Genomic DNA, 56,226 nt, shown 5'->3' with positions numbered 1-56,226 from the left:
TGGCGCGTCCAGCACCCTGACGCTGAGTCTGACGGCTCCGGACGCGGCGTCGGGCGCGGGTGTCGAGCTGCGCGGTGCGGCCGGGGTGGCACGGTTGCCGCAGGGCGGGGTGGACGCCGCGGGCGCCCTCGGCCGCGCGGTGGACGCGCTGCGTGCCGCCGCCCGGGACGGCAGTCCGCACGCCTGCGACGCGGCGTTCGGCCTGCGCGTCACGGAGATCCTCGCGGACGTGGAGGCCCTGCTGTAACCGGCCGGAGTCCGCGTATCCTTCGGCCGTGGCCGAGACCGAACCGATGCGCCTTCCCGACATGCCGCTGCACGATCCGTTCGTCGTGGCCGACGCCGAGTCCCGGACGTATCACCTCTACACGTCCAACGAACCGTCCGTGTCGGGCGTGGACGGCGTCGGCACGATGGTCTACCGCAGCCGCGATCTGCGCGACTGGACCCGCCCCACGGTGGTCTTCCTGACCGCTGACCAGGAGGGCATCTGGGCGACGGACGGCGCATGGGCACCGGAAGTGCACGCGTGGGCGGGCAGGTACTACCTGTTCACCACGCTCCACGACGAGTCGAAGCCGCTTCCGGTGCCGCCGCCGGGCCCGTGGGGCACGCCGCTGCCGATGCGGAACCACCTGCGGGGCACGGTCATCGCCGTGTCCGACTCCCTCCTGGGCCCCTTCACGGTCCTGACCCCCGAACGCCCCGCCACCCCCGGGCAGTTGATGGCCCTCGACGGCACCCTGCATGTCGACGTGTCCGGACAGCCGTGGCTGGTCTACGCGCACGAGTGGCTCCAGACCATCGACGGCACCATGGAAGCCGTCCGGCTGGCTCCGGACCTGTCCCGGACGGACGGAGACCCGGTCCTCCTCTTCAAGGCGTCGGACGCCCCCTGGCTCACCGAGCAGATCCCCGCCGGGGTACCCCACCAGCTCGCGCCGTACATCACCGACGGCCCTCAGCTGCACCGCGCGCCGGACGGCTCCCTGCTCATGCTGTGGTCGACGTACGAGAAGAACGCGGCCGGCCCGGACGGCACCATCAGCGGCGGCTACGTCCAGACCTGCGCCGTCTCCGGGTCCGGCACCGTCACCGGGCCTTGGGAACAGCGCCGCCCCCTCGTCCGCGACGACAGCGGCCACGGCATGCTGTTCCACACCTTCGACGGCCAACTGACCCTGATCCTCCACCGCCCCTTCGAGAACGCCCGCGGCAAGCTGTACGACGTCGGCTTCGAGGGAGCGGAACTCCGCGTCCTGCGTCACCGCACCGACCTGGACGGCGACGGCTGACGCAGCACCGCTCCCCCGGAGCCGGCTGCTCAGCTCAGCTCGAAGTTCACCCGCTCCCGGATGACGGGGTAGCCCGCCTTCGTGAAGTGGGCGGCCATCGGGAAGTTGCCCTGGTCGGTGGCGGCGGCGATGAACTCGGCGCCGCGTTCGGCGAGGTAGTGCGTGCACTCGGCGAGCAGGTCGTAGGCGTACCCGTGGCCCCGCTGTTCGGGCACGACGCCGATGTACCCGATACAGGGCCCGGAGGGGTTGTGGGCCGGGATGTGGATGCCGGCCAGGTCACCGTCCGGGGTGCGCGCGATCTGCCACCACTCGCGCGGCGAGGGACACCAGTGGAAGAAGTCCATCTCCTCCTGGACGGCGTGGTCGAGGCCGCCCTCCCGGACGGCCCTGCGGGCGTGCGCGTCGAGGGTGTCGGAGTGGATGCGGCGCAGGGCGTCGAAGAACACCGTGTCGTCCGGTTCGGGGGCGAAGCTCAGGCGGCCGGGGCGTTCGGGCAGGCCGCAGTCCGGGGTCCAGCGGTAGACGAAGCGTTCCACGAGCGGGGTGTGCCCGGCGGCGCGGGCGGCGGCGTGCCGGGCCTCGACGGCGGCGCGCATGACGGGGTCCTCGCGCCAGCCGCCCGGCATGATCAGTTCGAGGGCGACCGGCCAGGGCGCGGTGCGCAGGAGTTCGGCGCCCGCCTCCTCCTCGCCGTCGGCGAAGTCGAACCGCTCGACGGTCAGGGGTTCGGTGTCGTCGGGGCCGCCCCACCAGGCGGCGCGGGCGACGACCCGGCCGTCGCGCAGGGCGACGCGCTTCCACTCGGGCCGGTACACGGCCTTGGCGAAGTGCTCGCCGGCGCGCATCGGGTCGGGCAAGGTGTCGAACAGGTGGACGTCGCGCTCGTCGAGCGCGCGGATGACCAGATCGGTCACGGATTCCTCCGGGTTGCGTACGGCTGGGTGCGCTCCCGGGGCGTCGGACCGGTGGGGTCAGACAGGGCACGCCGGGATCACGGGGTGGGAGCGCGGGGTGGATGAAACGTCCATCGGCGCTCGCCTCCTTCCGTGTGTCCGGCGTGCGGATCACACCGTACGAGGTCGTCCTTGATCGCGTCCATTTGTTTTTCGGCGTGCGTCCCACCCGACCGGGGTGGAGCGTGGTGGTGTGGCAGGAGTGGAGGCGGAGCGGCGGGGCTGGCTGCGGGGCGCGCCTCCGCCGGGCTGGGTGCGGGCGTTGCCGGTGCTGCTGCTCGTGGGCGTCGGCGCGGCCACGCTGGCCAGTCCGGACCCGCTGGACATCGGTTTCCTGCTGGGCGCGATCCCGGCGCTTGCCGTGCTGTCGTACGGTCCTGTGGCGACCGCGCTGCTCGGCGCGGCGGTGGTCGTGCTGCTGACCGTGCCGGCGTTCCGGCTGGACGATCCGGGCCAGACCGACCTGCTGACCGTCTGTTTCGTGGCCCTGCTGAGCGTGTTCGTGGCGTTCGTGCGCCACCGCCGGGATGTGCAGCTGGACACCGAGCGGACGGTCGCGGAGGCGGCGCAGCGGGCCGTGGTGCCACCGGTGCCCGAGCGGGTGGGACCGGTGCGCTGCGCGGGCCTGTACCGGGCTGCCGAGCGCGGCACGCTGGTGGGCGGCGACTTCTTCGACGTACGGGAGAGCCCGCACGGGGTGCGGGCGGTGCTGGGGGACGTACGGGGGCACGGGCTGGCGGCGATCGCGACGGTGGCGTCCCTGCTGGGGGCGTTCCGGGAGGCGGTGCTCGACCAGCCGGACCTGGAGTCGGTGGCCGCCCGCCTGGACCGCCGGCTGGTGGTGGACTCGGCGCAGGTGACGCATACCGAGCTGTTCGCGACGGCGGTGCTGCTGGAGTTCGCGAAGGACGCGGCGGCCGTACGGGTGCTGGTCTGCGGTCATCCGCCGCCGGTCCTGCTGCGGGACGACGGTACGGCGTCGGAGGTGACCGCCGTCCCGTGGACACCCCTGGGGCTGGCGCTGCCGGGGGCGGACCCGCCCGTCGGCCGGGTCCTCGAACTGCATCCCGGCGACCGGCTGTTCCTCGCCTCGGACGGCGTGTGGGAGGCCAGGAACGGCGCCGGTACCTTCTATCCGCTGGCGGAGCGGCTGCCCGCGCTGACGGACGGCGCCGATCCGGCGGCCACGGCCTCCCGGGTCTGGGCCGATGTCCTGCGGCACTCCCCCGCCGTCCGGGACGACGTCACGATGCTCGTTCTCGCGCCTGACGCGCCCGGGCGTCCGCGGAGCCGCTGAGCTCCTCGCCCTCGGTGTCGATGTGCGGCATGATCCGGTCCAGCCAGCGGGGTGTCCACCAGGCGTGCGGGCCGAGCAGGGTCATCACCGCGGGCACCATGAGCAGCCGTACGACGGTCGCGTCGATGAGCACGCTGACGGCGAGGCCCAGTCCCAGCATCTTCACCACGATGTTGTCGCTGATGAGGAAGGCCGCGAACACGCTCACCATGATGAGGGCGGCGCAGGTGATGACCCTTGCGGTGATCTCCAGGGCGTGCGCGACGGAGTCCTGGGCGTTGCCCGTGCGCAGCCAGGCCTCGTGGACGCGGGAGAGCAGGAAGATCTCGTAGTCCATGCTCAGGCCGAAGATGATCGCGAACATCATCATCGGCACATAGCTCTCGATGGGCACGTCGCCGTGCACACCCAGCGCGGGCCCGCCCCATCCCCACTGGAAGACGGCGACGACGACGCCGTAGGAGGCGGTGATGGACAGGACGTTGAGGACGGCGGCCTTCACCGCGACGAGGAGGCCGCGGAAGACGGCGAGGATGATCAGGAAGGCGAGGGCGACGACCACGCCGATGATCAGCGGCAGCCGGCTGGCGACGATGTCACGGAAGTCGACCTGGGCGGCGGTGGTGCCGGTGACATAGCCCTTGGCGTCGTAGCCGGAGACCGCGTCGGGGAGGGTGTCGTCGACGAGCCGGTTGGTGAGGTCGGTGGTGGTGGCGTCCTGCGGGGCCTGCTGCGAGTAGACGGTGCCGAGGAGCACGTCGCCGTCCTGGGTCGGCGACAGCGGGGTGACGGTGGCGGCGCCGGAGACCGCGTTCAGGGTCTTCTGCGCCTGGTCGGAGAGGGCGGAGCGCTGGTCGGAGGGGACGGCGGACTGGTCGATGACGACGGTGAGGGGGCCGTTGGAGCCGGGGCCGAAGGCGTCGGTCATCAGGTCGTAGGCCCGGCGGTCGGTGAAGGAGGTCGGGTCGGCGCCGTCGCCGATGTGGCCGAGCTGGATGGAGAAGACGGGGATGGCGAGGATCGCGATGACGGCGACGCCGGCCCCGAGGAACTGCCAGGGTCTGTGCTCCACGCGCTGCGCGTAGCGGTGCCAGGTGCCCTGCGGCGCGGCGCCGGGGGTGGCGTCGGTCTCGGCGACGGGTTTGCGCAGGTGGTAGCGGTCGATGCGGTTGCCGACGAGCCCGAGCAGGGCGGGGACCAGGGTGAGGGCGCCCGCTACGGCGGAGACGACCGTGACGGCGGCGGCGAGGCCGAGTTTGCCGATGAAGGACACCCCGGACGCGTACAGGCCGGCCAGCGCGATGATCACGGTGGTGCCGGAGACCAGGACGGCTCGGCCGCTGGTGGCGGCGGCGTGCCCGGCGGCCTGGGCGGGATCGGCGCCGTTCATCAGGCTCTGCCGGTGACGGGTGGTCAGGAAGAGGGCGTAGTCGATGCCGACGCCCAGGCCGATCATGGTGGCGAGGGTCGGCGAGACCGTGGCGAAGGTGAAGGCGGCGGCGAGCAGGCCCAGACAGGCGAGGCCGCCGATGACGCTGATCAGCGCGGTGATCAGGGGCAGCCCGGCCGCGATGACACTGCCGAAGCCGACGAGCAGGACCACGATGGCGACCCCGAAGCCGATCAGCTCGCTGGTCCGGTCGTCGGCGGCGGGCCGGGCGAGTTCGCCGAGCGAGCCGCCGTACTCGACGTCGGCGCCGGCCGCCCGCAGCGGCTGGACGGCGCTGTCGACGCCGTCGAGGTAGTCGTCGCCGAGGACGGAGGGCTGTTCGTCGAACCGGACGGTGATGTAGGCGGTCTTGCCGTCGCCCGAGACCGGGCCGACCTTCGAGGAGGTCGCGGTGAGCGGGTTCTGGACCGACAGCACATGGTCCAGCTTCTGCAGGTCGCCGACCGTGGTGGACATCTGGGAGTTCAGCGAGGTGACGGCCTGGTCGTCGTGCAGCACGATCTGGCTGCTGTAGCCGCCGGCCTGCGGGTCGTGCTCCTTCAGCACGTCGAGGCCCTCGGTGGACTGCACGCCCGGCAGCTGGAAGTTGTCCTCGTAGTCCCCGCCGAAGGCACGGTCGACCACCTGGAGCGCGGCGAGCGCGACCAGCCAGCCGACGATGACGATCACGAAGTGGCGGGCGCACCACGCGCCGAGCCCGCGCAGTCCCCCGCGTCGCGGTTCCCCGGTATTGGTGGGTGCCATGACCTGGGCTTTCTGTCTGGTGTGGACGCCCGATAGAGCTATTAGACGCCCGCCCACCGTGCCCGGCATCTCGGGTCGGGCCCTGCCCTCGGCCGTTCGGGATGCAGGGGCCGCCGTCTGGATGAATGGTGTTAGTGGACATGAATGGTGTCCGTGGACCGACGCGAGGAGCACTGATCATGCCGACGTCACAGCCCGGCGCCGCCCGGCCGTCCCCGGACCGCGTCACCCCGGACAACCTGCTCCACACGCGCACCGGCACCGATGTGTCACCCGAGGACCTGGTGCTCGCCACGGGCCGGGACCTCACTCCGCGCAGTCTGGAGTGGGCCCGCCGCAAGCTGGCCGAGGAGGGCCCGGGGACGATCGAGAAACTGCTCCCCTGATCACTTCGCCCAACCTGTTCGCTCTTTCGCCGCGGGCCCCTGAGCTGCCAGACTCCGGAGGTGCCCGACTTCGACATGCTTGTACTGGGATCAGGTCCCGGCGGTCAGAAGGCCGCCATCGCCGCGGCCAAGCTGGGCCGCCGAGTCGCCGTCGTAGACCGCCCCGACATGGTCGGCGGGGTCTCTCTCCACACCGGAACCATTCCCTCCAAGACCCTGCGCGAGGCGGTGCTGTACCTCACCGGTCTCACCCAGCGCGATCTCTATGGGCAGAGCTACCGGCTCAAGGAGAACATCACCGTCGCCGATCTGACCACGCGCACCCAGCATGTGGTGAGCCGCGAGACCGACGTCATCCGCAGCCAGTTGTCCCGCAACCACGTCGCCCTGTTCGCCGGCACCGGCCGGTTCGTCGACGACCACACGATCGCGCTGCGCGAGATCACCGGGCAGGAACGGCTGATCAGCGCCGAGCACATCGTCATCGCCACCGGCACCCGGCCCGCCCGGCCGGACACCGTGGAGTTCGACGGGCGGACCATCCTCGACTCGGACAACGTGCTGACGATCGAGCGGGTGCCGCGGTCCATGGTGATCGTCGGCGCCGGTGTGATCGGCATGGAGTACGCGTGCATGTTCGCGGCGCTCGGCAGCAAGGTCACCGTCGTGGAGAAGCGGGCCGGGATGCTCGACATGTGCGACGTCGAGGTCATCGAGTCGCTCAAGTACCACCTGCGGGACCTCGCGGTCACCTTCCGCTTCGGGGAGACCGTGTCGGCCGTGGAGCGGCATCCGCGCGGCACGCTGACCGTGCTGGCCAGCGGGAAGAAGATACCGGCGGACGCGGTGATGTACTCGGCGGGCCGGCAGGGCCTGACCGATGAACTCGACCTGGACAAGGCGGGGTTGGCGGCGGACCGGCGTGGCCGGATCGAGGTCGACGAGCACTACCGGACATCGGTGCCGCACATCTACGCGGTGGGCGACGTGATCGGTTTCCCGGCGCTGGCGGCGACCTCGATGGAGCAGGGCCGGGCAGCGGCGTACCACGCGTGCGGGGAGCCCGTGGGGCGGATGCACCACCTCCAGCCGATCGGCATCTACACCATCCCGGAGATCAGTTTCGTGGGGCGGACGGAGGATCAGCTCACCGAGGACAGCGTGCCGTTCGAGGTGGGCGTCGCCCGGTACCGGGAGCTGGCCCGGGGTCAGATCATCGGCGACGCGCACGGCATGCTGAAGCTGCTGGTCTCGCCGGAGGACCGGACGCTGCTCGGGGTGCACTGCTTCGGTTCGGGGGCCACCGAGCTGATCCACATCGGGCAGTCGGTGATGGGCTGCGGCGGCACGGTCGACTATCTGGTCGACGCCGTGTTCAACTACCCGACGCTGGCGGAGTCGTACAAGGTAGCCGCCCTCGACGCCACGAACAGGCTGCGGCAGTTGGACCACATCGGGGACTGAGCTTGAAAGCTCAAGGAGTGGGGCTATCATCACTCGCACACTCGGTGTGATCCACCCGTCACGCTCCACTTCTCCACCCCCCATGTGCACGATGAAAGCAGCACGAGCATGAGCAACAGCACCGGAAGAGGGCTGCAGGCGAACGTCCTGGGCACCTTCGACACGGTGGTGATGGCGGTCGCGGGCAGCGCCCCCGCGTACTCCATCGCCGCCACGACGGCGGTCCTGGTCGGCGCGGTGGGTCTGGCCGGCCCGGCGGCGCTGCTGTACTGCGCGATACCCATGCTGGGCATAGCCCTGGCCTTCAGCAGACTCAGCCGTATCGACGTGAACGCGGGGGCGAGTTACTCGTGGGTGGGGCGTACGCTCCACCCCTTCCTCGGGTTCATCAGCGGCTGGGCGCTGGTCGTCTCGGCGACGATCTTCATGGTGGCGGGTTCACTGCCGGCCGGGTCGATGACGCTGGCCCTGTTCGACGAGGACCTCGCCGACAACACCGCGCTGTCGACGGTGGTGGGCGCGGCCTGGTTCCTGGTGATGCTGGCGGTGGTGCTGGGCGGGGCCCGGCTCACCGTGCGGGCGCAGTTGGTCATGTCGGGCGTGGAGCTGGCGATCCTGGCCGTCTTCGCCCTGCTCGCCGCGTTCCACACCGAGGACAACGCCCTGCCGTTCGACTGGTCCTGGCTCGGTTTCAGCCACTTCGACGGGGTGTCCGGGTTCGCGTCGGGCGCGCTGGTCGCGGCGTTCTACTACTGGGGCTGGGACGTCACCAGCAACCTCAGCGAGGAGACCCGCGACAGCCGCCGTACGACGGGCCTGGCGGGGCTGATCGGCGTGGGCATCGTCTTCCTGCTCTTCGAGGTGTTCACCATCGCGGTGAACGTGATCCTCAGCTCGCAGACGATCGAGGACAACGGCGCGAACGTGCTGGCCGCGCTGGGTGAGGAGGTGTGGCCGGGCTGGGGCGGCAAGCTGCTGATCGTCGCCGTGATGCTGTCCACCATCGCCACGCTGGAGACCACGCTGATCCAGGTCACGCGCTCGCTGTTCGCGATGGGCCGGGACCGGACCATGCCGTCCGCGCTGGGCAGGGTGCACCGGGTCTGGAACACGCCGTGGGTGGCGATCACGGTGGTCGGCGGGGTGGCTCTGGTGATGTTCGTGGCGTCCAACGCGCTGGGCTCGGTGGGCGACATCCTCGCCGACGCGATCTCGGCGATCGGTCTGCAGATCGCGGTCTACTACGGCCTCGCGGGTTTGGCCGCGGTGGTCGCCTACCGCAAGACCCTCCTGAAGTCGCCGTCCGACTTCTTCCTCAGCGGGCTGTGGCCGCTGTTCGGCGCGGTGTTCATGTTCTGGATCCTCTTCGAGTCGCTGGGAGAGTTGGAACCGGCCGTGATCGCGATCGGCATCGGCGGGCTCGCGGTGGGGCTGGTGCCGATGTTCTGGTACTGGCGGCAGGGCAGCGACTACTACCGGCCGGCCCGGCTGGACGCCTCGCGGACCGTCGAGGCGGAGTACGCGCCCGACCGGCACGCGGCGGCGCACTCCACGGGCTACGAGGGTCTCCCGACCGACTTCTGAGGGGGAACCCGATGGCGCGAGACCGCTTCGCTCCCGACTTCGACCCCGACTGCGGGGACACCCTCCTCTCCTCGGCCCGGCACGACATCGTCATCGGCCGCTGGCAGGGCCTGCGGGAACTGCTGCGGACGACCGGTCCGGACTGGCTCGTCCGCGGCCACCGTATGCGGCAGCTGGGGCAGGCGTGCGCGGGCAGCTCCACGGTGGAGACCTGGCTGGCCGCCGAGCCGAACAGCGGTGACGCGCTGGTGCTGCGGGCGGCCACCGAGACCGCCCGGGCGTTCAACCTGGCGATCGCGGCGGGCCGGGGCACGGCGATCGACCAGCACCGCATCGACGCCGCGGTGAGGTCCTGTCTGTCCGCGGCCGAGGCGTACCTGGACGACCCGACCCCGTGGACGTCCCTGATCTCGGTGGCCCGGCTCTACCCGTCCGGGGTGCGCCGGCAGGAACTGGCGCGCTGGTGGGACGAGTTGTACCAGCGCGACCCCTACAGCATGGAGGGCCACCTCCAGGTGCTGCACTACTACTCCGCCCGCTGGCACGGCTCGCACGGCCTGATGTACGACTTCGCGCGCGACGCGGCCGGCGTCGCCCCGCCGGGCTGCGCCCTGCCGGTCCTCGTCCAGTACGCCCGCGTCGAGGAGTACCGGCACGCCGTCGACACCACCGGGGGCCGGCCGTCCAGGGTGGGCCTCGCCCAGCACTGGACCAACGACGGCGCGGTCGGCGACGTCCGCCGCACCTGGGACCGCTGGATCACCGGCCGCCCCACGGCGCCCGTCGCCCCCGGTGAACTCCGCGACGTCAACTACCTGGCCCACGCCTCCTGTTGGGCGGACATCCCCGACATGGCCGGCCCCCTCCTCACCCTCCTCGGCCCTCGGGCCACCCGGACCCCCTGGTCCTACACCGGCGACCCGGCCCAGCAACTCACCCGCTGGCGCAGGGAATGGGTCGTGCGCGCCTGAACCCGCCGGCTCCACAATGAACCATGCCCGCACCCCACCGCATCGCCCTGCTCGGCTCCGGCTTCTCCACCGATCCCGACGGCCCGCTCGACGACTGGCTGCTCGGCCACGCACGCGTGCCCCGGCCGAGAATCTGCTTCGTACCGACGGCGAGCGGCGACGCCGAGGACTACGCCGGCATGTTCCTGGCCGCCTTCCGGGACCGGGACTGCGAGCCCTCCGTACTGCGCCTGTTCCGACGCGAGTGGGACGACACGGCTCTGCGCACGCACCTCCTGTCGCAGGATGTCGTGTACGTCGGCGGCGGCAACACGGCGAACCTGCTGGCGGTATGGCGGGTGCACGGCGTGGACCGGCTGCTGGCCGAGGCCCACGACCACGGCACCCTGCTGTGCGGTGTCAGCGCCGGCGCCAACTGCTGGGCCGAGGGCTCGCACACCGACTCCTTCGGTCCGCTGACCTTCCTGCCGGACGGCCTGGGCCTGCTCCCCGGTTCGGTGTGCCCCCACTACGACAGCGAACCGGGCCGCCGCCCCTCCTACCGCCACGCCGTGGCGAGCGGCGCCCTGCCCGCCGGCTGGGCGATCGACGACGGCACGGGAGCCCTGTTCTCGGACGGCGTGCTCACCGAGACCGTCACCACCACGCCCGGCGCCCGCGTGTACCGGGTGGAATCGGACGGGCAAGGCGGCAGCACGGAGCGGGCGTTGCCCTGCCGGACCCTCGTCAGAGGGCCGCGTTAGGTCCGTCCGGGCGGGTGTTGCGGTGGTCGACCATTTCGCGGCTCAGGTCCTCCGTCTCCGGTTCGGGGAGGCGTTCGAAGCCCTCCTCCGTGATGACGGAGACGATGGGGAAGATACGGCGGCTGATGTCCGGGCCGCCGGTGGCGGAGTCGTCGTCGGCGGCGTCGTAGAGGGCCTGGAGCGCGGCCAGGGCGGCCTCGCGTCGGGACAGGTCCGGGCGGTACAGCTTCTTCAGGGCGCCCCGGGCGTACGGGGAGCCGGAGCCCTCCGCGTGGAAGGGGGCCTGCTCGTACAGGCCGCCCGCCACGTCGAAGCTGAAGATACGGCCCCGGGCGCCGGGCGGCGCGGTGAAGTCGTAGCCCGCGAGGAGCGGGACGACGGCGAGGCCCTGCATGGCCTGGCCGAGGTTCTGCCGGATCATCGTGGCCAGCCGGCGGGCCTTCGCGGCGAGGGTCATGGGAATGCCCTCGACCTTCTCGAAGTGCGTCAGCTCCACCTGGTACAGCTTCACCATGTCCAGGGCGAGTCCGACCGTGCCCGCGAAGGCGACGGCGGTGTGGTCGTCGGCCGGGTGGACCTTCTCCAGGTCGCGCTGGGCGATCAGATTGCCCATGGTGGCGCGGCGGTCGCCGGCGAGCAGGACGCCGTCGCGGTAGGCGAGGGCCAGGACCGTGGTGCCGTGCGGGAAGCTGTCCGGGGCGGCCCGGACGCCGTCCGGGAACGGCGGGCGCGTCGGGAGCAGTCCGGGGCGGTGCGCCGCCAGGAACTCGGTGAAGGACGAGCCGCCCGGTGTCAGGAACTCCTCCGGCAGTCGGCCGTCCTGCCCACGCTCACCCATGCCACTCCCCTCGCCCGCCACTCCGACATCCCCTACCTACCAGCGCCCGCCCGCCCGGAAACTCAGTCGTGCGGGAACGAGTGGTGCTCGTGGGCGATCAGCCAGCGGCCGTCCTCCTTGCGCAGCCCGAAGGTCAGCCGCAGCCGCAGGGTGGGGTGCGCGGCCAGTTCCTGGGGCGTACCGCAGCGCAGCAGCGCGTGGGCGTAGGCGACGTCGTGCCCGGCGGTGACGTCGAGGGTGTCGATGTCGAAGCGGGCGCCCTGCGCCTGCCAGGCGAAGAACGGCGGCCAGCAGGCCCGGTAGGCGGCCAGGCCGCGGATCCCCTCGTGCGGCGCCGGCACGTCGTACATGACGAGGTCCTCCGCGTGTCCGGCGAGGACGGTGTCGAGGTCGCCTCGGTGGACGGCGTCGGCCCAGCGGGTGATCAGGGTGCGGATCTGCATCTCGTCGTCGCACACGGTCGTCCTCCTCTCGGTATCTCCCCCGGGGTCTCCTGCCCGGAGACTGCGACACTCTGCTGTGTGCTCACTTTCGACGATCTGCTGCTGCGCGCCCGTTCGCTCGCCGGGGACGGCCGCCGGCGGACACTGCTGGGCATCGCGGGCAGCCCGGGCTCGGGCAAGACGACCCTCGCCGAACGCCTCGTGCGGGAGCTGGACGACGCCGCGCACGTCCCGATGGACGGCTTCCACCTCGCCGACGTGGAGCTCGACCGGCTCGGCCGCCGTGACCGCAAGGGCGCGCCGGACACCTTCGACGCGGCCGGGTACGCGGCCCTGCTGCGCCGGCTGCGGGAGGACGCGGACGAGATCGTGTACGCGCCCGGCTTCGAGCGGGTGCTGGAGCAGCCGATCGCGGGCGCCGTGCCGGTGGCGCCGACCGCCCGGCTGATCGTCACGGAGGGGAACTACCTGCTCCTCGGCACGGGCGCGTGGGCGCGGGTGCGGGCGGAGCTGGACGAGGTGTGGTTCTGCGAGACCGACGAGGAGGAGCGCGTACGCCGGCTGGTCGCGCGGCACGAGGCGTTCGGCAAGGGGCACGAGGAGGCGGTGGCGTGGGTGCGGGGCACCGACCAGCGCAACGCCGACCTGGTGGCGGGGACACGGGAGGGGGCCGACCTGGTGGTCGGCCCCCTCTGACGGTCAGTGTGCGGCGCGCAGGGTCAGCTCCGGCTCCGCGTGCGCGTCGTCCGGTCCGAGTACGGCGGTGAAGGCGTCCGTGCGCACGGCCAGGCCCTCGTCGCTCCACTCCACCGCCACCGTGAACGGCTCCTCGGTGCCGTACCGCACCGCGAACACATGCAGGTCCTCCGGCGCGTCGGCGACCGGTCCCGCCTCCAGGGCCGTCGAGGAGACCAGGTGCTTCCAGCCCTCGTCGGGGTTGCCGTAGCCGCGCGGGTCGGCGGCGAGGGCGAAGGCGGCCTGCTCCTGGGTGCGTTCGGCGCGGGCGTCGAAGTGGTCCGGACCGGCTGCCTCAGGGTGGGTGATGCGCAGGGTGCCCGCCGAGGCGACGGCCGCACTCGCCGTACGCCGGACCCGGTCGCCGTCGTCCTCGGCGTACGGCAGCCCGGCCAGCAGGTACGGCGTGCCGGCGAGGCGTTCGACGGCGACCGCGGTCCACAGCGTCGTGCCGTCGGTGACGTACAGGGAGCGCACATGCCGCAGGACGTGGTCGCGGCCGACGACCGGCTTGGTGACCAGCTTGGCGGCGAGGCCGTCGGCGCGGACGTCGCGGACGCGGACCTCGCCCATCGGGCGGCACAGCAGGAAGCCGTCGGTGACCGGTCCGAAGCCGTGCTGGCGGTGCACGGCGGCGGGCAGGTAGTAGGTGCCGGCCGCCTCGACCACCGCGGGGGTCATCCTGTCGTCGAAGGCCACCGAGACCGTGCCGGACCGCAGTTGGTGCCGTGCGGCGGCGGTGGACTGCACCCGGTGCCAGGGGGTGGTGTCCTGGATCTGCCAGACCAGCATCCACGCGAAGTGGCCGTCGACACCGCCGTCCGGCTTGACCGCGTGCCGGGCCCAGCGGCTGTCGCCGCGGTAGCGGCCCAGGTCGGAGCCGATGCGGGCGCCGAAGTAGCGCAGGCCGAGGACCGATTCGAAGGCGGAGTGCTGTTCGCTGTAGCGGGGGCCGCCGTTGTCGAAGCCGCCGCCCGTGAGGCGCGCGTCGATATAGCGGGCGAGGGCGTCGCCGTCCTCGGCGAAGACCGGTTCCCCGCTGACGAGGTGGGCCTGGGCGAGGAAGGACAGGGAGATCGGGCCGTAGTTGTTGTCGTAGGCACCGCCGTGCTCGGGTGGCAGCAGGGCGCCCCGGTCGGCGACCCGGTGGGCGCGGATCTTCTCGGCGTACAGCTCCAGCGCGCGCGAGCGGACGCCCGGGCCCTCGGCCGGGGGCAGGTGGCGGGCCAGCATCAGACCGCCGACGACGCAGCCGATGGCCTGGTTGCCGGCCTCCTGCGGGTTGAAGAAGGTCGCCTCGGTGAGCCAGGCCCAGTAGCCGCGCGCCACGTCCAGGAGTTCGGCGCGCTGTGCGTCGTCGACCAGGCCGTCCGTCGTGTCGAGGAGGTTCACCGCCTGGAGGAGCGCCCACACCGTGCTCGGCCAGTCGCCGATGGGGTGCGCGCCGGCTTCGAGGACGTAGCGGGCGTACGGCAGACCCGAGTCGCGCACCCGGAGGTTGGGGTAGCCGGGGTTGTCGTCACGGTAGACCCGCTCGCGCAGATGGAAGGCGAGGCTGCGGCGGACCGCCTCCGGCACACGCGGGTCCTTGCCGCGCTGCCAGGCCAGGGCGAGGAGGGAGGTGATGCCGAGGGAGGTGTCACCGATGTCGTCGACGCAGTCGGGGTGTTCGAGGTTGCCGTCCGGCGTGATGCGTCGCAGGGCCTGCTCGACGACGTCGGCGAGGACCGCGTCGTAGGCCTCCTGGGTGTCCGGGAGGTCGTACAGCGGGCCGCGCTGGTGGAGGAGGTGCACGGGTGGATCAGCCCTTCATGCCGGAGGTGGCCATGGCGTGGGTCGTCGGGGTCAGAAGACAGGTGCGGGACGGCGGGCACGCAGCGCGACGCTCAGTGTCCGAGGGCCGTGTCCACCGATGTAGACGCGGTTCCCGGTGGTCGCGTCGGTGCCTCCCACCACCGTGTAGTCCTGCCCCGGGTCGTACCGCAGTACGTCGCTCCGGTCCGGTCCGGCAAGCGGTTCGCCTGCCTCGACGTCGGCCTCGACCCGGATCTCGTCGTCACCGACCCGGTAGGTCATCGGCCCGGTCGTCAGGCACCAGCGTCCGTCGCCGATCGGTACGGCGCCCTCCGGCACGCCGCCCGGCCGGAAGGTCAGTTCGAGGGCCCAGGGCACCCGTGGTCCGGTGATGTCGATCCGCAGGTCGGCACCGTCTTCCCTCAGGTCCACCTCGACGCGGGTCGTGTGGGAGACCTCGCCGCGAGGCCGGTCCGGGAAGGCCATCGCGGCCGAGAAGCGTCCGTCGTCCGCCAGCCGGTAGACGCCGTCGTCCCGCCGCTGGTCCTTCGGGAGCGGCTGGTAATAGGCGGCCGTGAGGGTTTCGGTGAGCCGGTACCGGTTGTCGGCGAGCTGGTGCATGCCGGCGGCGCGGAACGGGCCCAGGTCGAAGAACCCCCGCGAGAGACGGACCGCGTCGAGGACGGCGTCGCCGGCGAACAGACGCAGGAAGGTGGGATTGCAGGCGAGGCCCGAGCGGATGCGCCGGTGCTCGGGCACGTCGGAGCCGCCGTAGAGCACCGTGTGCGCGGTGGCCGAGGCGCGTGCGGCGAGGCGCGCGGTGGTGATGTACCGGTCGCGCGGAAGTGTCTCCGCGGCCGGTGTCGGCAGGACGCGGCACAGGTCCGGGGTGAGGAGGGTCTCCGCGAGCAGGTCGGGGTCGTCGATGCCGTCGGCGGCCGCCAGCCGCGCCACCCGGGCGAAGTCGCCCCGGCCGGTGCGGATCGCGAGCAGCCGGTAGTGCGGCAGGTAGGGCGTCAGCGGGAACGGGCGGTTCTGGTCCTGCCGTCGCGAGTGGACGGTCTCCACCGTGCCGTCCGGCCTGATGAGGTCCAGGGTCGTGGCGAGATTGCGTTCGACGGCGTACAGCAGATCGGGGCGGCCGAGGACCTCGGCCAGCAGGAGCAGAGAAGGATTGGACACGTGGGCCGCGTAGTTGGCGCTGCGTTCCGAGTACAGGCCCTCCGCGTCGATGTCGACGCCCTCGGCGAGCCACTCCTCGACGCGGTCGAGCAGCCGGTCGTCCGGGAACGAGCGGTGCAGCCGGGCCAGCGCCGCGCACAGCTCCCAGCGGTGGTTCGGGGTGTGCACTCCGCCGGTCAGGAGACTGCCGGAGGCGGCACGGGCGATCTCGGCGAGCGCGGCCGTGACGTCGCCCAGTTCCGGCCCCGCGCCTGCGGCGAGGACGTGCGCGTCGCACACGTCGTTGACGGTGAACGCGGAGTCCGGTGGTGACTGCACGTTGTCGCCGCCGGCGAAGAGGCCGGTGGGTGTCTGCACGGCCCGCAGGGCGCGGAGGTGGGTCATCGTGGCGGCGATGACCTGCCTGCTGCCGTGCAGTGCCGAGTCCGTGGAACGGTACGCCGCGACCAGAGTCTTCACCCGGCGGGCCAGAGCGCGGTGGGTCACACCGGCGGGTTCCTCGTCGGGGCCGGCCGCCGGCGGGGCGGCCAGCCGGTCGGCGGCGCGGGCCACCGCGCGGACGAACTCGTGGTCGAGCGGGGTGGGCAAGGTCAGTCCTTCAGTCCGGCATTGATGTCGGCGCCCATGACGTAGCGCTGGAAGACCAGGAAGACGAGGATCAGCGGAATCATGGAGATGACCGAGGCGCCGAGCAGCACCGACCAGTTGATGTTCTGCGCGCCGACGATGCTCTGGATGCCGATCTGCACGGTGAACTTGTTGGGGTCGTTGAGCATCAGCAGCGGCCAGATGTAGTCGTTCCACCGCCACTGGAAGGACAGGATGGCGAGGGTCAGCATGATGGGCCGGGAGAGCGGCACCATGATCCGCGCGAAGATCGCCAGCTCACGCGCGCCGTCGATGCGTGCGGCTTCCACGAGTTCGTCGGGAACCGTCAGGAAGAACTGGCGGAACATGAAACATCCGGTCGCGGTGAGCACGGCCGGGAGGATGATGCCGGCGAACGAGTTGTAGAGGCCGAGGTTGCGGACCACCAGGAACTCCGGGGCGAGCATGACCTCGGACGGCAGCATCGTGGTGGCCAGGATGCAGATGAAGAAGACCTTGAGCCACTTGTTGTCGTACTTGGCCAGCGCGTACCCGGTGCAGCAGCTGACGCCCACCGTGAGGATCGTCGTGATCACGCACACGATGGCCGTGTTGATGAAGTACTGGGAGAAGTTGGCGCTGTCCCACGCTGCCTTGAAACCCGACAGGGTGGGGTTGTGCGGAACCAGCGTCAGCGGATAGGAGAACAGGTCGCTGGCCGGCTTGAGGGAGCTGAGGATGAACCACAGCACCGGAAACCCGTACAGGCACGCCATGACCCACAGCAGTGTCGTCGGGGCCACCGCCCGCCGGAGCCCGCCACTGGCCGCCCCGCGGGGCCGCTTCTTGGAGACGGCCCGTCCGGGACCGGCGTCGGCCGGGCGTGGCATGTCTGTGGTTGTCATCGGTTCTCCACCCGCCGGTTGACGATCAGCTGGACGACCGCCACGGCCATCAGGATGAGCATGAGCACGAACGACGCGGCGCTCGCGTAGCCGATCTGGCCCCGTTTGAAGCCGGTCTCGTAGATGTACTGGACGAGAAGGTTGTTCGAGGTGCCGGGTCCGCCGTTGTTGAGGGCGACGAACACCGGGTATTCCTTCATCGCGTTGATCGTGTTGAGCAGGATGACGATGAACGAGGTGGGCGCGATGCTCGGCAGCGTGATGCTGAAGAACTGGCGCCAGGGGCCGGCGCCGTCGAGTGAGGCGGCCTCGTAGTACGACACCGGCACGTTCTTGATCGCCGCGATGAACAGCAGCATCGAGAAGCCCGTCCAGGCCCAGGACGCCGCCATCACGACCACTATCAGCGACAGGTCCGCGTTCGACTGCCACGGAACGGCGCTGCCGCCGAACTTCTCGATGACGTAGTTGACCAGTCCGAAGTTCTCACCGAACATCCACCGCCACAGGACACCCACGACGATGGGCGACAGAAGCCATGGGATGAAGAAGATGACGCGCGCGACCGACCCGCCCTTGGCGTTCTTGCTCACCACCAGGTTGGCGGCGAGCAGCGAGACCACGAAGTTCAGCGGTACGAAGAGCACGGCGTACAGCAGCGTCCGGCTCAGCGCGTCGTAGAACGTGGAGTCCCCGAACAGGTTGTCGTAGTTGTCCAGTCCGATGAACTGGAACGCCCCCACACCCGTGTAGTTCGTGAACGAGTAGACGAGCCCGATCACCGCCGGCCAGACGAAGAACAGCGAGAAGAGCACCACATTGGCCGCGATGAGGACGAGCGGCGCAAGGGTGTACTTACTGCGTCTCCTGGGCGGGCTCGCGGACACGTCCGAGGCGCGTTTTGTCATCTTCCTGACTCCGTGCTGGTGGAATGGGTTCCTGTGGGCTCACGCCGTGGGCCCGGCATCACGTGGGTGCCCGAGGCCGGGCGGCGGTGTCTTGATCCCGCCGCCCGGGCCTGCCGGCCTACGCTCAGCCGCCGACCTGCTGGTTGTAGCCGTCCACGATGTTCTGCAGGGCCTTGTCGGCCGACTGCTGGCCGTTGATCGCCTTGCCGAGCTCCGTCTTGGTCGGGTCCTCGGTGAGGCTCTTGCCCTTCAGCACCCAGTTCGTCTGCGCGCTGTTGAAGTAGCCGGAGATCGGGGCGTACAGCGGGATCGACTCGTTGTACAGCTTGAACGCCGCCTGCGCCGCCTCGGACTTGAAGGGGTACGTCGGGTTCAGACCGCTCTCGACCGGCAGGAAGCCGGACGCCTCGCACAGCGCCTGGTAGTGGGCCGGCTCGTACAGCCAGGACAGGAACTTCTTCGCGGCGGCGGACGCGTCGGCGTTGTTGTTGAAGCCGACCGTCATGCCGCCGCTGTTGACGTCACTGGCCTGCACCGGCTGGGCCGGGGTCGGGACGCTCGCCCACTCGAACTTCTTGATGCTCTCCGCGAAGGCGGGCACCTGCCACACACCGGACCAGTAGGCGACGACGTCACCGCTCTGGAACATGGCGGACGGGTCGGCGCCGCTGGTCCACACCGACTTCGGCATGGTCTTGTCGTCGTTCCATCCGACGAAGGTGTTCACGGCCTTCTTGGTCGCCTCGTCCACCGAGAACTTGCCGGAGTCGTCCGCGTGGACGTACTGCCCGCCCATCTCGTAGACCATGGCGCGCAGCCGGGACGGCGACTGGTCGAAGGTCAGGGAGTACTTGGCCTTGGTCTTCTCGCGGACCTTGTCCGCCGCCTTGATGAAGTCGGTCCAGGTCCAGGTGTTCTGGGGCGAGGTCGGGACGGCGACGCCGGCCTTCTCGAACAGCGTCTTGTTGATGAACAGGCCGGACGCGGTGACGTCCGAGGGGATGGACAGCACCTTCCCGGACGAGTCCTTCGCCAGGAAGTTGGCGTTGATCTTGTTGGTCTTGTTGTTGGCGATGTCGCTGAGGTCGATCAGCTTGCTCGACCAGATCGGGTCCAGCGCCGGCACGGCCGCGACGTCGGGCAGGGAGTTCGCCTGCGCGGCGTTGTGCAGCTTCGTCGTGTAGCCGTCGTAGGGGATGTTGACGAGCTTGACGTTGACGCCGGTTTCCTTCTTGTACGCCGCCACCGACTTCTTCCAGCCCGCGTCCTGCCCCGGAACCGTGGAGATCCAGAACGTCAGGGACTTGGACGTGCCGCCCGAGTCGGAGCCTCCTCCACAGGCGGAGAGCAGCAGGGCACCTGCCGTGGCAACGGCAGCGAGGGGAACCACACGGCGTATGCCGCCGCGGCCGAGTCGGCTGGAGCGCCGCACACCCACATTGGTCATCTTCGATCCCTTGTTTCTTGTAGGGGACGGAGCACGGCGCCGACCGAGGCGGCACGGGTGCATTTTGCAGGAAATCCGCTTTCCGAGGGCGCGGCCTCGCCCGGCCGCGTCATCCTGACGGGCGAGGGTCCCCGGCCGCTGTGGCCGTCGCCGCACAAGCACGCCCTGGTGCGGTTGCCGTACGTCGAGTACGGGCGGGACGCTCATCCCCAAGCCGGTGTCCCGACCGACTTAGAAAGCGCTTGTCCGGACATTGGCAGACTGAGTCGCGGGCCGTCAATCCTTGGTTCCCGCGGCATCGGTCACGGTTTGGACTCCCCGGGCGACCGCGAGCCGCGCGGCGCCCGCGACGGTGCCGAAGTCGCCGACCGTGCTGCTGACCACCTCGGTGGGCCAGCTCAGCCGGGCCAGCTCGGCCCGCACACCGGGCAGGAGCTGCGGATCCGAGCCGGTGCTGCCGCCCAGCACGATCAGTCCGGGATCGAGGACGGCGATCACGGCGGCGGCGAGCCGGCCCACGTCCGTGGCGTGTCTGCCGACGACCGCGCGAGCGGTGGCCGTACCCGCCCCGGCCAGCGCGAAGAGCCGTTCGGTGGAGCGCGGGCACGGGCCGTCCGCGAGCTGCCAGGCCTCGGCGGCCCGGCGCAGCAGGGAGCGGGCGCCGATGTACTCCTCCAGGGCCTCCTGGTGCGGCTCACGGCCGTCGTCCCAGGGGTAGGGCAGCCGGGACAGCTCACCGGCGGCGCCGTTCGAGCCGCGCAGCACCCGGCCCCCGACAACGATGCCGAGACCGATGCCCACGCCGATCCGCAGATAGCCGAAGGTGTGCCGGCCCCGGGCGGCGCCCTCGTGCAGTTCGGCGAGCGCGGCGCAGTTGACGTTGTTCTCCAGGTGGACCGGGACGCCCGGCGGCAGGGCGACGGCCACGGCGTCGAAGACGGGCCCCGCCTTGGCGGTGGCGGGACGCATGCCGCTGCCCCGCCCGTCCTGTGCGGCGACGTCACCGACGGCGACGACGATGGAGCGCAGCGGCAGGTCGGCGGGCAGCGCGGCGAGCGCCTCGCGTACGGCGTCGGGGGCGTCCTCGCGGGAGGTGGTGACCTCGGCGAGCAGGGCGCCGTCGAGAGCGCAGCCCCGCACCCGGGTGAGGGCGGGGCCGAGGTCGACGGCGAGTACGGCGCCGGCGGCGGGCCCCAGACGGTATACGGCGGCGGAGCGGCCGGTGCCGCTGGAGGCGGTGCCGGAGTGCGCGGCGAGCCGGGCACCCTCCAGCTCCGCCACGGCGCCGGACACCGTCGGCTTGGACAGCCCCGCCAGGCTCGCGAGCTGCGGCCGGGTCGCGCTGCCCGCCTGAGCAAGCACGGCGAACACCGCGCTCGCGCTCTCCGTCAGGCGGGGGGCTTCCGCCACGTCGTGTTCCACAGTTTCCCCCACACGGGTACCGGGTGCCGCGCACCCGGCCGAGGGGTCCCGGCGGGCTGCGGCAAATGTCGGGTGCGCATCTGCTCTTGACGCACTGTACTTCGTTAGTTAATTTCCTAACGAACTCCACGGTACTCGTCTGCCGTGCCTCGTCAGAGGCCCGTCCCGGGGCTTCCCTAGCTCACCGAAGTGATCAACTCAATCCCCCTCGGCCACGGTTCGCCTGCCGTCACGGTCGGACGAAAGAGAATCCGTGCAGGACTCCCCTTCCTCGCGCCCGCTCGTGGTCGGCGTCGACGTGGGCGGTACCAAGACGCATCTCCGCGCCCTCGCGGGCGGGGGTGTCGTGGCCGACCACCGCCGCGCCAGCGGCGGCTGGCGGCCGCACGACCCGGCCGCCGCCGCCCGCTGGCTCGCCGGTCTCGTCCAGGACGCGCTCCCCGAGGGCGCACAGCCCGCCGCGCTCGCCGTCGGCGGGCACGCCTGCGAGACCCCCCGCCAGTGCGCGGGGATCCGCGACGCGCTGCGAGAACTCCTCGGGGTGCCCGTGCTGGTCGTGGGCGACGCCGAGCTTCTCGTTCCCGCCGCCGGACTCGCCAAGGGGGTCGGCCTGGTCGCCGGCACCGGCTCGGTCGCGGTGGGCCGCGCACCCGACGGCGACCCCGTCCAGGTGGGCGGCTGGGGCGCGGTCCTCGGCGACGAGGGCGGCGCCGCCGGTCTGGTCCGGGAGGCGGCCCGCGCCGTATGGGCCGCGCACGACCGCGGTGAGGAACCCGACGCCCTCGCCCGCGCCCTCGTCGCCGCGTTCGGCGTGCCGGAGGTCCCGGCGCTCGGCGCGGCACTGGAGGGCGCCTCCGACATCTCCGCCGAGTGGGGCCGGCGCTCCCCCGCCGTCTTCACGGCCGCCGCCGACGGCTCCGCGCTCGCCAGCACGGTGATCGCGCGGGCCGGTGCGGATCTCGCCGCGCTCGTCGTCCGGCTGGCCGCCCGCGGGGTGCCGGCCGACGACGTCGTGGTGGCGGGCGGCACCGTGCTCAACCAGCCCGCGCTGTATGAGGCGTTCACCGGAGCACTCGCCGAGGCCCTGCCCGCATCGCGCCCGCGGCGGCTCGAAGTGCCCCCGGTCGAGGGCGCGGTGGCCCTGGCGCGTTCTCTTCTGTGAACCGCACGCCGCCCGTTCACCCGGGGGACATGCCCCGGCCGCCGGGTCATCGCGGAAGAGACACAACCCGGCCGTAGATCTTCGCTCGTACGCATCATCCGGCTCACAAGTCATCAGAAGGCTTGCGGACCGCGTCTGATCGCATCTCCTCCCCCGCCGCACCGCCGAAGAACTCAAGAGAGGCACTCCCATGCCGTCATCCGCCGTGAACAGAAGGCGCTTCCTCAAGGTCTCCTTCGGGGGGTCGGCGGCCCTGGTCGCCGCCCCGACGCTGGTCTCCTGGCTGGGCGCCGCCGACGCCAAGGCCGCCACCAGCCTGCCGTTCGTCGACGACTACAAGACGAACCTCACGACCAACCTCACCCCCGAGACCAACGCCGTGGTGCGGATTCTCGGCGGCTTCGCCCAGGTGTGGAAGACAGGTTCCGCGTGGAACACCGGTACGCCGCTGCGGCCCGAGATCCTGCGCGCCAACGTGCGCTACTCGATCAAGATCACCAAGGCCCGCACGGAGGCGCAGGGCAGGGAGGCGTTCGTCTACGACCGCCAGCACCAGAGCTACGCCATGATCGGCGGCCTCGGCCCGCTGGCCGCTCTCTACAGGACCGGCGCCAAGGCCGTCACCTCGATCACCAGCGCGCCCGACACCACACCGGCCACCACGATCAACGACGCGGTGCCCGCCGACGCGCCCGCCGGTTCCGCGATCGGCGCCGGCTCCTACACCTCCGACCTGGGCCAGGTCGCCAAGCTGGTCGACACCGTGCGCGGTCCGTACGCCTCGGGCAACCCCGGCAAGTACGCCTTCCAGTACCCGCGGCCGTGGCGCATGAACGAGGACAGCCAGGTCGTCGACACCGGGAAGACCGACGCGCTCGGCTACCCGGTGTACGACTCGAAGGTGGTCGTGGTCCCGCAGCTGCTGCGCCAGCGCAGCACCTCCCCGGTCGACGACGGCGGCTTCCCCAGCGGCCACACCAACGCCTTCCACCTGGCGTCGCTGGCGTTCGCGTACGCGGTGCCCGAGCGTTTCCAGGAGCTGGTGACCCGCGCCCTGGAGCTGAGCCACACCCGGATCGTGGCCGGCATGCACTCCACGATGGACGTCCTCGGCGGCCGCGTCATGGCCACCGCGCTCGCCGCGGCCACCCTCGCCGACCCGGCCAACGCCGACCTCAAGGCCGCCGCCCGCGCCCAGGCCCTGGCCTACTTCACCGCGCAGACCGGCACCACCGCCGACACCCTGGCCGCCTACGCGCACTCCGACGCGAGCGACGCGTACGCCGACCGCGAGGCCAACCGGCGCGCCAACGAGCCCCGCCTGACCTACGTCCTGGACCGGCAGGGCGCCAAGACGCCGCTCACCGTGCCCAAGGGCGCCGAGGTGCTCCTTGAGACCCGCCAGCCGTACCTGACCGCCGAGCAGCGCCGCGCGGTGCTGCGCACCACCGCACTGCCCTCCGGGTACGTGCTCCTTGACGGCTTCGAGCAGTGGGGCCGGCTCAACCTGTTCGCCGCCGCCGACGGCTTCGCCTCGTTCGAGTCCGACGTGACGGTCACCCTGGATGCGTCGAAGGGCGGCTTCCACGCGGCCGACGCCTGGCGCAACGACATCGACGGCAAGGGCGGTCTGACCAAGCTCGGCTCCGGCACCCTGACTCTGACCGGGCACAACGACTACCACGGCGACACCGTGGTGGAGGCCGGCACGCTCGTCGCCGGGCACGCGAACGCCCTCGGCCGGGGCGACGTACGGCTCACCGGCGGCACGCTCCGCGCGGAGCTGCCGGTGCGGGTGCGCGGTGCCTGGACGCAGTCGAAGGGCGCGACGCTGGACCTGCCGCTGCGCCGCGACCACGGCGCGGTGCTCACCGTCTCCGGCCGGGTCACCCTGGGCGCGGGCTCGGTGCTGTCGCTGCGTCTGGACGCCGGGCAGCCCGCCGTCGCCGGGAGCGTCGTCCCGGTGATCGCCGCCCGCCCGCTGCGCGGCCAGTTCGACAAGGTGGAGCTGACCGGGGTGAACTCCGACAAGCTGCGGGCCGTACCTGTCTACACGACGGACGGTCTGTCGGTACGACTCCTGAAGCGGTAACGCCCCAGGTGGCGGGAGCTGGTGCACAGTGGCCGGTATGGCCATTCCCGACGGCTCCCGCCACCGCCCCCGGCCGTCACCGCGGGGCGGATGATGACGAGCGCACAGCACACGGACACGGCCACGGTCCTGGCACCGGTCTCCGACCCGGCAGGTCCCCCACCCCGGCGCCGGCGGTGGCTGGTACCGCTGCTCGTGGCCGTGCTGCTCGGCCAGCTGGCCGTGGCCATGGCCACCACGGCCCTGCGGCAGACACCGACCATCGACGAACCGGTGTACGTCGTCGCCGCGGCCGACTACCTGCACGAACACCGCGTGCACTACAACCCCGAACACCCGCCCCTCGGCAAGCTCGTGATCGCCGCCGGCGTGGCGATCGCCGACCCGCACCTGGACCCGGACTTCACCGGCGACCAGACCGAGGCGGGCCGCCATCTGCTCTACGAGTCCGGCAACGACCCCTGGCGGGTGATGTTCTGGGCCAGGCTGCCGGTGATGCTGCTGACGCTGCTGTTCGGCCTGGTCGTGTTCGCCTTCGCCCGCGACCTCGCCGGACCCGGCCCCGCGGTGGCCGCGCTCGCCCTGTACGCCCTCTCCCCCGATGTGATCGCCCACGGCTCGCTCGCGACGCTGGACGTCCCGACGGCGGGCTTCCTGCTGACGTCGGCGTGGCTGCTGTGGCGGGCCCGCGCCGGCCGGCTCCGGCTGTACCTCCCCCTGGCCGGGGCCGCGCTGGGCGCCGCGCTCGCCACCAAGATGAGCGCGCTGCCCGCCGTACCCGTGCTGATGGCCCTGGCTGCCTGGTCGGTGGGGCTCCGGCAGGTGCGCAGGGCGCTGACGGCGGCGGCCGTGGTGGCGCTGTCCGCCGTGGCCGTCGTATGGCTGACGTATCTCGTGGTCGACCCGAGGCTGCGCTGGGATCCGCAGCAGGCGGACGCGCAGGTGCCCGTGGTGCACGGACTGCGCGGGCTGCTGGTGCGGCTGCTGCCGTTCCCCGAGGCGTACCGGGACGGCATGCGGATGCAGTTCGGGCTGGAGAACGCGCCCTGGCAGGGCTTCCTGTTCGGGCGTCTGTACACCGGCTCGCTCTGGTACTACCTGCCGGCCGCGCTGCTGGTGAAGACCCCGCTCGGCGCGCTCGCCCTGTGGGTGGCCGGCGCGGTGGTCCTGGTGGCGGTACGGCGGCTGCGGCCGGCGGCGCCCTATGTGCTCGTCCCGGCCGCCGTGCTGCTGGCCTCGGCGATGACCGGGTCGCGGGACTTCGGCACCCGGTACGCGATCTTCCTGCCGATGTTCCTGGCGGTCGCGGGCGGCTGCGTCCTGGCGGTGCGGTGGCGGTGGGCGCCGGTGGTGACCTGGGCGGCGGTGGCGTTGGTCGCCGTCAGCTCGCTGCGGACGTACCCCTATTACCTGCCGTACTCCAACGAGGCGTTCGGCGGGACCGCGAAGACGCATCTGCGGCTGCACGACTCCAACGTGGACTGGGGCCAGGACCTCGGCCTGCTCGCGGACCGGCTGGACGCGCGGTACGCGGGCCGGCGGGTGTGGCTCGTCTACAAGGGCAGCGGGGTGCCCGCGTACTACGGCATCCGGGCCTCCGATCCCCGTAGGGCACCCCTGGACGAGGTGCACGGGATCCTGGCGGTGTCGGACTCCGCCGTGGCCAAGGCCAGGGGCCGGCTGGCCCAGCTGATCCGTACCTCCGACGCGATCGACGAGGTCGGTCACTCGATCACGATTTACCGCCGGTGAGCGCGACGGAGTGTGCGGCGGGCGGCTTCTCCGGCACCCTGTCGAACACAGTCCGTGAGCTATGTTGAGCTGCGTGGGAGACAAAGGAGGCGCACCGGTGCCATCGCCTCAGCAGGCACGTGCACAGGCGTCCGCGATCACCTCGGGCAAGACGGATCCGGAAGTGGAGGTGTCCCCGACCTCCCGGCTCAGGGCCCTCTTCGACGGGCCCCATCTGTCCCCGGGCCAGCGGCGTATCGCCCAGTATCTGATCGAGCACATCACCGAGGCGGCATTCCTGTCGATCACCGACCTCGCCGACCGGGTCGGGGTGAGCCAGCCCTCGGTGACCCGGTTCGCCGCGGCGGTCGGCTTCAGCGGCTACCCGGCCCTGCGTGAGCGGCTCCAGTCGATCGCGCTGGGCACGCTGGCCGCCGGCGGACCCGCGGCGGCCGAGGTGAACGGCAGCAACGAGCTCCAGGCGGCCGTCGACGCGGAGATCGAGAACCTGGAGAACCTGCGGCGCGACTTCGCCGACCCCGACCGGGTCATCGAGGTCGGCAGCAAGCTGTCGCAGTCGACCCCGCTGACCATCCTGGGTCTGCGGATCTCCGCCTCGCTCGCCGAGTACTTCGCCTACGCCGCCCGCCGCGTCCACCCGGACGTCCGGCTGGTGACCCGGGGCGGCAGCGTCGCCTACGACGCGCTGCTGCAGTCCCGGGAGGCGGGCGGGACCTGGGTGCTGGCGTTCTCGATGCCCCGGCACGCGCAGGAGACGCTCACCGCCGTACGGGTCGCGCGCAGCGCCGGTCTCAAGGTCGCGCTGATCACCGATCTGGCGCTGGGGCCGGTGGCCGACGAGGCCGACGTCACCTTCGCCACCGGCACCGGGTCCCGGCTGGTGTTCGACTCCTACGCGGCGCCCGGCGTGATGGCCGCCTCGCTGCTCCAGGCGATGTCGGACGCGGGTCCGGAGCGGACGCAGGCACGGCTGGAGGAGTACGAACAGATCGCGGAGCAGCACCGGTTCTTCCTGCGTGAATGACCCACCCCCCCTTCTTCGAAAGTAATAAAGGGATCATTGCGGGCATTTCTCGCATGAATGTTTTCATGCTCCTTGCAAAGAAGACGGCATATATAAATACTGCTCACGCCGCACCCGGCATCCGCACACCCGGAAGCGATGACCATGACTCTGACGACGACGCAGCGCATCAGCCCGGACTGGCCGTGCCAGGTCAAGACCCCCGGCAGCTACGACTGGGAGCGCTCGGCCTCGAAGTGGCTGCGCGAACTGGTGCCCGCACGCTACGCGAGCTACCCGGTGCTGCTGCGCCACCCGGTGCTGCTCGCCCGCCACGCCCAGCTCCAGGTCCAGCAGGAGGTCCGGGTGGCCCGTACGGCGCTGCAGACCGCGCGCGCCGATCTGCCGAGGCTGGGGATGCCCGAGTCCGTCATCGAGCACACCATCAAGGTCTACGCGGCCGAGCTGAGGCAGCTCCAGCACATCGCCCGCAGCGTCCGCGCCGTGGCCGAGGCGCTGGTGGAGCACCACCACCCCGGGCGCTGAGGCCGAAGGGCGGCCCCAGGCCCCGGGTGTGTGTGCCGGGTCAGCCGCCGGTGCGGGACTCCAGTGCCTGACGGGTGTCGTCGCCGTAGACGCCGTCCTCGTCGCCGCGGATGCCGTACCAGAGCTGGAAGCGGGCCACGGCCTCGGTGAGGGTCGCGGTGAACGCGCCGTCGGTGGCGCCGTCGCGGTACACGTCCGGGATCCGCAGCAGCCGCTCCTGGAGGTCCTTCACCTCGGTGCCGCTGTCGCCCTCACGGAGGGTGCCGGCCCCGTCCGGATCCGGGTCGGCGGACGGCGACTCGGTGGCCGTCCGGCTCGGCACCGGCGTGGGCTGCACCGTCTCGGCCGCCGCCTCGCCGCCCCGGCCCGGCACCAGCAGGGCACCGGCGAAGCCGAGCAGCGCCGCCGCGCACACGCCGACCACGACGGCCGCGCGGCGCAGTCCGCTCCCGGATCCGTCGCGGTCCCGGTCCCGGTCCCGGTCCCGGTCCCGCAGGGGCGCGGTGTCCGCCGCCGCCGGGCCGAATCCGTACGCGGCCCGCTTCTGCCGGCTGGTGTCGTTCGTCGGCCCGGGCCCGTCTCCGGCCCGCGCCGCCCGCTTCTGCCGCTTGTCAGCCGTCGGACCGGGGCCCTCTCCGGCCCGCTTCTGGCGCTTTTCGCCCGCCGGCCCGGAGTCCTCTCCCGCGCGCGCCGCCCTCCGGCCCCCCGCCGCCGCCGCGGACGCGTAGCCGGCCCGTGGCGCCCGCCGGCGACCGTCCGTCCTCGCCGATCCGTATCCGGGCCCCGATGCCGAGGCGGACCGGGGACCGGGCCGTTCCCGGCCCGCGGCGCCCCGGTCGTCGGCCGCCCAGTCGCTGCCGCCGCCCGGCGTCGAGGCCGCTCCGGGCCGCGGGCCCGTCGGTGGCAGTTCCTCGGTCTCCGCCTCGCCGCCCTCCGGGACGACCGGCATACGGATGGACTCGTACGAGCCGTTGTCCACGGCCGTCTGGGCCATCTCGGTCAACTCGGTCAGCTCGCGGACGAGCTCCGCCAAGGCGTCGGTGTTCCGTGGCCGCAGGACCCGGATGGGTTCCACGACCCGTCGTTCCTGTGGCTCTCCGGGTTCGGCCGGTGTCGGCACGCTGGTCTCCCTCCGGGCAGTGTTCCCCGGGGAGAGATACGCGCGTTCGGGCGTCCGGGTTCAGCGGTCCGGCCTCGAGGCCCGACGGAAATGTGGGACGAGAGGGTCGTACGATGACGGGACCGGTCGTTTCCTCCTTACACGTACTCCTTACGTTCTCCTGAAGGGCCCGCCCACTCCGTGACCACCGCAACTCTCCTCGACGGAAAAGCCGCCGCCGCCGACATCAAGAACGAACTCGCCCTCCGGGTCCAGGCGTTGAAGGAGCGCGGGATCAACCCGGGCCTGGGCACGATCCTGGTCGGCGACGACGCGGGCAGCCGTTCCTACGTGGGCGGCAAGCACCGGGACTGCGCCCAGGTCGGCATCGCGTCGATCCGGGTGGAGCTGCCCGCCGACGCCTCCCAGGCCGATGTCGAGGCCGCGGTACTGCGGCTGAACGCCGACCCGGCGTGCACCGGCTTCATCGTGCAGCTGCCGCTGCCCGCGCACATCGACACCCACGCCGTGCTGGAGCTGATCGACCCGGTCAAGGACGCCGACGGTCTCCACCCGACGAACCTGGGCCGGCTGGTGCTGGGCATTCCGGGGCCGCTGCCGTGCACCCCGCGCGGCATCATCGACCTGCTGCGGCGCAACCACGTGGAGATCACCGGGCAGCAGTTCTGCGTCATCGGCTGCGGGGTGACCGTCGGGCGTCCGCTGGGCCTGATGCTGACCCGCGCCACCGAGCACGCCACGGTGACCCTGTGCCACGAGGCGACCCAGGACGTCGCCGCGCACGCCCGCGAGGCCGACGTGGTGGTGGCCGCGGCCGGTGTCGCGCACATGGTCCGGCCCGACTGGATCAAGCCGGGCGCGACGGTGCTGTCGGTCGGCCTGACCCGTACCGTCGAGGGCGTCCTGGGCGACGTCCACCCGGACGTCGGCGACGTCGCCGGTTCGTTCGCGCCGCCGATCGGCGGGGTGGGCCCGATGACCCGGGCGATGCTGCTGACCAATGTGGTGGAGGCGGCCGAGCGGCTCTGAGCCGGTCACCCCGTGCGAGGCACTCGGTTCCCCGGCTGGAGGGAACTGAGTGCCATCGGTGCCGCTCAGGTGTTACGTTCCCGTCCATGAGCGCCACTGACAAGGCGGAGGCCAAGCCACCCATGCGGGACGCCCTGGTGGCGTCGGCCTTCCAGCTGTTCCTGGAGCGGGGCTACGAACAGACCACCGTCGACGACATCGTGGCCCTCGCGGGCGTCGGCCGGCGGTCCTTCTTCCGCTACTTCCCCTCCAAGGAGGACGTGGTCTTCCCCGACCACGAGCGGTGCCTGGCCGATATGACCGCCTTTCTCGCCACGAGCGAGGAGAGCGCGGAACCGGTGGCCCGCGTGTGCGACGCCGCCCGCCTCGTGCTGCTGATGTACGCCGAGAACCCGTCCTTCTCCGTGCAGCGCTACCGGCTCACCAAACAGGTGCCGGGCCTGCGCGCCTACGAGCTGTCGGTGGTGTGGCGCTACGAGCGCGAGCTCGCCGCCTACCTGCGCGGCCGCTTCGCCGACCGGTCCGACGGGAGCCTGCGGGCCGACGTGATCGCCTCCGCCGTGGTCGCCGCGCACAACAACGCCCTGCGCTCCTGGCTGCGCTCGGACGGCCAGGGCGACGCGAGCGCGCCGGTGGACCGCGCGCTGGGGTACGTACAGGCGGCGTTCGGCGCTGCGCCCCTACCGATGGCGACGGCGACGGTGACACCCCTCGATCAGCCGGACGACGTGGTCGTGGTGGTCTCCCGGCGGGGGGCGCCCCTGTGGCGGGTGGTGCAGGAGATCGAGACGACCCTCGGACGCGAGTGAATCCGCTCAATATTGGGGGTACGCAGTACCTTTACGGCTGGCACTGAGTGCCATAACCTGAGCGCGTGCACGGTGGCACGGTGAACCGGGCACGTCCGTGCACGGGTGAACCGCGCACGTGGTATTCCGGCCCAGGGCAGGGAGTTGACCAGCGTGTACCACCTCTCAGGAAGCGCCGTTCAGCGGGTATCCGGCGGCACGGCCGGCCTGCTCGACCGCGCGCACGTCGACGGCGATGCGATCCTCTTCCAGCGCTGCACCTGGTGCGGCACCTCCATGTACCACCGGCTGCTGTGCCCGGTGTGCCAGGGCAGCGACCTCCGTACGGAGCGCAGCGAGGGCACCGGGACGGTCCGCCACTCCACGGTGGTCCACCGCAACACGCCGTCCGCGCGCAATGTGTCGCTGGTCGAGATGGCCGAGGGCTTCGTCGTGCGCGGCCGGGTGATGGGCCCGCTCATCGGCATCCACAGCGGCGACCGCGTCCGCCTCTCCACGGTGAAGGACCCGGTACGGGGCGAGCCGGTCTTCCAACTGCTCGACGAGCCGTACCGGGCGTGGCACTGAAGCGTGTTCCTCCTCAGACGGTCCGCCAGGGACGGAGCTTCTCGGGGTTTCGCACCGCCCAGATACGCCTGATCCGGTCGCCCGCGATCTCGAACGAGAACACGGTCACGATGCTGCCGTCCTGCCACGCCACCAAGCCGGGCAGGCCGTTGACCGTGCACTCCAGGAACGTCGTGCGGTCGCCCGCCAGACGGGCGATCTCGGCGTAGGCACGTGCGATCCGCTCACCGCCCACGATCGGGCGCGGGTGGGTGACGGCCAGCCCGCCGCCGTCGGCGGTCGCGGTGGCGTCGGGGTCGAGCAGGCTGATCAGGGTTTCGATGTCCTTGGCCTCCCACGCCGTTCTGAACCGCCTGACGATGCCCGCCTGCCCGGCACTCGGGCCCGCCGGGGTCTGCGTGGTGCGGATGCGCCGGCGGGCGGACGAGGCCAGTTGGCGGCACGCCGCCGGAGTGCGGCCGACGATCTCGGCGACCTCGCCGAAGGGGTAGCGGAAGACGTCGTGCAGGACGAACGCGACGCGCTCGGCCGGGGTCATCGAATCGAGGACGACCAGGAAGGCCATCGTCACCGACTCGTCGAGGGTGACCCGGTCGGCCGGGTCGGTCCCGCCGGCGCCGGAGCGCCCGGCGATCCATTCCGTGGGCTCGGGCAGCGGTTCCGGGATCCAGTCGCCCACATACGTCTCCCGCCTGGCCCGCGCCGAGCCCAGCTGGTTCAGGCAGATGCGGCTGGCGACCGTCATCAGCCAGGCGCCGGGCGACTCGATGGCCTGCTGCTCCCGTGCGGACAGGGCGTACCAGCGGGCGTAGGTCTCCTGCACGACGTCCTCGGCGTCGGCGAGGGACCCGAGGAGTCGATAGCCGAGGTTGATCAGCCGGCGCCGCTCGCTCATGATCGCGCTGAGACCCGGATCGCTCTGATCGTCGCCGGGCTCGGCTCTGGTGGTCATGGTCTGGCGTCTCCCTCGCTCGCTTCTGTGCCTCTACCCCTTACGACTGGACAGCCCTTCGGAATGTGAGGCCGACGCACCGCCTCACATTCCGAAGGGCTGCGTTGTCGTACCGGTGAGGACCACAACAAGACCGAGAGGGACACCGATGAACGACTTCCAGGCCATCGCGGACCGCGTCGAGATCGAGGCGCTGCGCGGCGAGTTCACCGACGCGGCGATGATGCGCGACCGACCCCGCATGGCGTCGTTGTTCACGCCGGACGGCGCCCTGCGCATGCCCAACATCCCCGTCGAGCTGGTCGGCCGCGAGGAGATCCGTGCCGGGGGCGAGCGGCTGCAGAGTCAGTGGGACTTCTTCGTACAGACCACACACCCCGGCACGATCCTGCTCGACGACGACACCGCGACCGGCCGCGCCTACATCCAGGAACTCGCGCGCGCCCTCGACGGACGCCAGGGTCTGAACTACGCCGTCTACCACGACCGCTACCGGCGCACCGCGGAGGGCTGGAAGTTCGCCGAGCGGGTGTACGAGGTCAGGTACCTCGACACCTCCCCGCTGGCGGGCACGGCGCCCCACCCGGCACAGGACTCCGGCGCCAACGCGGCAGACGCCACGGCCACCCCGGCTCCGGCCGCGTCCTTCGCCGACCCGGCGTCGGCCGAACAGCTGGAGCGGGTAGCCACCGCGCTGCGTGCGAACGGCTTCGCCGCAGAGGTCCTCGACGACGCCGCGGCCGCGCGCCTCCGCGTCAAGGACCTGCTCCCCGAGGGCGCCGGCGTGCTCACCGGGGCCAGCGAGACCCTCCGGCTGTCCGGCATCGACGAGGACATCAACGCCGGCGGCCGGTACGACGCCATCAGGCCGCGCGTCGCGGCCATCGACCGGGCCACCGGCGCCGACGAGATCCGAAAGCTGGTCGCCGCCCCCGAATTCGTCGTCAACAGCGTCGCCGCGGTCACCGAGACCGGCTCGCTCGTTCTCGCCTCGGGCAGCGGCAGCCAGCTCCCCGCCAACGCGGGCGGCGCCGCCCACGCGGTCTGGATCGTCGGCGCGCAGAAGGTGGTGCCCGACCTCAGCACAGCGCTGCGCCGCGTCGAGGAGCACGCCCTCCCGCTGGAGAACGACCGCGCCCAGGCGGTGTACGGGGTGCCCAGCGCCGTCAACCGCCTGCTCATCCTCAACGCGGAACCCCGGCCGGGGCGCGGCACCGTGCTGCTTCTCCGAGAGGCCATCGGATACTGACCCGGGACGGTGTCGGCGGGCCGGCCTATTGTGCTGCTCCGGCCCGCTGCCAGTGACCTGAGGAGACAGCCCGATGAGCGGTCGTTCGTTCAAGCTCGCGACCCGGATGCCGATGTCGCGTGACGGCTTCGACGAGTGGTTGAGCACGCCCCTGCCGGGCCTCGGCGCCATCGAGAACCCGTCCGCCATGTACACGGGGTGGGCCGCCGGTGGCGTCGATCCGGACTGGGAGCTGACAGCGATCGCGGACTACCCGGAGGCATCGGCCGCGATACGCGCCGACCGGGGCAGGACGCCTCCGCGACTGCTGGCCGCCCGTGCCGCCCGGGGCTTCACCCTGGTCCGCCAGCGACGAGACCATCGGATGGGACTCGTCCGATGTGCTCGACCCCGCCGTGCGTGCTCATGTCGTCGCCGCGCCCGCCGAGCCCCGCTGACCGGACCTGGGGGTCTTCTTGTACCGGGTGACGATCCCACGGAAGCGCTAGTCCTGCTCTGGGCAGGATCCGCTCGAAGACGGCACCTGGCTCCCTTCGGGCAGCAGGTCGGTGATGCGGATGGGGTGGCCGGTCTCGAAGCAGCGGTTGGCCGCGAGGCCGACGGAGAGGGCCAGTGCGCCGTCGCGTTCGGTGGCGGTGGCGGATGACGGGCCCGGGCCGAACAGGGCGTCGAGCATGCGGGTGTCTCCGCCGCCGTGCGGCTCGCGCAGCACCGTGACCGGGAGGTCGACCGGTGGCTTCCACAGAGGGCGCAGGGTGAGCCGTACGCCGCTTCCGGTGTCCGCCGGCGTGTCCGGCGGCTGCCAGCGGCTCTCCTCGACGTCGAGTTCCAGGCGGCCCGCGCTGCCGTTGACCATCACCCGGTAGCCCTCCCACGGGGAGTAGGCGGTGAGGTGGTACGTCATCGTGGCGCCGCGGGCGTAGCGGACCAGGACGGCCATGTCGTCCTCGATGGTGACCGGTCCGCCGAAGACGTTGCGGTCACGGTGGTAGCCGTCGTCGCGTTCGGCGTCCAGATAGAGGGCGCGCAGGGTGTCGTCGGCCGCCAGGTCCAGGGCGAAGGGGTCGGTGGTGGCCGCGTCGGCGCCGTGGGCGCGGGTGTAGTCGCGGCGCAGTCCGTGGCGGGTGCCGGCCTCGGGGCCGTAGAAGGCGAGCCGGCCGTAGCCGAAGACCTCCTCGGGTGTGTCGGCGAGCCACCAGTTGACGAGGTCGAAGTGGTGGCTCGCCTTGTGCACCATCAGGCCGCCGCTGTTGCGCTTCTCGCGGTGCCAGCGGCGGAAGTAGTCGGCGCCGTGGCGGGTGTCGAGCAGCCACTCGAAGTGCACGGAGAGAATCTCCCCGACGGCGCCCTCGGCGAGCAGGGCGCGTACGGTCTCGTGGACCGGGTTGAAGCGGTAGTTGAAGGCGACGGTGAGGGGGTTGCCGGTCTCGCGGACGGTGTCGAGGATGCGGGCGCAGCGTGCCGCGTCCACCGTCATCGGTTTCTCGGTGACGACCCGGCAGCCCGCGCGCAGGGCGGGGACGATGTAGTGGTCGTGCTCGGCGTCGACGGTGGTGACCACGACCTCGTCGACGCCTTCCTTCGCGAGCAGTTCACCGAAGCGGTCCGGTTCCCAGACGGTGGCCGGTGGTTCACCGGCTTCGGCGAGCAGCCGGTTGTGGAACGCCATGCGGGTGGGGTTCGGGTCGCACAGGGCGACCACGCGATGGCCGGGGCGGGCGGCCAGGTCTCGGGTGAAGGTCTGGGCGCGGTGGCCGGTGCCGACGACTGCCGCGCGGAGGTGGGGAGTTCGGCTCATGGGAGTGGACCTTCCCGGGACCGGGACGGGCAGTCCCGAGTGACCGGATTCTTGTCATCCACGGACTGATTCGATCCTCACAGGCAACCCATAGATCGGATTCGGGTTCCTTGTGGGTGTGAGGGGCTTCCGGTACGGACGGGGCCCCCGCGCTCCAAGTGTGAGGAGGGGACCCTTGACCCACTCCCGGCGCATAGGTGTCACCGCCGTGGCCGTGCTAGCGGCCCTGGCGGCATCACCGGGACTGGCCCAGGCCCAACAACCGCCCGGCGCCCCCGCGTTGGCGGCGAGTTCCGACAGCGGACTGCCCGAGGGCTGGCGCGTCACCGGCCAGGGTGTCGCGCGCGAGCTGGAATGGCGGTCCGACAGGGTCGTGCCGATGGGCGACGCGCGCGTGGAGTTCCACGCGGACGGGCAGCTGCTCGGCGTACCGGAGCAGGCCCGCGACGGCCGCACCTTCCGGCTGCGCCTCGACTCGGCGACTCCTCTGAAGGACCTGCGGGTACTCGCGGGCGGCCGTCGGCTGGACGCGTCCGCCGACAACTCCCGGCAGGACAAGCGCAGTTCCCTGACCGCCGCCCGGCCTCCGGCCCAGCTCCCGGCGAATTCCGTGGACCCCGGCAAGCCGGGCGCGTACCGCACGGTCACCGGCGAGTACCGCCTCGACTCCGTGAAGTTCCCCGGGTACGCCGAGAAGATCGAGATGCAGGCCGTCGTGGTCGCGCCCAAGGGCGCCACCGGCAAGCGCCCGCTCGCGCTCTTCCTGCACGGCCGGCACACCACCTGCTACAAGCCGGGCACCGACGAGTCGACCGGTGGCTGGCCGTGCCCGGCGGGCCTGAAGCCGATCCCCAGCTACAAGGGCTACCTCCAGGACCAGAAGCTCCTCGCCTCGCAGGGCTATGTCACCGTCTCCATCTCGGCCAACGGCATCAACGCCCAGGACGGCGACGTGGAGGACAGCGGCGCGCAGGCCCGCTCCTCGCTGGTGCGTCAGCACCTGGCGAAGTGGGCGAACTGGGCGGCCCACCCGAACACGGCCCCGGCCGTGGTGCGGGGCGCGCCCAAGGCCGATCTCTCCAAGGTGCTGCTCGTCGGTCACTCGCGCGGTGGCGAGGGTGTCAGCCGGGCGGCGATGGACAGCCTCTATCCGCCGCCGGCCGATCAGGACGGCTACCGCGGTCCGGTCCGCTGGAAGATCGCCGGCAACGTCGTCATCGGACCGACGATCTTCGGCCAGAATCCGGTCGCGGACGTTCCGTCCGTGTCCATCCTGCCCGGCTGCGACGGTGACGTCTCCGACCTCGAGGGCGAGACGTTCCTCGACGGCACGCGGGGCGTCAGCAAGGGCGCCGCCCTGCACAGCGCGGTCTACGTGATCGGCGCGAACCACAACTTCTTCAACACGGAGTGGACGCCGGGCAAGGCCGTGGCGCCCTCCTTCGACGACTTCTGGGACGACCCGGACGACCCGGACGACCGTGACCCCGTCTGCTCCGTCGGCGCCCCCACCCGGCTGACCGCCGACCAGCAGCACAAGGCCGGCGCCACCTACATCGCCGCCGCGGCCCGGCTGTTCGTCGCCGGTGACGACCGGGTGCGTCCGCTGCTCGACGGCTCCGGCACCCGCGCCCCCTCCGCCGACCCGGCCCGTGTCCTGACGCACGCCGTCGGCGCCCGCCGCACCGGCGGCTTCCTGCTCGACGACGGGGTCAAGGTGACCGGCGGCCGGGTGTGCTGGTCGGACACCGACCCGGCGAAGGCGTGTCTGTCCGACGACACCGCCGTCGGGATGTCCCCGCACTTCCAGTGGTGGGACCTGGAGCGTGACACGGGCAAGCGCGCGGTCGCGATGAAGTGGTCCGCGCCGGGCACGCCGACGAAGTTCACCTACCCCGCGTCCGTCTCGCTCTCCGGTGCCAAGAACCTGGCGCTGCGCGTGTTCGTGCCGCCGAACACCACCGGCACCAAGCTGGACGTGACCGTCACCGACTCCGCCGGCCGCCGGGCCAAGCTCGGTCAGGTCAAGGCCGACGGTCTGCCGGGCTCCGAGCGCACCTCCTCCTACTGGGCCCGTGAACTGCGGCTCCCGCTGACCGCCGCCACCCGCGCCGGCCTCGACCTGAAGCATGTCAAGTCGCTTGAGCTGACACCGCGTTCGGGGTCCGGGCAGGCCTGGTTCATGGACGCCTGGGGCTGGGCTCCCGGTATGCCGGCGGTGAAGGCGGCGGCGCTGCCGCGCGTCGACATCGGCCGGCTCACGGTCGAGGAGGGCGACTCGGGCACCCGCACGTACCACATGCCGGTCAAGGTGTCCGGGCACGGCAGCGGCACGGCCCGCTTCTACGTCGTCGACCCGGAGACCGGCGTGGCGAAGGAGAAGGTCGTCAAGGTCCGGCCCGGCGCCACCCCGATCGACGTTCCGGTCGAGGTGAAGGGCGACACGCTCTACGGCTACGACGAGAGCCGCGACCTGCTGGTGAAGGCGGTGCGCGGCGCGGTGGTCGGCGCCTACCGGGGCGGTGTCATCGCGCGGAACGACGACCCGGCTCCGAAGGTGACCGTGACGCCGGTCGCCGCACAGGTGACCGAGGGCGAGCCGCTGACCTGGCGGGTCTCGATCTCCGAGGGAGCCGAGGTGACCCTGTGGTACCCGTTCGTGGTCGTCCCGGTCACCGAGGGGGCCGAGTTGTCCACCAAGGACGTGGACCCGGAGTGGCTGCTCAACACCTCGGGTGAGGAGGCCGACCCGGAGCGGCCGTTGTCGCAGGCGTTCATGTACCTGGGGCCGGACATTCCGGCCGGGGCCACCAGCGCCGAGTTCAGCGTTCCGACGGTGAAGGACCAGGTCGCCGAGCCGGCGGAGTCGGTGCGCCTGACGATGACCGACGACTGGGGCGACCCGCTGCCGGACGGCCCGGCGGTGGTCGGGACGGTCGTGGACGCGCCGTGACGCGACGCCCATGACAGGAGGGGGCATGGACCGTGCGGCGGTCCGTGCCCCCTTCGGGGTTCACAGCGTGACGCGGATCCCCACGGTCCCGTCCGACCCCCGGCGCACCCGGCTGCCCAGCAGGGTGAGGCGGCCGAGGATGCCGTACTTGCGGCCGATCAGCGTCCGGTAGCGGGCGGTGGTCTCCGCGTCGCAGATCTCGGCGGTGGCCGGGATCGGCTCGCCGGTGGGGTTGCCGCGCACGTCGCAGGGGCCGACGAGGACGTCGCCGCGGGCCCGGATCCGCTTCACCTTCCAGGCGTCGGCGGCCGACCAGGCGCCGAGCGTGTTCCCGTCGCGCACCACCCAGACCGGCGTGGCCACCCCTGTGCCGTTCTTGCGATAGCTGGTGATCAGCAGGTACTTGCCCGCTCCCAGCCGGTCGAGCGCGTTGTCGTCCATTCCCGCAGTCTAGGCACTCGCGCGCGTCACCACCTCGGCAGCCTCAGCTCGTACTCCGGCTGGAACCGCCGCATGTAGCCGGTGTCGTCGCGGCCCCGCACACCTGAGTCGAGGTAGCGGCGGTGCAGCCGGCCGAGGGCGTCGTGGTCGAGTTCGACGCCGAGGCCGGGCCCGGTCGGCACCCGCACCTCACCGTCCTTGATCTCCAGCGCCCCGGGGACGATCACGTCGTCGGCGCTGTTCCACGGGTAGTGCGTGTCGCAGGAGTGGTCCAGGTTGGGGATGGCGGCGGCGACATGGGTCATGGCGGCGAGGCTGATGCCGAGGTGCGAGTTGGAGTGCATGGACAGCGCGATGCCGAACGCCTCGCAGACGGCGGCCAGTTCACGGGTGCGGCGCAGTCCGCCCCAGTAGTGGTGGTCGGTGAGCAGGACCTGGACCGCGTGCTGCTCGACGGCCGGCTTCAGATGCTCCCAGGCGACCACGCACATGTTGGTGGCGAGCGGCAGCGGGGAGTCCTTCGCGACCTCGGCCATCCCGGGGATCCCGGCGGTCGGGTCCTCCAAGTACTCAAGTACGCCGTCCAGTTGGCGGGCGACATACCCGGATGTCTGCACCGTCCAGGCGGTGTTGGGGTCGAGGCGCAGGGGCTGTCCGGGGAAGGCCTCCGCGAGCGCCCGGATCGCGGCGATCTCCTCGTCCGGCGGGAAGACTCCGCCCTTGAGCTTGAACGAGGTGAATCCGTACCGCTGTTGCATCAGCCGGGCCTGTTCGACGATCCCGGCCGGGTCGAGGGCCTCGGGCCAGTCGTCGCCGATGGCGGAGCGGCCGTCCAGCGCCGGGTGCTCGGCCCACTTGTAGAAGAGGTACGCGGCGAACGGCACCGCGTCCCGGACCCTGCCGCCGAGCAGATCGCTGACCGGGCGGCCGAGCAGCCTGCCCTGGGCGTCGAGGCAGGCGACCTCGACGGCCGAGGTGGTCCAGCCGCGTTCGTGGGAACTGGGCACGGTCGGCAGCAGGGCGGTGTCGATCGCCGCGGAGACGGCCGTGGAGTCGAAGACGTCCATCCCGACGACGGTCCGGGCGGCGATCTCAAGTCGTTCCAGGCGTGTCTCGCCGCCGGTGGACTCGCCGAGGCCCACCGTGCCGTCCTCCAGGACGAGTTGGAGGATCACCCGCAGGGCGAGGGGTTCGTGGACGCCGCCCGAGTTGAGCAGCGGCGGGTCGGAGAAGGCGATCGGGGTGACGATCAGTTCGCGGATGCGGGTGCTCATGCCGCGACCACCTCCAGCCCTCGGTCGATGAGTTTCGCGAGGCGGGAGACATGCTCCGGCGTGGGGTCCACCAGGGGTGCCCGTACGCCGCCCACGTCGAGGCCGCGGAGCGTCACCCCGGCCTTGACCAGGGCCACGGCGTATCCCGGTACCTCGTCGCGGAGTTCGACGAGGGGGCCGTAGAACTCGTCGAGGAGGCGGGTGACCAGCGGCAGGTCGTCCTCGCTGAGGGCGCGGTGGAAGGCGAGGGCGATCTCGGGGGCGAAGGCGAAGACGGCGGAGGAGTAGAGGTCGACTCCGATGCCCCGGTAGGCGGGGGCGGTCATCTCGGCGGTGGGCAGGCCGTTGAAGAAGTGGAAGTCCTTCGGGGTCCGGGCCCGTACCGCCCGCACGATGCGGTGCATGAGCTCCAGGTCGCCGAGGCCGTCCTTGAGGCCGACGACCCTGGGCAGGGCGGCGATCTCGGCGGCGGTGTCCCCGGTGAGCCGGGCGGTGCCGCGCTGGTAGAAGACGACGGGGAGTCCGGTGGCGGCGGTGACCTCCTCGACGTAGCGGACCAGGCCCCGCTGGGGCGCGGTCACCAGGTACGGGGGCAGCAGCAGGATGCCGTCGGCGCCGGCCCGGGCGACCCGTACGGCGTGGTCGCGGGCGACGGGGACCGGGCCGCCGGCCGCGGCGAGCACGGGGACGCGGCCCGCGGTCGTCCGCACGGCGACCCGGGTGGCGCGTTCGAGCTCGTCCGGGGTGAGGGCGTGGAACTCGCCCGTCCCGCAGGCGACGAACACTCCGCCCGCCCCGGCCGCGACGCCCGCCGCGATGTGCTCAGCGAGCCGTTCCTCGTCCATCGAGCCGTCAGCCGCGAACGGCGTGACCGGAAAGAACAGCACTCCTTGGAACTTCATGTCTCCCTCGTTACTACGGATGGTTCAGCCCTTGGTGGCGCCGGCGGCGATGCCGGTGACCAGCGAGCGCTGGAGGAGCAGGTAGACGATCAGGCTGGGGACGAGGGCGATGACCGCCCCGGCGAGGACCACCCCGGAGCCGACCTCGGGGTCGGTGCGCAGGACGGACAGGGCGACGGTGACCGTGTAGTCGGTGGGGTCCTTGGAGGCGATCAGGGGCAGCAGGTACTGGTCCCAGATCATCACGAAGCCGAGGACTCCGGCCACGCCGAGCGCCGGCTTGCACAGCGGCAGGACGACCTGCCACAGCATGCGGAACTCGCCGACGCCGTCGAGGCGGGCGGCCTCCTCGATCTCGACGGGGATGTCCTTCATGAACTCGGTCAGCAGCATCACCGAGAAGCCCCAGGCGCCGAGCGGCAGGATCACGCCCCACGCGGTGCCCTTGAGGTCGAGGCCGAGGACCGGGACATGGCCGAGGACCAGGGAGAGCGGGATGGCGATGACCTCCTCGGGCAGCATCATCGTCAGCATGAACAGGGTCAGGACGAGGGCCTGGCCGCGGAACCTGTGCCGGGCCAGGGCGTAGGCGGCGAGCACGGACACCGCGAGCTGGAGCAGCAGCGCGCCGCCGGCGATGACGAGGGAGTTGGTGAAGTAGTCCCAGATACCGCGCTGCCCCGCCACCGTGAAGTTCTGCAGGGTGCTGTCGTGCGGGAGGAAGGAGAGCGAGGAGCCGCTGGCGTGCCGGGTGAAGGCGCCGGAGAGGATGGTGAGGAAGGGCGCCGCGAAGACGCCGAGGGCGACCGCGCAGAGCAGGAGCCTCAGGGCCCAGGCCACGCCGGGGCGGTCGCTCCAGCCGAGAGCGGTGTCGAAACGGGCGGGCGTGGTCCGGTCCGCCCTGCGCGGCGGCCGGCCGGCGGAGGTGGCCGGCAGGGGTGTGCGGACGGGGTCGACGGCGGGGGCGCTCATCGTACGTCTCCCCTCTTGCGGAAGTAGTTGACCGTGACGGTCAGCAGGAGCGTCACGCAGAGCAGCACCACGGAGGCCGCGGAGGCGCCGCCGATGTCGTTGCGGCTGAAGCCGAGGGTGTAGGCGCGGGTCATCCAGACCTCGGTGGAGCCGGCCGGGCCACCGCCGGTGAGGACGTACACCTCGGTGAAGACGCGCAGGCCGCGGATGGCGGCGAGGGTGAGGACGATGGCGACGGCGGGCCGGATCGCGGGGAGGGTGACGTACCGCAGCCGCTGCCAGAGCGAGACGCCGTCCATCGCGGCGGCCTCGTACAGCGTCCGGTCCACGCCCGCGAGTCCGGCGAGCATGATCACCATGTTGTACGGGGCGGTCATCCAGATGCCCATGACCATCGTGGACCACAGGGCGGTGCCCGGGTTGTCGAGGAACGGGGTGGGGCCGAGGCCGAGGAAGCCGAGGGCGTGGTTGATGACGCCGTCGGAGGTCGGGTAGTAGAGGAGCCGCCACATCTCGCCGACGACGGCGGTCGCGGTGACGACGGGCAGGAAGACGGCGGTGCGGACGATCTTCAGGGAGCGGGCCTGGCCCTCGAGGAGCAGGGCCAGCGCGAAGCCGACGAGGATGCCGCCGAGGGACTGGCCGATGCCGAGGAGCAGGGTGTGTCCGACGGCGTCCTGGAAGCGGTGGTCGGTGAGGACGCGGGTGTAGTTGTCGAGGCCCACCCACTGGTCGCCCAGGAAGGGCCGCACCTTGAAGAAGCTGAGCCAGACGCCCTTGCCCATGGGCACGAACTTGAAGACGAGGGCGAGCAGCAGGCCGGGGGCGAGGAACACCCACGGCAGAACGTTTCTCTTGGTGAGGACCCGGGCGCGGCGCACCGGGGCTGGTGTGAGCGCGGTCATTTCAGCAGGTCCTGGTCCTTGAGGTCGCCGGCGAGGGTTTCGTTGAGTTCCTTGAGGCTGGAGCGGACGTCGCTGCCGCAGTAGGTGAAGATCGCGTTGAGGGCGTCGGCGGTGTCCTGCTTGACGGGGGCGAAGTCGGGGGCGTTGGGGAACTGCACGGAGGCGTCCTCGTAGGCCTTCTGGACCACGCCCCAGCGCGGGTCGTCGCGTACGGTCGCCGCGTCGAGGGTGGAGTTGACGGGGATGCGGACGACGGGCTGGTTCTTGCCGGTCATGGCGAGGCGCTGGCCCTCGGGCGAGACGAGGAAGGCGGCGAGGGCGCGCTCCTGCTTCGTCTGGCCGGTCCTCGCGCCGAAGTAGATGTTCTCGCCGTCGGCCAGGACGTCGTTGCCGGCCGGTCCCGCCGGGGCCTGGATCACCTCGAACCTGTCCTTGCCGGGGGTCTGGTCGAAGGTGGCGATGTTGTAGGGGCCGGTGAGGTACATGCCGGCGTTGCCGTCCTGGAAGTTGGTGGCGGTGCCGGTGACGGCGGTGATGGCGCCGGGCTGGATGACACCGTTGTCGGAGGAGCAGAACAGGTTGTCCTTCATCCAGGTGACGGCGCGGACGGCGGCGTCGGAGTCGACGACGGGCTCGTAGCCGCCGCCCTTGGCGGGCTCGATGATGCGGGCGCCGCCCTGCCACAGGTAACTGGCGCCCCACCAGGCGGCGTAGCCGTTCTGGGCACTGCCGGGGACGACCATCCCGTAGGTGTCCTTCTTGCCGTCCCCGTCGGGGTCGTCGTCGGCGAACGCTCTGGCGAGGGTGATCATGTCCGCCCAGGTCTTCGGCTGGGGCAGGCCGAGTTTCTCGCGCCAGTCCTTGCGGATCATCAGGGTCATCGCCTGGCGGGAGTAGGGGATGCCGTAGTGGGTGCCGTCGATGCCGACGGTGGAGGCCCAGGTCTTGGCGTCGATCTGGTCACCGTCGGCGATGTCGGCGGGGTCGATGGGCTTCAGCAGGCCCTGGGACTGGTAGCTGCCCATCAGCGCCGTGTCGTTGATCATGACGTCCGGCAGGTCCCTGGTGGACGCGCGGGCCTGGAGCTGCTGGTCGAAGTTGACGACCGGCTGATAGTCGATCTTGATGCCGGTCTGCTTGGTGAACGCGGCGAACACGCGCTGATAGGTGGCCGCGGGGTCGGGATTGCTGCGGGTCCAGACCTCCAGCGTGTTCGGGTCACCGCCGCCGGCGCTGTCCGAACCCGAGCCGCAGGCGGCCGTTCCGAACAGCAGGCCCGCGACGGTGAGGGTGGCGGCCAGGCGGCGACGTCGTCGGCGGTCCCCCATGGGCACACTCCGTTCATATTCGTGAACTTGTTTCACGAATCTAAATCGAGGCGCCCAAGCTACGAATCGTTTCGGCCGTATGTCAAGACATGGCTGGAACATTGCGCGACTGTGACATCGGGGTGGGCGACGTGATCAGCGCAGAGCAGCCGACATCCGGCGCACCCCCTCGGTGAGGATCTCCGGCGAGGTGGCGAGATTCAGACGTACGTGACCCGCCCCGCCCGTGCCGAAGTCGGGCCCGGGGCTGAGCGCCACCCGGCCGCGTTCCAGGAAGGCCCGGGACGGATCGTCCCCGAGGTCCAGCGCGCGGCAGTCCGGCCGGGCGAGGTAGGTCGCCTCGCCCGGCCGGTACCGGACCCCGGGCAGGTGCTCGGCCAGCAGGCCGGCGAGCAGCCGCCGGTTGGCGTCCAGGCCGGCCGGCAGCGCGTCCAGCCAGTCGGTGCCCTCGCGCAGGGCCGCGCTGTGGGCGAGAACGCCGACATGACTGGGGCCGTGGCCCACCTCCTCGGGCAGCAGGGCCAGGTCGGCCGCCGCAGCGGGACCCGCCACGGCCAGGGCGGCCTTGAGGCCCGTGAGGACCTGTCCGGCCGGTCAAGTCGCAGGCAACCCCGGTGCCTGGCCAGTGCCGGTGAGCGGGGTGTGGTGCGTGCAGCTGCAAGGCGGAGGAGGGAGCCGACGCGATGGGGGTCCCCGCTCGAGCGAAGCCGGGAGTGGGGGAGTCGGCGACTGAGGACAACTCCGCAGAGGCGCGTGCCACACCCCGCGCCTGCGGCGTGATCGGCCGGACAGGTCCTGGGTTCCACTCCTTGGACGCCGACATCAGCGACAGTCCGCGCTCGGCGCCGGGCACGCTCAGGTAGGGCACGATGCCGACGCCCGCCGCGGTGACCCGCGCGTGGATCTCGTCGGCGACGACCCGGACGCCGTACCGCTCAGCGAGGGCGGCGACGCCCGGCGAGTTCCTCAGTGGTGTGCACGTCCATCTCCGCGCCCCACAGGGGCAGGACGTCGGCCGGACAGGTATGCCATTTCATGCTCGTACGACATCGGAGAGCGTCGAGGGTGAGGGCGCGCAAAGGGTTTGCGTCACCGGAGGTCTCGTGCGGGATGCTGTTCATGGCGCACAAGACAGGGGGCCTTGGTGTGACCTGGGATCACGCGAACGGGACGGTAATGGAAGTGGCCTGCGACGAATCCGGATCGGACGGGGAGAATCTCACCGCCGGAAACACGGATGTGTTCGCGCACGCCAGCGTCCGGCTGCCCACGGAATTCGCGCGGGAGCAGCTGCGGGAGATCCGCGACCGTATCCGTTCGCCCGCCGAGGAATACAAGGCGAACCATCTGCTGCGGGAGAAACACCGGGCGGTCCTGGAATGGCTGCTTTCGGAATCCGGGCCGCTGTACGGACACGCGCGAGTGCATCTCGTCGAAAAGGCGTTCCTCGTCGTGGACCGCACCGCCGACGTGCTGCTCGGCGATCCGGCGGCGGCCGTGGCGCTCTTCCGCCACGGTCGGACGACCTGTACGGAAACGGAATGGCGGGAGTTCCTGGAAGCGGCCAACCGGCTGCTGCGGGTGCGGGTCGGTGAGGGACCGGAAGGACCCGTCGAGGGGTTCTTCCATACGGTCGACACACTGCGGAGAACGTATGCGGGAACACCGGCCGCGGACATTCTGACGATGCTGGCGGACGAACGGTCGCGGTCTCGCGCGCTGTTCTACCGGGCCGAGATCGAGGCCGGCCGGATACCGCTCGTTCCGGTCCTCAATCCCCTCCTTCCGGCGATTCTGCGCACGGCCGCGCACTGGAGCCGCGGCGGGCGTCCGGTACGGCTCGCGCACGACCGGCAGAACATGCTCACCCCGGAAAGGATCGCCTGGATCGAGGAGGCGGCCCGCAGGGAGGGCATCGCTCTCGCCGGACTCCGGCTCGTGGTCGCCCGGGACGACGCGCGGGTGCAGCTCGCCGACTTCCTCGCCGGAATCGCCCGCCGGCTCGCCTCCGACGAACTGAACGGGCACGGCGACCCCGCGCTCACCGCCCTGCTGCGCCCCTACACCGGCGCGTCGGCCGTCTGGGGCGACACGGACAGCTGGGCGCGGCTGGGGCCTGTCCGGCCGGTCGGGTCGCCGGAGCGGCCCTAGGTCCGGAGGATTCGGCGGGATGCTCCATGTAGGCCAACTCAGCGGTCTAGATTGGCTGTTGACGGCCCATCTCGCCTGCATTCCCGCCTTCTCAGGAGCCGATCCGTGACTCACGACCAGCCGGCCGCCTTAGCGTCGCCGCGCGCCCGTATCGACATCTCACAGCCGCACACCGCCCGCATCTGGAACTACTGGCTGGGCGGCCGGGACAACTACGAGGTCGACCGCCTGACCGGTGACCAGATCCGGGAGCTGCACCCGGGCATCGGCGAGTACGCGCGCGCCGACCGGCAGTTCCTGGGCCGTGCCGTGGAACACCTGGTGGCGGACGCCGGCATCCGCCAGTTCCTCGACATCGGCACCGGCCTGCCGACCGCGGACAACACGCACGAGGTCGCCCAGCGGCTCGCCCCGGAGTCCCGCGTCGTGTACGTCGACAACGACCCACTGGTCCTGGCGCACGCCCGCGCCCTGCTCACCAGCACGCCCGAGGGCCGTACCGACTACCTCGACGAGGATCTGCGCAACGTGGACGCGATCCTGCGGCACGCGGCGAAGACACTGGACTTCGGCGAGCCGGTGGCGCTGATGCTGCTCGGCGTGGTCATCTTCATCGGCGCCGACGAGGACCCGTACGGGCTGGTGCGCGCGCTGGTCGACCGGCTGCCCGCGGGCAGCCACCTGGTGCTCTCGCACACTGTCACCACGCCCGAGATGCCGGACGTGGACGAGGCCGTGCGGTTCTGGAACGAGCACGGCACACCGAAGCTGACCCAGCGCACCCCGGCCGACGTGGCCCGCTTCTTCGACGGCCTGGAACTGCTGGAACCGGGCGTGGTGACCTGCTCCCGCTGGCGCCCGGCGCCGGCCGACTGGGAGCCGACGGAGGTCGCGATGTTCGGCGGGGTCGCGCGCAAGAGCTGAACGGGGAGTTGATCAACTTCCGGGCCCGGCGCACTGAACGCATTCGTGCCTTCGTACGTATGGACATGAGGGCACTCAACGACCGGAGCGCCCCGCGGTGTTGAGGCCGCGCGATCGGGGTTTCGGGAGCCAAGCATGAGGCACGTACGACGGCGGATCGTCCGGCGAGTGATGCGGCTGGCGGCCGTCGGCGGACTCCTCGTGGGAGGAGCCATGGTCGCCCAGGGCGCCATGGCGAGTGAGACGCCCGCCGGCACGACGGAGCGCGGCAAGGCGGAACTCGTCGTCACCAACCCGGGGGCCGCGCTGGTCAAGAAGCTCGGCACGGCCCGTACGGCGGGCACCTGGCTGGACGACGACGGACGGCCGGTCGTCGCGGTCACCGACGACAAGTCCGCCGCCTCGGTCCGCAAGGCGGGCGCCGAGGCGAAGATGGTCGGGCACAGCATGAACGAGCTGAAGGCGGCCACGACGACGTTGCGCGATGCCCCCAGGGTGCCCGGGACGGCGTGGGTGACGGACTACAAGACGAACGAGGTCGTCGTCCAGGCCGACAGCACCGTGTCCGCCTCCGACTGGGCGCAGCTGACCAAGACCGCGACCGGCATCGGCAGCTTCGTCCGTATGGAGCGCACCACCGGCAAGTTCACCCCCCGCATCAACGGCGCCCTGCCGATCCTGTCGACCGGCGGGCGCTGTTCGGCGGGCTTCAACGTCACCAACGGGACGAACGACTTCATCCTCACCGCCGGGCACTGCGGGCCCACCGGTTCGGAGTGGTTCTCGGACAGCCAGGCCAACGAGGAAGTGGGCCAGACCGTCAACTCCAGCTTCCCGGTGAACGACTTCTCGCTGGTGCAGTACGCGAGCGGCAAGGCCGGGGCGGGCGCCGACATCGTGGCCACCGGCGGTGGCAACGGGGTGCGGATCACGGGCACCGGCGACGCGGCCGTCGGCCAGCGGGTGTTCCGCAGCGGCAGCACCAGCGGGCTGCGCGAGGGCCAGGTCACCGGTCTCGACGCGACCGTGAACTACCCGGAGGGCTCGGTCGGCGGGCTGATCGAGACGAACGTGTGCGCCGAACCCGGTGACAGCGGCGGCCCGATGTTCTCCGAGGGCATCGCCCTGGGCATCACCTCCGGCGGCAGCGGCGACTGCAAGACGGGCGGTACGACGTTCTTCCAGCCGGTGACACGGGCGCTGGCCCAGCTGGGCGTGACGATGATCGTGGCCGCGCCGTCCGAGGTGCAGGGCTCCGGCGGCCCCCAGCCGTCGGCCTCGCCCACGCAGGCGGCGATCGCGGGTTCGGGTACCTCGCCGGGCTCCACGACTCCGGCGACGGGCCTCGGCGGCGGTGCCTCCCTCGCCGCCCGGATCACCGACCCGAACATCGTGGGCCCCGGTCTGCTGGTCATCGGCGGCAGTCTGGTCGCCCTCGCCGCGACCAGGTACATCCGCGCCGAACAGGACCGCAAGGCCTACCGGGACTACTACTCGGCGACCTGGAGCTGAGCCGCTCGGGCCAGGCGGGCGGGCGGGGCAAACGAAAAGGGCACCCGGTCAGGGTGCCCGCTTCGGGTGTGGAGACCCGGTGCCAACAAGGTCTCGGGGAGCCGTCAGGCAGCGTGCAACGGCTGCGGAGCCGCGGCGGCCCACTCCAGGACGAGCCGCCGGTACTCCTCGCGCTGCTCGACGCTCAGCGTCCCGCCCGACCGGAGCCACAGGGCCCGGATCTCCTCGTTGACCTCGTCAGCCGATCGATCGGAAACGGTTTCAACAGTGGTGGACATGCTGTGAAGCATAGGACTCCGGGGGTGAAGGCCGCGTGAGTAAGTACGCACAATTCCGGCATTCCACACCGTGTTGCTGATCACGTGCCCGGCTTGCGTCCATAGACGAAGACGTCGTCGCCGTTCTTCAGCAGGGACCAGTACTTCTTGGCGGTCGTCGTGGTCATGTTGACGCAGCCGTGCGAGCCCGGCGGATTCCACATGCTGAGGCCGACCGAGTGGAAGGCCTGGCCGCCGTCGAAGAACTGGCTGTAGGGCATGGGCACGTTGTAGATCGACGAGACGTGGTCGATGTCCCGCCAGTAGACCTTCTTCAGCCCGGTGCGGGTCTCGTACCCGTTACGGCCGGTACGGACCGGGACGGGACCGTAGACGAGCCGGCTGCCGTCCTGGATCCAGCTGAGCTGGAGCGTGAGGTTCACGCAGGCGATGCGGCCCTTGTTGGTCGGGCACTTGCGGTCCCGGTTGGGGTTGTTGCCCACGGCCTTCTGCTTGTTCATGAGATCCATCACTCCCCAGGTGACGGAGCCCGCGTAGCCGATGTTCGGCGTGATGCCGTGCTTGGTCTGGAAGGCCTGGATGGCCCTGCAGTCGGCGGCGGACTGCCGGCCGTCCACAGGCCGGCCGAGGAACTTCTCCACCTTCTTCTGGTACGGCCCCGCGGACGTCGTACAGCTCGCGGCCTGCGCGGACCCCGCCCCCAGCGCGAGTGTCAACGGCGCCACGAGCCCCGTGACCCCGAGTACGACGGCCCCTCGTCTGCGTATGTCCCCCATGGCTGCCCTCTCCTGGCACGGTTGCGAAAACCACGATTGCGATGACCTTGTCAACTTAGACCAGCGGGTGGGCACGACGGTTGTGGTCCCACTCACCCTGTGACGAAACGGTGAACTTCGGGCGGGGCGGGAGCCGGTGAGGACCAGTCCGGTTCCCCTCGGGTGGACCGGGCGCCGCCCGCCCGCCCGGACCTAGGGTCGTCGTCATGCATCCCGCTCTCGCCGCCGACCTCGCCCGGTTCCCCGCCCTTCTGCAGTCCGCCCGTGACTTCGCCGCCGGTGAGGTGTCCGGTCTGGCCGAGCGGCCGGTGGCCCACCGGGGCGCGGCCCCGGATCCGGCCGTCCTGCCCGGCTCGGGCACCGGCGCCGAGGGCGCTCTCGCGCGGTTCGCCGAGCGGTGGGCTCCGGGCTTCTCGGGTTCGGCCGGGCCGCGTTACCTGGGCTTCGTCACGGGCGGCGCGACACCCGCCTCGGTCGCCGGGGACTGGCTGACGGCCGCCTACGACCAGAACGTCTCGGGGGACGCCGGTTCCTGGGCGGCGGCGCTGGAGCGGGAGACGGTGGCCTGGCTGCGGGAGCTGTTCGGGCTGGGCGAGGCGCACTCCGGGGCGTTCGTGACCGGGGCGACCGTGTCGAACACGGTGGGGCTGGCGATCGGGCGGGAGTGGGTGGGCGAGCGGCTGGGTGTGGACGTGTCGCGGGCGGGCGCGTCCGCGCTGGGCCCGGTGGACGTGCTCTCGGGCAGTCCGCACTCCAGCGTCGCCAAGGCGCTGTCCGTGCTCGGGATCGGCCGGGACCGGCTGCGGCCGGTGCCGGTGCTGCCGGGAAACCGGGAGGCGGTGGACGTCGACGCCCTGGAGGCGGCCCTCGCCGCGCTGGACGGGCGGCCCGCGATCGTCGTGGCCAACGCGGGCACCGTGAACACCGTCGACTTCGACGACCTGCGGGCCATCGCCGCCCTCAGGGAGCGGTACGGCTTCTGGCTGCACGTGGACGCCGCGTTCGGCGGCTTCGCCGCCCTCTCCCCCGTGTACGACCGTCTCGTCGACGGTCTCGACGCGGCCGACTCGGTCTGTGTGGACCTGCACAAGTGGCTCAACGTGCCCTACGACGCGGCCGTGCAGTTCACCCGCCGCCGGGACCTCCAGGTGCGGGTGTTCCACAACGCGTCGCCGTACCTCGGACTGCCCTCGGGCGAGCCCGACTTCCTCCATCTCACCCCGGAGAACTCCCGGCGGCTGCGCGCCCTGCCCGCGTGGTTCTCGCTGGTGGCGTACGGCCGGGCCGGGCACCGCGAGATCGTGGAGCGCAACGCGGCCCTCGCGGCACAACTCGGCGAGGGTGTCGAGGCGTTGGCGGGCCTGCGGCTGCTGGCACCGGTCCGGCTGAACGTCGTCTGCTTCACGCTCGCCGACGATCCCACCCGGGAGGGGGTGTCGGCCCTGGCGGAGGCCGCCGCCGCCACCGGGGAGACCTTCCTGACGCCGACGGTGTACGGCGGGGTGCCGGCGCTGCGGGCGGCGTTCAGCAACTGGCGTACCTCGGAGGCGGATGTGGCCCGGGTGCTGGCGGCCCTCGATGCCTGAGCTGATCAACTGGGCGGATATCGTGCGGACATGTCGGCGTTCACGCAGCAACTCCCCGCTCTCATGGGTGTGGTGATCGGTGCCCTCGGCTCGTATCTGGCCGTCGTGCGCAGTGACGGGGCCAGGTACCGCCGGGAGACGGCGGCGCGGTGGGAGGAGCGGCGGCTGTCGGTGTACACCGACTACGCGCGGGCGCTCAAGAAGTCGGTGAACCTGACGTACCGCGTCGCCTCCCACCTCGGCAACGACCCGCACCCGCACCCCCTGTCCCCGGCGGAGGCCGAGCCGCTGCTCGCCGAGGCGACCGACGGACGCGACCCGGCCGGGGAGGCGCTGATCATGCTGGCGAGCCATGAGGTGGTGGACCGGGCGCGGGTGTGGGTGACGGCGGTGATGGAGATGGAGCGGTTCATGCGCGCGGGGACGGTCGACCCGGATGCCTGGCAGGCGTTGCTGGAGCGGCAGCGGGCCGGCCGTGAGGGGTACTACACCGCCGTACGCGAGGATCTCGCGCTGCCGCCGGGGCACCCGGCCCGCTGGCCGACCACGGCTCAGCGGTAGCCGGTGGTGACGGCGGCCTTCCCGGGATCCTGCACCTCGACCATGTACCGCCAGGCGTCCGGGCGGCTGCCGTCGAGGTCGGTGAAGCCGTACACGGGCGCGAGGCCGCCGCTGGACAGGGACTGCCCGTTGAAACGGGCCACCTCGGGGTCGGCGGCGAGCGCGGCGACGGCCCGGCCGACGTAGCGGGGTGTCTCGGAGATGGCGAAGTGGGGGACGCGCTCGACGGCGTCGCGCCAGTTGTCCTCGCGTACGCCGAACGCTTCGAGCATCATCTCCGAGCGCAGCCAGCCCGGGGTGAGCGCGACGGCGGTGGCGCCGCGCGGGCCGAGTTCATGGCCGAGGGCGAAGGCCATCCGCAGCACGGAGGACTTGGCGAGGTCGTAGAAGAAGTTCACCCGGTAGGTGTCGCGGTTGTACTCGGTGGTGCCGTCGGTCATCTCGACGACCAGTCCGCCGGGGCTGCGCAGCAGCAGCGGCAGGGCGTGGTGGCTGGTGATCGCGTGGGTCTCGACGGCGAGGCGCAGCAGCCGCAGCCCGTTGTCGAGGTCGTGCTCCCAGACGGTGGTGTCCCACTCGAAGAGGCGCTCGCCGCCCCAGACGTCGTTCACGAGGACGTCCAGGCGGCCCTGCCCGGTGTCGATCCGCTCGACGAGGGTGCGGACCTGGACGGGGTCGAGGTGGTCGGTGGGGACGGCGATGCCGTGGCCGCCGGCCTCGGTGACCAGGTCGGCGGTGTCCTCGATGGTCTCCGGGCGGTCGTACTCGGAGCGGCGGGCGCGGGTGGTGCGTCCCGTGACGTAGACGGTGGCGCCGGCCGCGCCCAGCTCCACGGCGATGCCCCGTCCCGCGCCCCGGGTCGCCCCCGCGACCAGTGCGACCTTGCCTTCCAGCGGACCCGGCATGTCCGGCCTCCCTTTCCCTGGCGAGTGGTGTCACTCAGAGGGTCCCCGGGAAACCGGACATCTCCTGTCGCCTTGCGGGGAAGTCACGCGGGGAAGTCACCCGGTGGGGCGCAGCCGGTCCGCCAGCTCGCCGTCGTCGGCCACGAACCACAGCTGCCGTCCCTGGTTCGCCTCGTACACGAAGTCGCGCAGCGCGGAGCTCTCGGCGAGATGCCGGGAGATGTCGCCGACGACGGCCAGCCGCTGCCGGTAGTTGACGAACTTCTGCACCACCTCGCCCGCGACCCCCGACCGGAGACGGAAGAACTCGTCCCCGACCCGCTCGGCGGGCACGGCGACGAGTTCCGCGTCGTGGCCCATCGCGTCGCCGATCAGATCCAGGGCGGCGCGCTCCCCGTCGAGCGCCGGCCCGTCGGGGGCGCAGCGCAGGACGCGGGTGGCGTGCAGGGTCACGAGTGTGGTGGCGGTGTCTGTCATGGGCGTGATCGTAGAGAGGTCCTACGACCGTCCGCCCCCGTTTTTCCGGTCGGTGTTCCCTTTCCGGTCAGTGCTCGCTTTCCGGTCAGTGGCCGCGGGCGATCCACTCCTCCAGGTGGGGGGCCTCGGCGCCGATGGTCGTGGCGTCGCCGTGGCCGGTGAGCACCTTGGTCTCCGGGGGGAGGGAGAGCAGCTTCTCGCTGATCGACGTGATGATCGTGGGGAAGTGGGAGTACGACCGGCCGGTGGCGCCGGGGCCGCCCTGGAAGAGGGTGTCCCCGGTGAAGAGCACGCCGAGCCCGGGGTCGTACAGACAGACCGCGCCGGGCGCGTGCCCGGGAGTGTGCAGGACGGTCAGGTCGGCGCCGGCCGCCTCGATGACCTGGCCGTCGGCCAGGTGGGCGTCGGGGTCGCGGTCGGGGTGGGTGAGCTTCCACAGCGGCAGGTCGTCGGGGTGCAGCCAGATGGTCGCGCCCGTCAGGTCGGCGAGGGCGGGCGCCGCGCCGACGTGGTCGTTGTGGGCGTGGGTGCACACGATGGCGGTCAGTCTGCGGTCGCCTACGGCCTCGGCGATGGCGGCGGCGTCGTGGGCGGCGTCGATGACGATCGCCTCGTGGTCGTCGCCGACGATCCAGACGTTGTTGTCGACGTCCCAGGTGCCGCCGTCGAGGGTGAACTGGCCCGAGGTGACGAGGCGTTCGATGCGGGCGGCCATCACAGCACCACCACCGAACGCAGGACGTCGCCGTGGTGCATGCGCTCGAACGCCTTCTCCACCTCGTCGAGTTGGATGGTCTCGGTCACGAACGCCCCCAGGTCCAGGCGGCCTTGGAGATGCAGGTCGATGAGCATCGGGAAGTCGCGGGAGGGCAGGCAGTCGCCGTACCAGCTCGACTTCAGCGCGCCGCCGCGGCCGAAGACGTCCAGGAGGGGGAGTTCGAGCTTCATCTCCGGCGTCGGCACGCCGACCAGGACGACCGTCCCGGCGAGGTCACGGCCGTAGAAGGCCTGCTTGTAGGTCTCCGGCCGGCCGACGGCCTCGATCACCACATCCGCGCCGAAGCCGCCGGTCAGCTCACGGATCGCCTCGATGGGGTCGGTCTCCTTGGAGTTGACCGTGTGCGTGGCGCCCATCTTCTTCGCCGTCTCGAGCTTGCGGTCGTCGATGTCGACGGCGATGATCTTCGCGGCGCCGGCCAGGTTCGACCCGGCGATGGCCGCGTCGCCGACACCGCCGCAGCCGATCACCGCGACCGTGTCGCCGCGGCCCACGTTGCCGGTGTTGATCGCGGCCCCGATGCCCGCCATCACTCCGCAGCCCAGCAGCCCCGCCACCGCCGCCGACACCGACGGGTCGACCTTGGTGCACTGACCCGCCGCGACCAGCGTCTTCTCGGCGAAGGCGCCGATACCGAGCGCCGGGGACAGCTCGGTGCCGTCGAGCAGGGTCATCCTCTGCTTGGCATTGTGGGTGTCGAAGCAGTACCAGGGACGCCCCCGCAGACAGGCCCGGCACTGGCCGCACACCGCCCGCCAGTTCAGGATCACGAAGTCACCGGGCGCCACGTCCGTGACCCCCTCACCCACCGACTCCACCACACCCGCAGCCTCATGGCCGAGCAGGAAGGGGAACTCGTCGTTGATCCCGCCCTGCTTGTAGTGCAGGTCGGTGTGACAGACCCCGCACGCCTGGATCTTCACCACCGCTTCTCCGGGGCCGGGATCGGGGATCACGATCGTCTCCACGCGCACCGGCTCGTCCTTGCCCGGTGCGATCACTCCGCGTACTTGCTGCGGCATGGGGTGCCCCTCTCATCTTCGTCGGCGGTCATCCGTCCCAGGTCCGACCCTACGTGTGACTGATCGGTAAGGGACGGCGGACCGGCCCCGGAACCCTTCCTTCCGGCCACGCGCCGGTCCGGCCGCCGTAGCCTGAAGGCTCCGCCCGACCTCCGAGGAGCCCCGTGAGCATCGCAGAGACAGCCGACGGCAGACCCCCGTGGCGGCTGCTGCTCGACTATGTGCGCCCGCACCGCTGGACCCTGCTGGCGGGCGCCGTGCTCTCGCTGGTCACCGGCGCCACCGGGCTCCTGCTGCCCCTGGTGGCACGGGGGTTGATCGACGACCTGTCCCACGACCGCGCGATCACCGGCGCGTTGCTGGTCCTGACGGCACTGGTGGTCGCCAACGCGGCGGTGGGCGCGCTGGGTTCGTACGTGCTGCGGCGCACCGCGGAGTCGGTGGTGCTCGGGGCGCGGCGGTCGCTGTCGTCGTATCTGCTGCGGCTGCGGATCCCGGCCGTGGACCGCAGTGAGCCCGGCGATCTGATGGCCCGGATCACCTCCGACACCACACTCCTGCGCGAGGTCACCACCGACTCGCTGGTCGGGCTCGGCACGGGCGGGCTCACGATGGCCGCGACGGTGGTGATGATGGGCCTGGTGGATCCGGTGCTGCTGGGGGTCACGCTGGCCGTGATCCTGGGCGCGGGCACGGTGCTCGGGGTGATCGTGCCGCGGATCAACCGGGCGAGCCGCCGGGCGCAGGACGCGGTCGGGGTGATGGGGGCCTCGCTGGAGCGGGTGCTGGGGGCACTGCGCACCGTGAAGGCGTCGGGTGCCGAGCACCGCGAGGAGGAGACACTGCACGCGGCGGCCGAGGAGTCCTGGCGGGAGAGCGTGCGGGCCGCGAAGTGGTCGGCGGCGGCCGGGAACACGGCCGGGCTCGCGATGCAGACCGCGTTCATCACGGTCCTCGCGGTCGGCGGGGCGCGGGTGGCGACGGGCGCGATCGGCGTCGGCACCCTGGTGGCGTTCCTGCTCTACGTCTTCTACCTCATGTCGCCGATCCAGCAGGTGGTGGGCGCGATCACCCAGTACCAGACGGGTTCGGCCGCGCTGAGCAGGATCCAGGAGGCGCTGCGGCTGCCCGCGGAGCCCGCGGGCCGGCCCGCGCCGCTGCCCTCCGCCACCGCCGAACCGGCCTCGCTGTCCTTCACGGACGTCCGTTTCCGGTACGCCGACGATCTGCCCTACGTCCACCACGGGGTG

Annotated in this window: 50 protein-coding genes and 3 pseudogenes (2 of these 53 only partly in view); 25 read left to right on the top strand and 28 right to left on the bottom strand. The window is 71.5% G+C overall.

The genetic code is table 11. From position 1 onward, the window contains the following. Both ACFPIH_RS18690 and ACFPIH_RS18685 read left to right on the top strand, forming a co-directional pair. Window positions 1-247 carry the final stretch of a Gfo/Idh/MocA family protein gene (locus tag ACFPIH_RS18690; protein WP_381163660.1) on the top strand. The gene continues 629 nt to the left of window position 1, outside the view, so 247 of the gene's 876 nt are visible here — the last part of the coding sequence; its start codon lies beyond the left edge, outside the window; its stop codon occupies window positions 245-247. 46 nt (window positions 248-293) lie between these two features. Then, window positions 294-1,295 (top strand): glycoside hydrolase family 43 protein, encoded by a 1,002-nt coding sequence (locus ACFPIH_RS18685; protein WP_381164598.1) that lies wholly within the window; start codon window positions 294-296, stop codon window positions 1,293-1,295. A 29-nt stretch (window positions 1,296-1,324) separates the two neighbouring features. On the opposite strand, the gene ACFPIH_RS18680 is transcribed toward ACFPIH_RS18685, so the two are convergent. After that, window positions 1,325-2,212, bottom strand: a complete 888-nt coding sequence (locus tag ACFPIH_RS18680) for a GNAT family N-acetyltransferase (RefSeq protein WP_381163663.1) — start codon at window positions 2,210-2,212, stop codon at window positions 1,325-1,327. A 241-nt stretch (window positions 2,213-2,453) separates the two neighbouring features. Here ACFPIH_RS18680 and ACFPIH_RS18675 point away from each other — a divergent pair, with 241 nt between their 5' ends. After that, window positions 2,454-3,548 (top strand): PP2C family protein-serine/threonine phosphatase, encoded by a 1,095-nt coding sequence (locus tag ACFPIH_RS18675; protein WP_381164601.1) that lies wholly within the window; start codon window positions 2,454-2,456, stop codon window positions 3,546-3,548. On the opposite strand, the gene ACFPIH_RS18670 is transcribed toward ACFPIH_RS18675, so the two are convergent. Continuing rightward, window positions 3,496-4,476, bottom strand: a complete 981-nt coding sequence (locus tag ACFPIH_RS18670; protein WP_381164605.1) for an MMPL family transporter — start codon at window positions 4,474-4,476, stop codon at window positions 3,496-3,498. The genes ACFPIH_RS18675 and ACFPIH_RS18670 overlap by 53 nt on opposite strands. A 141-nt stretch (window positions 4,477-4,617) precedes the next feature. Then, a pseudogene (locus ACFPIH_RS18665) lies at window positions 4,618-5,742 on the bottom strand (MMPL family transporter); the annotation flags it as partial. A 179-nt stretch (window positions 5,743-5,921) separates the two neighbouring features. Between ACFPIH_RS18665 and ACFPIH_RS18660 the strand changes: the two are divergent. The 5 genes from ACFPIH_RS18660 to ACFPIH_RS18640 all read left to right on the top strand — a co-directional run bounded on the left by ACFPIH_RS18660 (window position 5,922) and on the right by ACFPIH_RS18640 (window position 10,890). Continuing rightward, window positions 5,922-6,128 (top strand): hypothetical protein, encoded by a 207-nt coding sequence (locus ACFPIH_RS18660; protein ID WP_381163666.1) that lies wholly within the window; start codon window positions 5,922-5,924, stop codon window positions 6,126-6,128. A gap of 60 nt (window positions 6,129-6,188) precedes the next feature. Then, window positions 6,189-7,592, top strand: coding sequence for a Si-specific NAD(P)(+) transhydrogenase (sthA, locus tag ACFPIH_RS18655; protein WP_381163669.1), 1,404 nt, complete (start codon window positions 6,189-6,191; stop codon window positions 7,590-7,592). Between the two features lie 108 nt (window positions 7,593-7,700). Then, the gene (locus tag ACFPIH_RS18650; RefSeq protein ID WP_381163672.1) at window positions 7,701-9,176 is read left to right on the top strand and encodes an APC family permease; all 1,476 of its coding nucleotides are present in this window, start codon (window positions 7,701-7,703) and stop codon (window positions 9,174-9,176) included. Between the two features lie 11 nt (window positions 9,177-9,187). Then, entirely contained in the window at window positions 9,188-10,147 is a 960-nt protein-coding gene (locus ACFPIH_RS18645) for a hypothetical protein (RefSeq protein WP_381163675.1), read from the top strand. A gap of 23 nt (window positions 10,148-10,170) precedes the next feature. Further along, window positions 10,171-10,890: a Type 1 glutamine amidotransferase-like domain-containing protein gene (locus ACFPIH_RS18640; RefSeq protein ID WP_381163678.1), complete on the top strand. Its 720-nt coding sequence runs from the start codon at window positions 10,171-10,173 to the stop codon at window positions 10,888-10,890. On the opposite strand, the gene prcB is transcribed toward ACFPIH_RS18640, so the two are convergent. Together prcB and ACFPIH_RS18630 are read right to left on the bottom strand one after the other, a co-directional pair. Beyond that, window positions 10,874-11,728: a proteasome subunit beta gene (gene prcB / locus ACFPIH_RS18635; RefSeq protein WP_381163680.1), complete on the bottom strand. Its 855-nt coding sequence runs from the start codon at window positions 11,726-11,728 to the stop codon at window positions 10,874-10,876. The two genes, ACFPIH_RS18640 and prcB, sit on opposite strands and share 17 nt — an antisense overlap. A gap of 62 nt (window positions 11,729-11,790) precedes the next feature. Then, window positions 11,791-12,171, bottom strand: coding sequence for a nuclear transport factor 2 family protein (locus tag ACFPIH_RS18630; RefSeq protein WP_381164608.1), 381 nt, complete (start codon window positions 12,169-12,171; stop codon window positions 11,791-11,793). Window positions 12,172-12,249: 78 nt separating this feature from the next. Between ACFPIH_RS18630 and ACFPIH_RS18625 the strand changes: the two genes are divergently transcribed. Next, window positions 12,250-12,867 (top strand): nucleoside/nucleotide kinase family protein, encoded by a 618-nt coding sequence (locus tag ACFPIH_RS18625; protein ID WP_381163683.1) that lies wholly within the window; start codon window positions 12,250-12,252, stop codon window positions 12,865-12,867. 3 nt (window positions 12,868-12,870) lie between these two features. Here the strand turns inward: ACFPIH_RS18625 and ACFPIH_RS18620 are convergent, their stop codons facing one another. From ACFPIH_RS18620 to ACFPIH_RS18595, 6 genes are all read right to left on the bottom strand, one after another. Next, window positions 12,871-14,700, bottom strand: coding sequence for a hypothetical protein (locus ACFPIH_RS18620; RefSeq protein ID WP_381163686.1), 1,830 nt, complete (start codon window positions 14,698-14,700; stop codon window positions 12,871-12,873). A gap of 51 nt (window positions 14,701-14,751) precedes the next feature. Next, a complete protein-coding gene (locus ACFPIH_RS18615; RefSeq protein ID WP_381163688.1) occupies window positions 14,752-16,470 on the bottom strand; it encodes a hypothetical protein in 1,719 nt (572 codons plus the stop codon). Window positions 16,471-16,472: 2 nt separating this feature from the next. Further along, window positions 16,473-17,375, bottom strand: a complete 903-nt coding sequence (locus tag ACFPIH_RS18610) for a carbohydrate ABC transporter permease (protein WP_381163691.1) — start codon at window positions 17,373-17,375, stop codon at window positions 16,473-16,475. Continuing rightward, a complete protein-coding gene (locus ACFPIH_RS18605; protein WP_381163694.1) occupies window positions 17,372-18,283 on the bottom strand; it encodes a carbohydrate ABC transporter permease in 912 nt (303 codons plus the stop codon). The genes ACFPIH_RS18610 and ACFPIH_RS18605 overlap by 4 nt, the downstream gene beginning before the upstream one ends. 124 nt (window positions 18,284-18,407) lie before the next feature. Then, a complete protein-coding gene (locus ACFPIH_RS18600; RefSeq protein WP_381163697.1) occupies window positions 18,408-19,730 on the bottom strand; it encodes an extracellular solute-binding protein in 1,323 nt (440 codons plus the stop codon). Window positions 19,731-20,006: 276 nt separating this feature from the next. Beyond that, window positions 20,007-21,140: an ROK family transcriptional regulator gene (locus tag ACFPIH_RS18595; RefSeq protein WP_381163699.1), complete on the bottom strand. Its 1,134-nt coding sequence runs from the start codon at window positions 21,138-21,140 to the stop codon at window positions 20,007-20,009. A gap of 265 nt (window positions 21,141-21,405) precedes the next feature. Here ACFPIH_RS18595 and ACFPIH_RS18590 point away from each other — a divergent pair, with 265 nt between their 5' ends. The 5 genes from ACFPIH_RS18590 to ACFPIH_RS18570 all read left to right on the top strand — a co-directional run bounded on the left by ACFPIH_RS18590 (window position 21,406) and on the right by ACFPIH_RS18570 (window position 27,707). Beyond that, window positions 21,406-22,314: an N-acetylglucosamine kinase gene (locus ACFPIH_RS18590; RefSeq protein ID WP_381163702.1), complete on the top strand. Its 909-nt coding sequence runs from the start codon at window positions 21,406-21,408 to the stop codon at window positions 22,312-22,314. 190 nt (window positions 22,315-22,504) lie between these two features. Then, on the top strand, window positions 22,505-24,406 hold the full coding sequence (locus tag ACFPIH_RS18585; RefSeq protein WP_381163704.1) for a phosphatase PAP2 family protein: 1,902 nt from the start codon (window positions 22,505-22,507) through the stop codon (window positions 24,404-24,406). A 90-nt stretch (window positions 24,407-24,496) separates the two neighbouring features. Then, entirely contained in the window at window positions 24,497-26,158 is a 1,662-nt protein-coding gene (locus tag ACFPIH_RS18580) for a phospholipid carrier-dependent glycosyltransferase (RefSeq protein WP_381163707.1), read from the top strand. 97 nt (window positions 26,159-26,255) lie between these two features. Next, complete coding sequence (locus ACFPIH_RS18575) at window positions 26,256-27,182, top strand: MurR/RpiR family transcriptional regulator (RefSeq protein WP_381163710.1); 927 nt, start codon at window positions 26,256-26,258, stop codon at window positions 27,180-27,182. 138 nt (window positions 27,183-27,320) lie between these two features. Next, a complete protein-coding gene (locus ACFPIH_RS18570) occupies window positions 27,321-27,707 on the top strand; it encodes a hypothetical protein (protein WP_381163713.1) in 387 nt (128 codons plus the stop codon). A 40-nt stretch (window positions 27,708-27,747) separates the two neighbouring features. On the opposite strand, the gene ACFPIH_RS18565 is transcribed toward ACFPIH_RS18570, so the two are convergent. Further along, a complete protein-coding gene (locus ACFPIH_RS18565) occupies window positions 27,748-28,782 on the bottom strand; it encodes a peptidoglycan-binding protein (RefSeq protein ID WP_381163716.1) in 1,035 nt (344 codons plus the stop codon). Between the two features lie 225 nt (window positions 28,783-29,007). On the opposite strand from ACFPIH_RS18565, the gene ACFPIH_RS18560 reads away from it, so the two are divergent. From ACFPIH_RS18560 to ACFPIH_RS18550, 3 genes are all read left to right on the top strand, one after another. Further along, window positions 29,008-29,856: a bifunctional methylenetetrahydrofolate dehydrogenase/methenyltetrahydrofolate cyclohydrolase gene (locus ACFPIH_RS18560; RefSeq protein WP_381163719.1), complete on the top strand. Its 849-nt coding sequence runs from the start codon at window positions 29,008-29,010 to the stop codon at window positions 29,854-29,856. Between the two features lie 122 nt (window positions 29,857-29,978). Continuing rightward, entirely contained in the window at window positions 29,979-30,665 is a 687-nt protein-coding gene (locus ACFPIH_RS18555; protein ID WP_381164611.1) for a TetR family transcriptional regulator, read from the top strand. A gap of 153 nt (window positions 30,666-30,818) precedes the next feature. Next, complete coding sequence (locus tag ACFPIH_RS18550; RefSeq protein WP_381163721.1) at window positions 30,819-31,232, top strand: Zn-ribbon domain-containing OB-fold protein; 414 nt, start codon at window positions 30,819-30,821, stop codon at window positions 31,230-31,232. Between the two features lie 13 nt (window positions 31,233-31,245). Here the strand turns inward: ACFPIH_RS18550 and sigJ are convergent, their stop codons facing one another. Continuing rightward, entirely contained in the window at window positions 31,246-32,184 is a 939-nt protein-coding gene (gene sigJ / locus ACFPIH_RS18545; protein WP_381163724.1) for an RNA polymerase sigma factor SigJ, read from the bottom strand. A 148-nt stretch (window positions 32,185-32,332) separates the two neighbouring features. Between sigJ and ACFPIH_RS18540 the strand changes: the two genes are divergently transcribed. Then, entirely contained in the window at window positions 32,333-33,433 is a 1,101-nt protein-coding gene (locus ACFPIH_RS18540) for an LUD domain-containing protein (protein WP_381163727.1), read from the top strand. A 484-nt stretch (window positions 33,434-33,917) separates the two neighbouring features. Here ACFPIH_RS18540 and ACFPIH_RS18535 read toward each other — a convergent pair whose 3' ends face one another. Next, complete coding sequence (locus ACFPIH_RS18535) at window positions 33,918-35,231, bottom strand: Gfo/Idh/MocA family protein (protein WP_381163730.1); 1,314 nt, start codon at window positions 35,229-35,231, stop codon at window positions 33,918-33,920. Window positions 35,232-35,406: 175 nt separating this feature from the next. Here ACFPIH_RS18535 and ACFPIH_RS18530 point away from each other — a divergent pair, with 175 nt between their 5' ends. After that, complete coding sequence (locus tag ACFPIH_RS18530; protein WP_381163733.1) at window positions 35,407-38,184, top strand: alpha/beta hydrolase family protein; 2,778 nt, start codon at window positions 35,407-35,409, stop codon at window positions 38,182-38,184. Between the two features lie 60 nt (window positions 38,185-38,244). On the opposite strand, the gene ACFPIH_RS18525 is transcribed toward ACFPIH_RS18530, so the two are convergent. From ACFPIH_RS18525 to ACFPIH_RS18490, 8 genes and pseudogenes are all read right to left on the bottom strand, one after another. Then, window positions 38,245-38,625 (bottom strand): PPOX class F420-dependent oxidoreductase, encoded by a 381-nt coding sequence (locus tag ACFPIH_RS18525; protein WP_381163736.1) that lies wholly within the window; start codon window positions 38,623-38,625, stop codon window positions 38,245-38,247. Between the two features lie 26 nt (window positions 38,626-38,651). Further along, a complete protein-coding gene (locus tag ACFPIH_RS18520) occupies window positions 38,652-39,899 on the bottom strand; it encodes a glucarate dehydratase family protein (RefSeq protein WP_381163739.1) in 1,248 nt (415 codons plus the stop codon). Next, complete coding sequence (locus ACFPIH_RS18515; RefSeq protein WP_381163742.1) at window positions 39,896-40,801, bottom strand: 5-dehydro-4-deoxyglucarate dehydratase; 906 nt, start codon at window positions 40,799-40,801, stop codon at window positions 39,896-39,898. Before ACFPIH_RS18515 ends, ACFPIH_RS18520 begins: the two co-directional genes overlap by 4 nt. Before the next feature lie 24 nt (window positions 40,802-40,825). Then, window positions 40,826-41,773, bottom strand: a complete 948-nt coding sequence (locus tag ACFPIH_RS18510; RefSeq protein ID WP_381163745.1) for a carbohydrate ABC transporter permease — start codon at window positions 41,771-41,773, stop codon at window positions 40,826-40,828. Then, window positions 41,770-42,678, bottom strand: coding sequence for a carbohydrate ABC transporter permease (locus tag ACFPIH_RS18505; protein WP_381163748.1), 909 nt, complete (start codon window positions 42,676-42,678; stop codon window positions 41,770-41,772). Before ACFPIH_RS18505 ends, ACFPIH_RS18510 begins: the two co-directional genes overlap by 4 nt. After that, window positions 42,675-44,006, bottom strand: a complete 1,332-nt coding sequence (locus ACFPIH_RS18500) for an ABC transporter substrate-binding protein (protein WP_381163751.1) — start codon at window positions 44,004-44,006, stop codon at window positions 42,675-42,677. The genes ACFPIH_RS18505 and ACFPIH_RS18500 overlap by 4 nt, the downstream gene beginning before the upstream one ends. 135 nt (window positions 44,007-44,141) lie before the next feature. Then, window positions 44,142-44,585 (bottom strand): annotated as a pseudogene (locus ACFPIH_RS18495) (pyridoxal phosphate-dependent aminotransferase); the annotation flags it as partial. A gap of 220 nt (window positions 44,586-44,805) precedes the next feature. Next, window positions 44,806-44,986, bottom strand: a pseudogene (locus tag ACFPIH_RS18490) (pyridoxal phosphate-dependent aminotransferase); the annotation flags it as partial. A gap of 196 nt (window positions 44,987-45,182) precedes the next feature. Between ACFPIH_RS18490 and ACFPIH_RS18485 the strand changes: the two are divergent. From ACFPIH_RS18485 to ACFPIH_RS18475, 3 genes are all read left to right on the top strand, one after another. Further along, a complete protein-coding gene (locus tag ACFPIH_RS18485) occupies window positions 45,183-46,157 on the top strand; it encodes a hypothetical protein (protein WP_381164614.1) in 975 nt (324 codons plus the stop codon). Window positions 46,158-46,262: 105 nt separating this feature from the next. Continuing rightward, entirely contained in the window at window positions 46,263-47,081 is an 819-nt protein-coding gene (locus ACFPIH_RS18480; protein ID WP_381163754.1) for an SAM-dependent methyltransferase, read from the top strand. A 135-nt stretch (window positions 47,082-47,216) separates the two neighbouring features. Then, window positions 47,217-48,593 carry a S1 family peptidase gene (locus ACFPIH_RS18475; protein WP_381163757.1) on the top strand — a complete coding sequence of 459 codons (1,377 nt, stop codon included), beginning with the start codon at window positions 47,217-47,219 and terminating at the stop codon, window positions 48,591-48,593. Between the two features lie 104 nt (window positions 48,594-48,697). Here the strand turns inward: ACFPIH_RS18475 and ACFPIH_RS18470 are convergent, their stop codons facing one another. Together ACFPIH_RS18470 and ACFPIH_RS18465 are read right to left on the bottom strand one after the other, a co-directional pair. After that, window positions 48,698-48,883: a hypothetical protein gene (locus tag ACFPIH_RS18470; RefSeq protein WP_381163760.1), complete on the bottom strand. Its 186-nt coding sequence runs from the start codon at window positions 48,881-48,883 to the stop codon at window positions 48,698-48,700. A gap of 68 nt (window positions 48,884-48,951) precedes the next feature. Beyond that, complete coding sequence (locus tag ACFPIH_RS18465) at window positions 48,952-49,647, bottom strand: L,D-transpeptidase family protein (RefSeq protein WP_381163762.1); 696 nt, start codon at window positions 49,645-49,647, stop codon at window positions 48,952-48,954. Between the two features lie 206 nt (window positions 49,648-49,853). Here ACFPIH_RS18465 and ACFPIH_RS18460 point away from each other — a divergent pair, with 206 nt between their 5' ends. Beyond that, entirely contained in the window at window positions 49,854-51,233 is a 1,380-nt protein-coding gene (locus ACFPIH_RS18460) for a pyridoxal phosphate-dependent decarboxylase family protein (protein ID WP_381163765.1), read from the top strand. A gap of 30 nt (window positions 51,234-51,263) precedes the next feature. Further along, window positions 51,264-51,794 (top strand): hypothetical protein, encoded by a 531-nt coding sequence (locus tag ACFPIH_RS18455; RefSeq protein WP_381163767.1) that lies wholly within the window; start codon window positions 51,264-51,266, stop codon window positions 51,792-51,794. Here ACFPIH_RS18455 and ACFPIH_RS18450 read toward each other — a convergent pair. From ACFPIH_RS18450 to ACFPIH_RS18435, 4 genes are all read right to left on the bottom strand, one after another. Further along, a complete protein-coding gene (locus ACFPIH_RS18450) occupies window positions 51,785-52,699 on the bottom strand; it encodes an SDR family oxidoreductase (RefSeq protein WP_381163770.1) in 915 nt (304 codons plus the stop codon). The two genes, ACFPIH_RS18455 and ACFPIH_RS18450, sit on opposite strands and share 10 nt — an antisense overlap. Window positions 52,700-52,795: 96 nt before the next feature. After that, complete coding sequence (locus ACFPIH_RS18445; RefSeq protein WP_381163773.1) at window positions 52,796-53,176, bottom strand: DUF4180 domain-containing protein; 381 nt, start codon at window positions 53,174-53,176, stop codon at window positions 52,796-52,798. Between the two features lie 85 nt (window positions 53,177-53,261). After that, the gene (locus tag ACFPIH_RS18440) at window positions 53,262-53,891 is read right to left on the bottom strand and encodes an MBL fold metallo-hydrolase (RefSeq protein ID WP_381163776.1); all 630 of its coding nucleotides are present in this window, start codon (window positions 53,889-53,891) and stop codon (window positions 53,262-53,264) included. Beyond that, window positions 53,891-54,976: an S-(hydroxymethyl)mycothiol dehydrogenase gene (locus tag ACFPIH_RS18435; protein ID WP_381163779.1), complete on the bottom strand. Its 1,086-nt coding sequence runs from the start codon at window positions 54,974-54,976 to the stop codon at window positions 53,891-53,893. The genes ACFPIH_RS18440 and ACFPIH_RS18435 overlap by 1 nt, the downstream gene beginning before the upstream one ends. Window positions 54,977-55,140: 164 nt before the next feature. On the opposite strand from ACFPIH_RS18435, the gene ACFPIH_RS18430 reads away from it, so the two are divergent. Further along, window positions 55,141-56,226, top strand: partial view of an ABC transporter ATP-binding protein gene (locus tag ACFPIH_RS18430; protein WP_381163782.1) — the 5' portion only. It continues 669 nt past the right edge of the window; only the first 1,086 of its 1,755 coding nucleotides appear in the window; it begins with the start codon at window positions 55,141-55,143; its stop codon lies off the right edge, out of view.

Origin of the sequence: Streptomyces vulcanius, assembly GCF_042653945.1 — a bacterium.
GTDB classification, from domain to species: domain Bacteria; phylum Actinomycetota; class Actinomycetes; order Streptomycetales; family Streptomycetaceae; genus Streptomyces; species Streptomyces mangrovi.
Note: the sequence above shows the minus strand (reverse complement) of the source record. Positions and strands in the feature narration are given on the sequence as shown.

What these genes read in the sequence shown, in the direction of transcription:
- ACFPIH_RS18685 (WP_381164598.1), top strand. Translation starts at nt 294, where the DNA reads ATGCGCCTTCCCGACATGCCGCTGCACGATCCGTTCGTCGTGGCCGAC.
- ACFPIH_RS18670 (WP_381164605.1), bottom strand. Translation starts at nt 4,476, where the DNA reads ATGACCGACGCCTTCGGCCCCGGCTCCAACGGCCCCCTCACCGTCGTC.
- ACFPIH_RS18660 (WP_381163666.1), top strand. Translation starts at nt 5,922, where the DNA reads ATGCCGACGTCACAGCCCGGCGCCGCCCGGCCGTCCCCGGACCGCGTC.
- ACFPIH_RS18650 (WP_381163672.1), top strand. Translation starts at nt 7,701, where the DNA reads ATGAGCAACAGCACCGGAAGAGGGCTGCAGGCGAACGTCCTGGGCACC.
- ACFPIH_RS18645 (WP_381163675.1), top strand. Translation starts at nt 9,188, where the DNA reads ATGGCGCGAGACCGCTTCGCTCCCGACTTCGACCCCGACTGCGGGGAC.
- ACFPIH_RS18640 (WP_381163678.1), top strand. Translation starts at nt 10,171, where the DNA reads ATGCCCGCACCCCACCGCATCGCCCTGCTCGGCTCCGGCTTCTCCACC.
- prcB (WP_381163680.1), bottom strand. Translation starts at nt 11,728, where the DNA reads ATGGGTGAGCGTGGGCAGGACGGCCGACTGCCGGAGGAGTTCCTGACA.
- ACFPIH_RS18630 (WP_381164608.1), bottom strand. Translation starts at nt 12,171, where the DNA reads ATGCAGATCCGCACCCTGATCACCCGCTGGGCCGACGCCGTCCACCGA.
- ACFPIH_RS18610 (WP_381163691.1), bottom strand. Translation starts at nt 17,375, where the DNA reads ATGACAACCACAGACATGCCACGCCCGGCCGACGCCGGTCCCGGACGG.
- ACFPIH_RS18605 (WP_381163694.1), bottom strand. Translation starts at nt 18,283, where the DNA reads ATGACAAAACGCGCCTCGGACGTGTCCGCGAGCCCGCCCAGGAGACGC.
- ACFPIH_RS18600 (WP_381163697.1), bottom strand. Translation starts at nt 19,730, where the DNA reads ATGACCAATGTGGGTGTGCGGCGCTCCAGCCGACTCGGCCGCGGCGGC.
- ACFPIH_RS18585 (WP_381163704.1), top strand. Translation starts at nt 22,505, where the DNA reads ATGCCGTCATCCGCCGTGAACAGAAGGCGCTTCCTCAAGGTCTCCTTC.
- ACFPIH_RS18580 (WP_381163707.1), top strand. Translation starts at nt 24,497, where the DNA reads ATGATGACGAGCGCACAGCACACGGACACGGCCACGGTCCTGGCACCG.
- ACFPIH_RS18570 (WP_381163713.1), top strand. Translation starts at nt 27,321, where the DNA reads ATGACCATGACTCTGACGACGACGCAGCGCATCAGCCCGGACTGGCCG.
- ACFPIH_RS18555 (WP_381164611.1), top strand. Translation starts at nt 29,979, where the DNA reads ATGCGGGACGCCCTGGTGGCGTCGGCCTTCCAGCTGTTCCTGGAGCGG.
- sigJ (WP_381163724.1), bottom strand. Translation starts at nt 32,184, where the DNA reads ATGACCACCAGAGCCGAGCCCGGCGACGATCAGAGCGATCCGGGTCTC.
- ACFPIH_RS18540 (WP_381163727.1), top strand. Translation starts at nt 32,333, where the DNA reads ATGAACGACTTCCAGGCCATCGCGGACCGCGTCGAGATCGAGGCGCTG.
- ACFPIH_RS18535 (WP_381163730.1), bottom strand. Translation starts at nt 35,231, where the DNA reads ATGAGCCGAACTCCCCACCTCCGCGCGGCAGTCGTCGGCACCGGCCAC.
- ACFPIH_RS18525 (WP_381163736.1), bottom strand. Translation starts at nt 38,625, where the DNA reads ATGGACGACAACGCGCTCGACCGGCTGGGAGCGGGCAAGTACCTGCTG.
- ACFPIH_RS18520 (WP_381163739.1), bottom strand. Translation starts at nt 39,899, where the DNA reads ATGAGCACCCGCATCCGCGAACTGATCGTCACCCCGATCGCCTTCTCC.
- ACFPIH_RS18515 (WP_381163742.1), bottom strand. Translation starts at nt 40,801, where the DNA reads ATGAAGTTCCAAGGAGTGCTGTTCTTTCCGGTCACGCCGTTCGCGGCT.
- ACFPIH_RS18510 (WP_381163745.1), bottom strand. Translation starts at nt 41,773, where the DNA reads ATGAGCGCCCCCGCCGTCGACCCCGTCCGCACACCCCTGCCGGCCACC.
- ACFPIH_RS18505 (WP_381163748.1), bottom strand. Translation starts at nt 42,678, where the DNA reads ATGACCGCGCTCACACCAGCCCCGGTGCGCCGCGCCCGGGTCCTCACC.
- ACFPIH_RS18500 (WP_381163751.1), bottom strand. Translation starts at nt 44,006, where the DNA reads ATGGGGGACCGCCGACGACGTCGCCGCCTGGCCGCCACCCTCACCGTC.
- ACFPIH_RS18485 (WP_381164614.1), top strand. Translation starts at nt 45,183, where the DNA reads ATGGAAGTGGCCTGCGACGAATCCGGATCGGACGGGGAGAATCTCACC.
- ACFPIH_RS18475 (WP_381163757.1), top strand. Translation starts at nt 47,217, where the DNA reads ATGAGGCACGTACGACGGCGGATCGTCCGGCGAGTGATGCGGCTGGCG.
- ACFPIH_RS18470 (WP_381163760.1), bottom strand. Translation starts at nt 48,883, where the DNA reads ATGCTTCACAGCATGTCCACCACTGTTGAAACCGTTTCCGATCGATCG.
- ACFPIH_RS18465 (WP_381163762.1), bottom strand. Translation starts at nt 49,647, where the DNA reads ATGGGGGACATACGCAGACGAGGGGCCGTCGTACTCGGGGTCACGGGG.
- ACFPIH_RS18460 (WP_381163765.1), top strand. Translation starts at nt 49,854, where the DNA reads ATGCATCCCGCTCTCGCCGCCGACCTCGCCCGGTTCCCCGCCCTTCTG.
- ACFPIH_RS18455 (WP_381163767.1), top strand. Translation starts at nt 51,264, where the DNA reads ATGTCGGCGTTCACGCAGCAACTCCCCGCTCTCATGGGTGTGGTGATC.
- ACFPIH_RS18450 (WP_381163770.1), bottom strand. Translation starts at nt 52,699, where the DNA reads ATGCCGGGTCCGCTGGAAGGCAAGGTCGCACTGGTCGCGGGGGCGACC.
- ACFPIH_RS18445 (WP_381163773.1), bottom strand. Translation starts at nt 53,176, where the DNA reads ATGACAGACACCGCCACCACACTCGTGACCCTGCACGCCACCCGCGTC.
- ACFPIH_RS18440 (WP_381163776.1), bottom strand. Translation starts at nt 53,891, where the DNA reads ATGGCCGCCCGCATCGAACGCCTCGTCACCTCGGGCCAGTTCACCCTC.
- ACFPIH_RS18435 (WP_381163779.1), bottom strand. Translation starts at nt 54,976, where the DNA reads ATGCCGCAGCAAGTACGCGGAGTGATCGCACCGGGCAAGGACGAGCCG.